A 56,101-nucleotide genomic window follows, 5' to 3' on the forward strand; every position below is an offset into this window, starting at 1 on the left:
CTTCGGCTATGGTCAGGCGCTCGACGGAACCTGGGAAGAATACCAGCAGATCACGCGCAATCATCGCGCAGAACGCGATGATATCGACGATGCCACGGATTTCATCGGCTGGTACGCGCGCGAGGCGTACGAACGCAACAGCATCCTGCCAACGGATGCCCGCAATCTGTATCTCTCGTATCACGAAGGACACGCGGGTTACCGGCGCGGCAGTTACAACGCAAAGCCGTGGCTGGTCCAGCTCTCGGGCCGGGTTGCCGAACGCGCCGCCATGTATGATGCGCAATTGCGAAGCTGCGGACGTCGATAAATCGCCGTTACCGGTCTGTCCGAATCCCGCGACGTTGCAATTCCGAGTCGAGGTTGAACAGGAGTGACCCCAAAGAGACACCTGTGCGCAGCGTGCCCAGGATCACCGTGGTTTCGACCCCGGTGTCATCGGTCACGATCCACTGCCGCAACTCGGTGGGGTTGGCACTGAACACAAGGCGAATATTGCCGTATTCAGGATGCTCGGGGTCTTGCGCGACAACGCTGGTGGTCGGCCCATCCTCATAATGGCCCACGACCATGCGGCCACGGCCAAGGTTGACGGTATCATCCAGAATCAGCGCCAAGGGTGTGCGCGCCAAAGGGTACGAGGACGGCCCGGCATTTGAGCGCGCATCAAAGATATTCACCGACCCGGCCGTCGCCAGAACCAGCGTTGGATCGGGCGCGGCGTATTCAAACCGAATGCGGCCCGGGCGATGGATCATCAGCCGCCCGGTTGACAGCGTGCCGTCCGGGTTCACCTGCGTGAAATCCGCCTCGGCGGTGCGGAACGAATTGAAATAACGCGATATCTCGGACAGAGAAATCGGCGCGGCGGTGGCCGGGCCCACCAGCATCGCGGGGGTCAGGAACACAAGAGCAAGGAGGGTACGAATTTTCATAAGCTGGTTGATACCGTGTCCTGACGCGCGCTGCACGTCTCAAACTGTTCACGCGCAAACACATCGCCGCGAGAGCAAACAAAAACCCGCCCGCAAATTCTTGCGCAGGCGGGTCAGGGCATCAGTTACTTGCTTACTTTGGCGCTTTTGCTTTGCGCAGGTAGGGCAGCGGGATATCCAGCGCACCGAACTTGGCCTTGGCATCCTCGGTTGAAACCGACATCGCAACGATCACGTCATCACCGGGCTGCCAATCGGCAGGGGTTGCAAAGGGCTTGTTGTCGGTCATGCGAATCGCATCCAAAGCGCGCAGGATTTCGTCAAAGTTGCGGCCAACCGACATCGGATAGATCAGCATCAGACGGATTTTCTTGTCCGGGCCGATGATGAAGGTGGTGCGCACGGTGGCGGTATCGGCGGGCGTGCGGCCATCGGGCAGATACGCCTCGGCGGGCAGCATGTCATAGAGCTTGGCGATCTTCAGATCCTTGTCGGCGATGATCGGAAAGCTCATCGCGGTGCCGCCATAGGTTTTGACGTCTTCCATCCAGGCGTGGTGCTCGGCGACGCCATCAACCGAGATCCCGGCCAGTTTGCAGTTCCGCTTGGCGAACTCGGGCGCCAGCTTTGCCGCGGCCAAAACTCGGTGGTGCAGACCGGCGTGAAGTCCTTGGGGTGGCTGAACAGGACGGCGTAGCTGTCACCGATATACTCGTGGAAATCGATCGTGCCTTGAGTCGTTTCGGCGGTGAAATTCGGGGCAATGTCGTTGATACGCAGGCTCATGATGTCCTCATCAGTTGAAATTTGAAGGCGTCTGTCTGACAGATAGGCAGTGACGCCATGATTGATAACCCCCGCTCTTGCCCTTGTCTCGGGTGAGTGACAGTGTGACGCAAAATTCCATAGGAGGCCACGATGCTGGACAAACGCCAATTTTACATCAACGGCGCATGGGTCGCCCCGATTGACGGCCAGGACTATGATGTCATTGATCCCTCGACCGAAGAATCCGTTGCCGTGATTTCGCTGGGTGGCACCGCCGATGCAGACGCGGCCGTAGCGGCGGCCAAGGCGGCGTTGCCCGGTTTCATGTACTCCGATCCGGCCGAGCGGCTTGCGTTGGTCAAGCGCATTCTTGAGGTTTACATTGCGCGCAATGATGAGATGGGCGCCGCGATTTCGCTGGAAATGGGCGCACCGATCGACATGGCCAAGACCAACCAGTCGGGCTCGGGCACTTGGCATATCCAGAACTTCATTCGGGCGTTTGACGAAATCGAATTCGAGAAAGTGCTGCACGAGAAATCCCCCGATGACCGCATCATCAAAGAGGCGGTCGGCGTTTGCGCGCTGATCACGCCGTGGAACTGGCCGATGAATCAGGTCACGCTCAAGGTGATCCCGGCGCTGCTGGCAGGCTGCACGATGGTGTTGAAACCCTCGGAAATCGCGCCTTTGTCGTCGCTGGTCTTTGCGGATATCCTGCATGAAGCGGGTGTGCCGGCGGGCGTGTTCAACCTGGTGAACGGTGACGGCATGGGGGTTGGCACGCGCCTGTCGGGCCATCCTGACGTTGATATGGTCAGCTTCACCGGCTCGACCCGCGCGGGCATCGCGATCTCCAAGAACGCGGCGGAATCGCTCAAGCGTGTGCATCTGGAGCTGGGCGGCAAGGGGGCAAATATCATCTTTGCGGATGCCGATGAGAAAGCCGTCGTGCGCGGCGCGCGGCATTGTTTCCAGAACACCGGCCAGTCGTGCAACGCCCCGACCCGGATGCTGGTCGAGCGGTCGATCTACAACAAAGCCGTCGAAACCGCCGTCGCAACGGCCGAAAAAACCAAGGTTGCCAGCGCGCATGAGGCCGGAAACCACATTGGCCCGGTGGTGTCGCAGGCGCAGTTCGACAAGATCCAGGGCCTGATTCAGGTTGGCATCGACGAGGGCGCAAAGCTGGTGGCCGGTGGCCTTGGTCGCCCGGATGGGTTGAACCGTGGCTTCTTCGTGCGCCCGACGGTGTTCGCGGATGTGAACAACAGCATGACCATCGCGCGCGAGGAAATCTTTGGCCCGGTGCTGTCGATCATCCCCTTCGACACCGAGGAAGAGGCGCTGCAAATCGCCAATGACACGCCCTATGGCCTGACCAATTACGTTCAATCGCAGGATGGCGCGCGGCGCAACCGCGCGGCCCGCAAACTGCGGTCGGGCATGGTCGAGATGAACGGCACCTCGCGCGGTCGCGGCGCGCCGTTTGGCGGTATGAAAGCCTCGGGTCAGGGCCGCGAAGGCGGCGTCTGGGGCATCGAGGATTTCCTCGAGGTCAAAGCCGTTTCCGGCTGGGCCAGCGACGCCGAGTAACGTTTTTCTGCACCATGCGGCGATGGCTTTGCCCAACGCCGCAAGCTCTCATGCACTGAACATCAGCAGCGCCGGGTCTTTACGCCTGATGTTTGCGAAACCATGCAAAAGCCGGAGTTATGACCGTGGCCTACACTTATGACACCAACAACATTTTCGCCAAGATCCTGCGTGGCGAAATCCCCTGCAACAAGGTGCTGGAAACCGAGCATTCCCTGGCGTTTCACGACGTGCGCCCACAAGCGCCGGCGCATATTCTGGTGATCCCCAAAGGCCCGTTTGTGACCTTTGATCACTTTGCCCTCGAAGCTTCGGACGCCGAGCGCGCCGATTTTGTCGCCGCCATTGGCACCGTGTGTCGCGACCTTGGCATTCAGCCGGGTGAGGGTGGCGCGGGCTATCGCGTGATTGCCAACAGTGGTGATCACGGCGTGCAAGAAGTCATGCACCTGCATGTGCATATCCTGGCGGGCCGTATGCTGGGGCGCATGTTGGCAAAGCCGGGCGAATAGGCCTCAGGTCAGCCGCACGCGGATCGGGGCAAAGCCCAAACCCTCGAACGCGGCGTGCCAATCTTGCCCCGGTTGGATTGGCATCGCCCGGGTGACAGTGCCGGTACTCACCAGACTGCCCGCGGGCAGGGGATCGGCGCTGTCGAGGCTCACCAGATGCCGCAAGACCGCCAGCGGCCCCGCGCCCAGCAGGTTGGTGGCCTGCCCGACCTCCAACACCGCGCCATCACAGGACAGGGTGACGCGGAACCGTGTCAGCCGATCCATCCAGCTGCGATCCACCGGCACCCAATCGCCCAGCACCAATGCCCCGTGCATCCCGCCCGAGGCCACCGAATCCGGGGCTTTGAACCGCCAGCCCGGATAAGCGGAGTGCACGATTTCAAACCCCGGTGCCGCGGCCTCGATACAGGCAAGCAGCGCTGCGTCATCCATGTCTGGGGTTGGTGTGGCGCGCAGTTTCAGCACCACCTCGGGCTCGATCTGCGGTTCCATGAAGCCGCCGATCGCCACCGTTCCCGTCGCAAGCGACGTGTCGAATACCGGCGCATGAACCGGCGCCTGAATGCCGTATTGCGCCCAGATCAACGTGTTGGTGAACCCGACTTTCATGCCGATAATCCTGGCCCCGGCGGCGACGCGCAGGGCGGTCAACGCGCGCTGTGCCGCATAGCCCGCCGCCAGATCGAACGCAGGCTCGGCATCGGAAAACGGCGCAATCTGCTGCCCCGTCGCAAAGGCCCGTGTCAGGATTTCGGCCTTGGTCATTGCCGCTCGCCCATGCGCTGCGTCATGTCCAACATCCGGCACGAGAACCCCCATTCGTTATCGTACCAGCCAAAGACCCGCAGCATTCCGCCGCCCGTGACCCGGGTTTCCGGCAGGGCCATCACGATGCTTTCGGGCCGCGCGCGCAAGTCCGAGGAGACCAGCGGCTTTTGCGTCCAGCCCATCACGCCGCCTGCGGTCTGCAACAGCGCGTTGACCTGTTCAACGCTGACCGGTTTTCGGGGCACCACGCACAGATCCACCGCCGAGACACTGGCGGTCGGCACCCGCACGGCGGCGCATTCGATCCGACCGGCAATCTCGGGCAAGACCCGGTCCAGCAGGATCCCGGCCGAGGTTGTCGTCGGCACCATCGACAGCGCTGCGGCGCGGTTGCGGGCCAAATCCGGGCTGCGCGGCGCGTCTATGGTCGGCTGACTGCTGGTGTAACAATGAATTGTGGTCATCCAGCCCGCTTTGATCCCGAAGGCGTCGTCCAGTTGGCGCACCAAGGGCGCCAGCGCGTTCGTGGTGCAGGACGCATTCGAGACGATGCGGTGCGCGGGCGTCAACAGCGCGTCATTCGCGCCCAGCACCAAGGTCACATCCGCCGCCTCCGACGGGCCGGAGATCAACACCCGCCGCGCCCCGGCCCGCAGCCCGCGCTCGGCAACCGCGCGCTCGTCGGCCTTGCCCGTGCATTCCATCACAAGATCGACGCCATTCAGGTCCAGCGCCGTCAGATCGGCCTGTCGCGTCAGCGGTATCCGATGGCCGGCGACCAGTAGCGCGCCGTCGATTTGCTCAACGCCACCTTTCAGCGGTCCGAACACGCTGTCGAATTCCAGAAGATATGCGCAGGTTTCAGCCGGCGCGATGTCGTTGATGCCGACGATCTCAATCCCCGGCCAATCGCCTCGCAGCCACGCCCGCAGGACCGTGCGGCCAATCCGTCCGAATCCATTGATCAACACCCGCATCGCACGCTTCCTCCAAGGTCCAGACCCCTAGAGCTACGCCCGCAAATCCCAAAGCTCAACCCGTGCTGAAGCGGCGCAACCCGTCGGCTGCGCATCAGGCGGAGCGTGTTTCCCGAGCCGGAAAAAAATAATACTGAGTAAAAGAATCGGGATTGACTTGGGCGCGCGACTTCGGCAGAAATCCGGAAAAATCAGGAGCGTTCGCATGTCCCATTATTCGCAATCCAGCTTTGAGGAGGCCCAGTCGGTTGACCTGCCCGTGCATTCCGCACGCCAGCTTACCAGTGGCGGAACACAGGCGCGGATCGACCTCGACGGCAAGATCTATGATCTGCGGATCACCCGCGCCGGCAAGCTGATTCTGACGAAATAATCACACGGCATACTCACACGGCGGGCGGCAGGAACCGCTGCCCGAGACGCGCCACAAACACCGTAAGGATGATGCGCGCCAAGTGGTGCAGGGTCACATACACCGCGCTGAGATGCAGCGACAGGGCGACCAGCGACATCTCGGTCACACCGCCCGGCGCAAAAGCCAGGATCACGGCGGCGACCGGCTCTCCGACCGGCCCGGCAAGAACCAGCCCGACGCCCAGGGCAATCAGCAAGACCAGCGAAATCTGAGTCAGTGACAGGACGACCGCCACCCCGGCTTGCCCCTTGGTGAACCCTGCCAGTCTGACGCCCAGCGATGTTCCCATCACCCATTGCGTGACCTGAATGGTCCAGATTGGCGGCGCCGCATCCGTGAACCCCGTGGCATGTGCAAGCCCGCTCAGCAGCAACGGCCCGGCCAGAACGGCGGCGGGTATGCGCAGCTTCGAGGCGATGAGCCAGCCCGCCACCGCCAGGAACCCCAGCACCCCCACGTCAAGCGCCGTGAGCGTTGACCGAGGGCCCAAAGACATGCCTGCGCCACTGCCGACGGCGTGCCCTTCGAAGATGGAAAACCCGATGGGAATCAGCACGATACACAAGATCAGCCGCAAGAATTGCAGCATGATCAGCATCGTCATATCGGCCCCGGCCTTCTCGCCCATATCGAGGGATTCGACGAAACCGCCGGGCATGGCGGCGTAATACGCGGTTTGCGGCGAAAGGCGCCCGAGCTTGTGAAACAGCGCGTAGCCGAGCGCATGAGCGACGGGAATAAAGGCGAAAAGTGCGGCGATTGTCACCCACCAGCGCTGCGCCTGGTCGATGAAATCCTGCGGAAAACTGGCTCCGATGGCGACACCGATAACCGGGACCAGCACAAAGCGCCACGACTGCGGAACGGCCGGCGCGTGACCAAAGAACCGGACCCCCAGCATGGCCGCCGCGGCGGTGGTGACCATGCTGCCCAACAACATGGCCAGCGGCAATCCGGCCACCATGGCCGCAAGCCCGCCGATGCCGCCCAGCGCAAATGTCGCGACAATGGCGACCAAGGGCACGCCCTCGGTGATGCGACTGAGGCTGGGCATGGCTTGGTCCTTACATCTGACCGCCGGCGATTTCGACGGTTTGCCCGTTGAAACTGCCAGAGGCCGGAGCGCAGATGAAATTGGCCGCGGCGGCGACTTCTTCGGCCGTGACCAGCCGCTTGTGACGGTTGGTTTTCGTCATCATTTCGCGGGCCTTCTCATTGTCGATGCCGGCACGCGTGGCAATGGACAGCGTATTGCGGGTGACGATATCGGTATCCACATACCCGGGGCACAGCGCGTTGAAGGTGATGCCGCTGCCCATGTATTCCTCGGACAATCCACGCATCAGGCCGATCATTCCGTGTTTGGAGGCGGTATAAGCGGGTGCGCCCTTGAGCCCCTTCAGCCCGGCGATCGAGGCGACGAAAATCATCCGGCCCCATTGTTCCGCGAGCATGCCGCGCAGCGTTTCGCGGGCTGTCAGATAGGCGCCGTCCAGATTGATCGCCATCATGTTGCGCCAGAAGGCCATGTCCATCTTGGCCATGGATTTACCCTCGGCGATACCGGCGTTGGCGACGCAAATGGTGACGGGTCCGCGTGCGGCGATGGCCTCGGCGCAGCCCTTGACCACGCTGTCCTCGACGGCCACGTCCATCACCAACGGATGCAGACCGGGGGTTGCGGCGGCGGCCGCCTCGAGCACATCGCCGCGCCGCCCGGTGATCGTGACCTGCGCGCCTTGTGCCGCCAAAACCTGCGCAATTGCCAGACCAATGCCCGTGCCGCCGCCGGTGATCAGCGCGTGGCGCCCTGTGTGGAACTGTTCCATCAATGTCCTCCTGAGTGTTTGTCCGAAACCTAACCCGGGCGCATGGCTCTGCCTAGCGCCTTCCCGCCCGTCCTGCGCAAAGGGTTATTCGCCGGCCAGATCGCGCGCCGGATCGCGCGGATATGTTCCCAGGATTTTCAACGAATTGGTAAAATACCGCAACTCATCCAGCGCCAGTTTTACATTCGCGTCGTCCGGGTGCCCCTCGATGTCGGCATAGAATTGGGTCGCCGTGAACACCCCGCCGACCATATAGCTTTCCAGCTTGGTCATGTTCACGCCGTTCGTGGCAAACCCGCCCATCGCCTTGTACAGCGCGGCGGGAATGTTGCGCACCTCAAAGACAAAGGTGGTCACCATGCCATGTTCGCCACGCCGCGTCATATCGGCCTTGGGCGCCATGATCAGGAATCGCGTGGTGTTGTGGCCGTGATCCTCCAGATCGCGGGCCAGAACCTCCAATCCGTAGGTCTGCGCCGCCAGCTCGCTGGCCAACACGCCTTGCCCCGGATCGCCAAGGCCGGGAAGTTCCGCCGCCGCACCGGCGCTATCGACCGCCGCCTCCGAGGTGATCCCGTGCCGCGCCAGGAATTTCCGGGCTTGTGGCAACAACACCGGATGCGCGCGCACATGGCGGATATCGCTCAATTTTGTGCCAGGCATCGCCATCAGTGCAATGCGCACCCGCACGAAGGCTTCGTCGACGATATGCAATCCGCTTTCGGGCAGTAGCCGGTGAATATCCGCCACCCGACCATAGGTCGAATTTTCGACCGGAAGCATCGCCAGATCCGCTTTGCCCTCGTTTACAGAATCAATAACGTCATCAAAAGTGCGGCACGGCAGGGCCTCCATACCCGGCCGCGCATTGGCGCAAGCTTCATGGGAATACGCGCCGAGCTCACCCTGAAAGGCGATACGATTGGTCATTTTGGCCTCTACTTTCATGCGTCCGATGTCATTTGACGCACTTTGATCGTTTCGTCGCGGTAACTATCCCTTGAATTTGCCAAGGGGAAGCGGGTAGAAGTGCCACAATTCTGCTTGGGCACGGGACGCGACATGTTCGATACCATGGTTATAACGAAAATTGTGGCGGGGCTTTGTGCAGCGCTTCTTATCTTTCTCGTCGGCAAATGGGCCGCTGAGAGCATTTACATGCCGGGCCACGATGCCGCGCATGCGCACGCGGTCTATCCGCTGCCACCGGAAGAGGGTGCGGCCGAGGCTGCGCCGACAGAGCCCGAAGTGATCGACGTTGCCGCGCTTTATGCCGAGGCTGACGCGGCGGCTGGTGAATCGCTGTGGCGCAACTGCCGCGCCTGTCACTCGCTCGAAGAGGGCCGCAATGGCACCGGGCCGTCGCTGCATGGCGTCGTCGGTCGCGGCATTGATACAATTGCCGACTTCAACTACTCGGGGGCCTTGCTGGCGCTGGGCGATACCTGGACCGTCGAAGCCCTCAACACCTTCCTGGAGAACCCGCGCTCTGCCGCGCCGGGCACCCGGATGAGCTATGCTGGTTTGCGCGACATTCAGGACCGCATGAACCTGATCGCCTATCTTGAGGCCGCGTCGCAATAAGCGATGTCACATCATCCACTTGGGGCCGCCACATCCTGTGCGCGGCCCTTTTTGCTGTTCTACCGCCGAATTGAACCCGGTATCGCCCTCACTCACGCAATCGCCACTTGAACCGGGCGAGTGGGTGGATTTAGCTGTGCCAACGCAGTTTGACCCCTAGAAGTCGAACGAAAAACAGGAGTAGCCCCATGACCCAGCGTGCCCAAGCCCGCGCCGTGACCGCCAGCCCCAATGCCGGGCTTCGCAGTTTGTTGACCGGTGGGGTCATGGCGCTGGCGGCGCTTGGCATTGCGAACGCGGCGCAGGGGCAGGAAACCGCCAGCATGATCGCGGCGCATGGGTATTCGTTCTATGGCGACCTCAGCTATCCGCCGGATTTCGCGCATTTCAACTACGTCAACCCGGATGCCCCGCAGGGCGGCGAGATCTCGGAATGGGCGCCGGGAACGTTCGATTCGATGAACCCCTATACGCGCCGCGGTCGTGCCGGGCGCTATTCGCAATCCATCTATGAAAGCTTGCTGGAAACCGGCGCCCCGTTTGGCGATGCGGCCCCGGCAGACGTGTATGGCGAATATTACTGCCTGCTGTGCGAAAGCCTCGAATACCCGGAAACCAAGGATTGGGTGATCTTTCACCTGCGGCCCGAGGCGCGGTTTTCAGACGGCACGCCACTGACCGCCGCCGATGTCGTGTTTTCTCACAATCTTTTCCTTGAACAGGGCTTGCCCAGCTATGCCGAGGCCGTCCGCCAGCGCGTCATCAATGCCGAGGCTGTGGATGATTACACCGTGCGGTTCGAGTTTGCGCCCGACATTTCGCGGCGCAGCCTGATTGATCAGGTGGGCTCGACGCCCGTGTTCTCGCAGCGTTGGTACGAAGAAACCGGCGCGCGGCTCGATGAATCCCGGATGGAAATCTCGCCCGGTTCCGGCCCTTATATGCTCGACAGTTACGAGGTGAATCGCCGCATCACCTATCGTCGCAACCCGGAGTATTGGGGCAACGACCTGCCGCAAAACGTCGGGCGACACAATTTTGATGTGATTCGCGTTGAGTATTTTGCCGATGACGCCGCCGCTTTCGAGGCGTTCAAGACCGGCGAATACACCTACCGGCCCGAGGGGAACTCGCGCCAATGGGCGATCGGCTATGACTTTCCCGCGGTCACGCGCGGCGATGTCGTTCGCGCCGAGATCCCCGATGGCAACCCGCCAACCCCCGCCGGATTTGTTTTCAACCTTGGCCGCGAACGCCTGCAAGACCGGCGCGTCCGCGAAGCCATCTCGCTGGCCTATAATTTCGAATGGACCAACCAGCAGTTGCAATACGGGCTGATGTCGCAGCGCTATTCCTATTCACAAGGGACCCGGCTGGAGGCGCGGGGCGTGCCCGAGGGCGACGAATTGGCGCTGTTGGAATCGCTGGGCGATCTGGTCCCGCCCGAGTTGCTGACCGAACCCGCCGTCATGGCGCATAGCTCGTCGGCGGATGTGTTGCAGGACCGTCGCAACCTGCGCCGCGCCAACCGCTTGCTGGAGGACGCGGGCTGGGTTGTCGGCAATGACGGTATCCGCCGCAACGCCGATGGCGAGGCCTTCACCCTCGAGCTGCCCTTTGCCTCGTCCGGGTCCTCGACGCTGGAAGCGATCATCGAGACTTTCACGCAAAACCTGGCGGCGCTGGGCATTCAGGCAACCGCCCAACGCATCGACCCCGCGCAATACACCGAACGTGAGCGGGACCGCGATTACGACATCATCTATGATTCCTACATCGCATTCCTCGACACCGGCACCGGACTGCACCAGCGCTATGGCTCCGAGGCCGCGGCCTATAGCCTGTTCAACCCCGCCGGACTGGCCAGCCCTCTGGTGGATCGGGTGATCGACATTTCGCTCAACGCCGAGACACCCGAGGCGCGCGATACGGCCCTGCGCGTGCTCGACCGGGTGTTGCGTTGGGAACTGATCATGGTGCCCACGCATTACAGCGCCAATGAATGGATCGCCTATTGGGACATTTTCCGCCACCCGGCCGATTTCCCGCGATTCTCATCCGGGGCGCTGGATTGGTGGTGGTTTGATCAGGCGCGTGCCGATGAATTGCGCGCCTCGGGGGCACTTCGGTAACCATAGATGAGCGCCTATATCCTCAGACGATTGCTGCTGATCATCCCCACCTTGATCGGCGTGATGATCATCAATTTCACGCTGGTGCAATTCGTGCCGGGCGGTCCGATCGAACAGATCATCGCCGGTATGGAGGGGCAGGGTGACGTCACCCGCGGCTTTACCGGCGCCGGCGACGACGTGACTCGTGGCGGGGCGGGAAACGACCGCTATATCGGCGCGCGCGGTCTGCCACCCGCCTTCATCGAGCAACTCGAGCGCGAATTCGGCTTTGACAAGCCGCCGTTGGAGCGGTTCATGTCGATGATGTGGAACTACATGCACTTCGATTTCGGCGACAGTTACTTCCGGTCGATTTCGGTTCTCGATCTGGTGATCGAGAAAATGCCGGTGTCGATCTCTCTGGGGCTGTGGTCCACGTTGATCGCCTATGTCATCTCGATCCCGCTGGGCATCCGCAAGGCGGTCAAGGATGGCACGCCCTTCGACACCTGGACCTCGGGCGCGATCATCGTCGGCTACGCGATCCCCGGTTTTCTGTTCGCCATTCTGCTGCTGGTTCTGTTCGCCGGGGGGTCATATTGGCAAATCTTCCCCGCGCGCGGCCTGACCAGCGAGGCCGATGTCTGGAATCAATTATCATTATTTGGCAAGGTGTTGGACTATTTCCACCACATCGCCCTGCCAACCATCGCCCTGACCATTTCCAGCTTTGCCACGCTGACCCTGCTGACCAAAAACAGCTTTCTGGACGAGTTGCGCAAACAATATGTGATGACCGCGCGGGCCAAGGGTCTGCTGGAGCGTCGCGTCCTCTATGGCCATGTGTTCCGCAACGCCATGTTGATCGTCATCGCCGGGTTTCCGTCGGTGTTCATCGGCGCGTTTTTCGGCGGCTCGCTGATCATCGAAACGGTGTTCTCGCTCGATGGGCTGGGCCGCCTGTTCTTCGAGGCCGCCGTGGCGCGTGACTATCCGGTGATCTTTGGCACGCTGTTCATCTTCACGCTGCTGGGCCTCGTGGTCGGTATCATCAGCGATTTGATGTATGTCTGGATCGACCCGCGCATCGATTTTGAAACGCGGGAGACGTAAGAATGGCCCTCTCGCCCCTGAACCAACGCCGCTGGCGCAATTTCCGCGCCAATCGCCGGGCTTTCTGGTCACTGATCGTTTTCGGCGTGCTCTATGTCATCTCGCTGTTTGCCGAGGTTCTGGCCAATGACGTGCCGATCCTGGTCAACTATCGTGGCGCGTATCATTTCCCGATCGTCCAGTTTCAGCCCGAAACGGCCTATGGCGGCGAATTCCGCACGCAAGCCGATTATCGCGCGCCCGAGGTGCAATGCCTGATCCAGACCGGCGGGTTTGAACTCTGCCTCGACGACCCGGAGGAGGCGATGCGCGAAGCCACCGAACAGGGAACCGTCGAGGGCGAGGCCGTCACCCCCGGCTGGATGATCTGGCCGCCGATCCCCTATTCCTTCGACACCATCAACAACCTCGGCGGCCCGGCCCCGTCGCCCCCCGACGCCGATCACCTGCTGGGCACCGACGACACCGCCCGCGACGTGCTGGCCCGGGTGATTTACGGCTTCCGGCTGTCGGTGACCTTCGCCTTTGTCGTGGTCGCCGCCGCCTCGATCATCGGTATCGCGGCGGGGGCCGTGCAGGGGTTCTTTGGCGGCATCGTTGATTTGCTGGCGCAACGCATGATCGAACTCTGGGGCTCCGTGCCCTCGCTCTATGTCATCATCATCGTTGCCGCGATCATTCCGATGAATTTCTGGCTGCTGGTGTTCCTGATGGTGTTGTTTTCCTGGACGGCCCTTGTCGGCGTCGTGCGCGCCGAATTCCTGCGGGCGCGCAATTTCGAATATGTCCGGGCGGCGCGGGCGTTGGGCGTCTCGAACGCGCGGATCATGTTCCGCCACGTCCTGCCCAACGCGATGGTCGCCACCGTCACCCTGCTGCCGTTCATCGTCACCGGCGCGATTGCCGGACTGGCGACGCTCGATTTTCTGGGCTTTGGCCTGCCGTCTTCATCGCCCTCGCTGGGGGAGCTGACCCTGCAAGCCAAAAAGCACCTGCAAGCCACCTGGCTCGGGTTCTCGGCGTTTTTCACCTTTGCCATCATGCTCAGCCTGTTGGTGTTCATCTTCGAGGGCGTGCGCGACGCATTCGATCCGCGAAAGACCTTCCGATGAGCCTGTTATCCGTGTCCGATCTCACCATTCGGTTCCAGCAGGGCGGGAACGTCACGCAGGCGGTGCGCGGCGTGTCGTTCCACATCGACGCTGGCGAAACCGTGGCGTTGGTTGGGGAATCGGGGTCGGGGAAATCGGTGACGGCGCTGTCCACCGTGGGGCTGTTGCCCGACTCGGCGCGGGTGGAGGGCTCGGTGACCTTTGAGGGCGCCGAGATGGTCGGCGCCAGCCAAAGCGAGCTGCGCCGGGTGCGCGGCAACGACATCAGCTTTATCTTTCAAGAGCCGATGACCTCGCTCAACCCTCTGCACACCGTGGACCGGCAAATCACCGAGGCCTTGACCCTGCACCAAGGGTTGACCGGCGCACCGGCCCGGGCGCGCGCGTTGGAATTGCTGGAAAAAGTCGGCATTCGCGACGCGGAATCGCGCCTGACGGCCTATCCGCACCAGCTTTCGGGTGGGCAACGCCAGCGCGTGATGATTGCCATGGCCTTGGCGAACGGTCCGAAATTGCTGGTCGCGGATGAGCCGACCACCGCACTCGACGTCACCATTCAGGCGCAAATCCTTGAGCTTCTGGCGGATCTGAAGCGCGCCGAGGGCATGTCGATGCTCTTCATCACCCACGACTTGAACATCGTGCGCCGCGTCGCGGACCGGGTTTGCGTGATGCAAAACGGCGAAATCGTCGAGCAAGGCCCAACGGAAACCGTCTTCACCGCGCCCGAACATCCGTATACGCAAAAACTGCTGGCCGCCGAGCCGAGCGGCCAGCCAGATCCGATTGCCGCCGATGCGCCAGAGGTTCTGCGGACCGACGGGTTGCGCGTCTGGTTTCCAATCCAGACCGGATTTCTCCGCCGCACCACCGGGCATATCAAGGCGGTGAACGCGGCGTCACTGACCCTGCGCGCGGGGGAAACGCTGGGTGTTGTCGGGGAATCCGGCTCGGGCAAGACGACGTTGGCATTGGCGATGATGCGGCTGATTTCCTCAAACGGGCCGATCATTTTTGACGGCCAGGACATCTCGGGCAATCGCTCGGGGGCGATGCGCGCGTTGCGGCGGCAGATGCAGATCGTGTTTCAGGACCCGTTCGGCAGCCTCAGCCCCCGCATGACCATTGCCGAAATCATCGCCGAAGGTCTGGGTGTCCACGGCGATCCGAGTGGTCGAGCCCCCCGCGATGCCGTTGCCGATATCATGGTTGAAACCGGCCTCGACCCGGCGACGATGGACCGCTATCCGCATGAATTTTCCGGGGGTCAACGTCAGCGCATCGCCATTGCGCGGGCGATGATCTTGCAGCCCAAACTTGTGGTTCTTGATGAACCGACCTCGGCCCTGGATATGACGGTGCAGGTGCAAATCGTGGAGCTTTTGCGTCATCTGCAAAAACGGCACGGGCTGGCCTATGTCTTTATCAGCCACGATTTGCGCGTTGTGCGTGCGATGTCGCACAAAATCATGGTTTTGAAACAAGGCGATGTCCTGGAGTATGGCCCCGCGGAACAGGTTTTCGACGCGCCGCAGCACAGTTACACGCAGGCCTTGTTGACGGCCGCGTTCGATTTGAAGACCATTGGACGGACCCAGATAGAAGGGGCGGATGGGTGAAAATTCTCTTCGTGCACCAGAATTTCCCCGGCCAATTTCTCCATTTGGCCCCGGCATTGATGGAACGAGGGCACGAAGTGGTTGCCTTGACCGACGAGACAAACACCCGCAAGACGGGCGTCACCACCTATCGCTACCGCAAGCCCGAGCCGCGCCCCGATCCGCAAGTCGCCCGACTGGGCGCAACGTTTGCCGAGATGACGAACCGCGCACATAAAGCGGCGCGTGCCGCCATCGTCCTTCGGGATCGTCATGGCTATGCGCCCGATATCATTTTTGGTCACGGCGGCTGGGGTGAGACGTTGTTTCTGCGCGAAGTCTGGCCCAATGCCCGCCTGTTGATCTACGCCGAGCTTTATTATCAGCCGCGGGGTCTCGATGTCGGATTTGACACCGAATTTGGCAAGGCGAGCGACGAAAAGGCGTTCACGGTTGTCGCGCGCCAAGGCCATCAGGCGCTGATGATGGCACAGGCCGATGCCGCGTTGTCGCCAACAGAGTTTCAGGCCGACACATTCCCTGCCAGCTTCCGGGAAAAAATCACGATCATCCATGACGGGGTTGATACGGCGCGACTGATGCCAAACCCACAGGCCAGGGTCACGCTCCCCTCGGGGGCCAGTTTTGGCGCAGGCGACGAGGTTCTGACCTTTATCAACCGAAATCTTGAACCCTATCGCGGGTATCATTCTTTCATGCGCGCGCTGCCTGCCGTGATGCGGGCACGACCGAATGCGCAAGTTGTCATCATTGGCGGCGACGACGTGAGCTATGGAGCCCGGCCCGGCGGGGGGAAAACCTGGAAGGACATTTTCCTTGATGAGGTCCGTGACCGCCTTGACATGAAACGCGTCCATTTCACGGGAAAAGTGCCGTACGCGACCTTTGTCGGCTTGATGCAGGTGACGCGCGTCCATTGCTATTTGACGGTTCCGTTTGTCCTGTCCTGGTCGATGCTGGAGGCAATGAGCGCCGGGGCGCTGGTCGTCGGGTCTCGGACACCGCCCGTGGAAGAGCTGATCACGGATGGCGAGAATGGCCGACTGGCCGATTTCTTTGACTCCCGCGAACTGGCCGAAGTCCTGGTTGATTCCCTGGCGCGCCCGGAAGATCTTGCGCCGCTGCGCGCCGCGGCGCGCCAGCATATCGTTGACAACTATGATCTTCAGTCGATCTGCCTTCCCCGGTTGATAGCCTTTGTCGAAGGACGGCTGTAACCCGCCCACGACCCATGCACCCTATCGCACCACCAAATCGGCATGAAGTGCCCCGGCCGCGTTGATCGTGTTCAGGATGTCGATCATGTCCCGCGGCCCGACGCCCAGCGCATTCAGGCCGGCAACAACCTCGGCAAGTGTTGTTCCACCGCGCACCTCTGCAAGGCTCACCCCTGGCTGGTTTTGGATCGTTGCATCGGTCCGCGGCAAGACCACGGTTTCCCCCGGGCTGAACGGATTGGGCTGCACCGCCAAGGGCGTCTCTTCAACCCTCAGGGTCAGCCCGCCTTGCGCCACGGCCACGCGGCTGATCCGCACATCCTCCCCCATGACGATTGTGCCCGAGCGTTGATCAATGACCACACGCGCGCGTGACCCCGGTGCAACGACCAGGTTCTCGATCCGGCTCAAGGCATGGGCCGGGCTGGCAGCACGGGTTGCGGCGATATCCAGAACCACGGTGCCCGAATCCTGCATGGCCGCGACCGCATGGCCGAAATGGCCGTTGATCACTTGCTCGATCCTGAGCGCCGTTGTGAAATCAGCCTGCCTGAGCGCCAATCGAATTTGCGGTAGCGAGTTCAGGGCAAAGTCGATTTCCCGCTCGACACGGGCGCCCCCCGGAATCGACCCCGAGGTCGGCACCCCTTCGACAACTTGCGCGCCATCGCCGCGTGCTGCAACACCACCGGCAATGACCGCGCCCTGCGCCACCGCATAAATCTGGCCGTCTGCCCCATTCAGCGGTGTCATCACCAAGGTGCCACCAAAAAGACTGCCCGCATCCCCGATGGCCGACACCGTGATATCAACGCGAGACCCGGTTCGCGCAAAGGGCGGAAGGGTCGCGGTGACCAGAACAGCGGCGACGTTTCTGGGCCGAAACTGCTCGCCGGTGACGTTGACGCCCAAGCGCTCCAGGATATTGGCCATGATGTCTTCGGTGAATGGCGCGTTGCGGATTCCGTCCCCGGTGCCGTCCAACCCGACGACCAGACCGTAGCCAATCAGGTCATTGCCGCGCACGCCATCGAATTCCACCAAGTCCTTGAGCCGGACCTGCGCCGTGCTCATCGAGGCGCAAAACACGAGTGCCGCAGCCATGAACCACCTGAAAATCATCATAGATATCCCGTCAATGAGAGCCGTGACGTGCGTGCTGTCACGGTATAAAGCGTTTCCAACTGGATGCGGGCCTCTTCGAGACGCGTCGCCGCTTCGTAGGGGTCGACGCCAATCAGAGAGCCGCGCGCGCTCTGCAGGGCGTCTTTTTCCGTGGCCAATTGCAGCTGCCGCGCATCGAGCGCGCTTTGATCGTCGCCCACCTGCGCTTGCAAGGACGTCAAATGTGTACTTGCCCCGAACAACGCCTCGGCGCTGGCTCGCGCCAAATCCTGTTTTTGATTTTGCGGCAGTGACAGGCCAGGCTCGGCAACGAGCGCCGCCATGACCAAGCCGGACAAAAGCTTCCGAATGCCGGGGTCTGTCGCCGTGGCGTAGCTTGGCGATGCGGTTTCATCACCCAGAACCGCGCCCTGTGCTGCGTCGGCACCTTGGTAAATCGCGGTTTCAAACAAGCCTCCCGGATCGTTGAAAGCCGAATCCACTGCGGTTTTGACGGCCTGCGCATTGTCGAGACCACTCACCAGAGGGAGGACCGCCGCAAGGATCGCCTCGGCATCCGGCAATGGGGAAACATCCGTCGCCGCGCCGGAAAACGCGGCTTGTCCGGCGATTCTCAGATTCAGGGCCGCGACGCTATCAACCAACGCGGCCTTTGCGGATCGCCCAGCGGCGGCCAGGCTCTCACTGCCGCCCGCAGCGGCGGCGGTCAACATCCGCGACGCACTGTCTTCGCGGATGGTCGCCAGCGTCGTCAGCGACGTCTGCATCGCGTTCACACGATTGGCGACGAGCCGCGCGCCCTGCTGAAAGGAGTCGATCCGGGCCAGCCGCTGATCAATCGCGGCAAGCGGGCCCATATCGCCGCGCAGGTGCCGTTGCGGCGAGGCGGTTTGCCCTGTTGTCAGCTCCCCCCCCAATCGCGCGATCTCGGAGCGCAGGGATACGCCTTGGCGCTGAAGTTGATACGGAAGGGCAAGGGAGCCGAGGGAAAGCCAGGACATGGTTCAGATCTCCAGAAGGCGGCGCAGCATGGCGTCGGCGGTTTCAATGACGCGGGCGTTGGCGGCATAGGCCTGCTCCACCGCGAGCAATCGTTGCATTTCGGCATCGGTATCAACGCCTTGCGCCATCATTTGTTGGGTCATTTCGCTCAAATGCGCGGTGTATTGCGCCGCAAAATCCTCGGCACCCTGGCGTTGCAGGGAAAATTGCGTGGTCATTTCGCTCAGGCTGCCCGAGAAGCTGACCGCCGGCGCACCCAGACCTGCCGAGATCGGGCGGTCGAGCGCGCCCAGCAGGTTTCTGATCTGCGCGGTCTCGCCCACCAAGCCGGGCGCAGCGGCGCCCAGCCCGGTGCGGATTTTCCAAAGATCGCCGCCTTCATCGGGCAGAACGGCCGTGTTGACCGCGATACGGCCTGCAATCCCCGCGACCGGCGCGCCCAAAAGGGGTGCGCCTGCATCGGTAAAGAGCCCGGGTTGACCGGGTGCCAACGTCGCATCCGTCGCGGGGGATTGGAACCGTTGGATCAGGTCTGCGGCGAGGGTGTCGAGCTGTGTTTGTGCGGCGACGGATGCCTCGTCACGCAGCGCAAAATTCGCGGCCAGCCGACCGCCCGTCAACGGCCCTCCTGCAGCGGCAGAGACCGCGCGGCCCCCGATCGTCAGCCCTGACAATCCATTGCCCAAGGTCATCGAGGCGTCAATCGCATGGCTTTGCGAAAATCCGATTTCTTGAGGGTTGAGGTCGAGCAAGAGCTGTCCGCCCGCCGTAAACAGTGTCACCCGACCGTCCGCGCGGGCATATTCGCGCATCGGGATGATATCGGAGAGTGTCGAAACCAACGCCTGCCGTTCATCCTCAAGGCCGAGGGTTGATTGCCCCGACGCCCGTAGCCGCACGATTTCGGAGTTGAGCGAATCCACCCGCGTGAGACCGGAGTTCAGCGTTTTGACGTCGTGCGCAACCCCGGCGTCGGCTTGTGCCCGCAGCGTTTGCACTGTGGTCTGGATCGTGTCGAAGCTCCCGACCAGTTTGGCGGCGGCCTCGGCAACTTTGCCAAGGCGACTGTCGAGATCGGGGCGTTCTGATGCGGAAATCAGCGCTGTTTCGAGCGCGGACACCGCTTTGCCAATGCCCTCATCCGGCAGGCCGACCACGGATTCCAGACGCTGCCAGAACGCCGAGGTCGTGCCACCAGATTGTGCTTGGGCGCCGGCATCCCGGGTCAGCCCCAGCAAAACCGGATCGACCAGCCGGGTGACTCCGGCCACCCGCACGCCGCCGCCAACGCCCCCCAATGTGGAGGATGTCAGCTCCATTTGGCGCGCGGCATAGCCTTCGGTCAGGGCGTTGGCCACGTTCGACGAGACCACTTGCACCGCCCGCGCCGACGCGGAAAGCCCCGACGCTGCATTCGAGAGCGCACTTGAAATGCTCATCTCATCCTCCGATCATCGGTTAGCGTTTGATATTTGTGGTTTCTTGCAGCATCTCATCGACGGTCTGGATGACCTTGGCGTTCGACGAATAGGCGCGCTGCGTCTGGATCATGTTGGTCAACTCCGCCGCAACATCCGTCGAGGATTCCTCGCGCGCGAAGCCCATGACCTCACCGGTCGGACCATCGCCCGCGTCCCACAGGAACATCGAGCCGCTGTCAGGCGACACGCGATACGTTTGATTGTCCAGCGCCGTCAGGCCATTGGGGTTCGCAACATCGACCAAAGGCACCTGCGCGATGGTCCGGATCAAACCGGAGTCGTAATAGGCTTTGACGTAGCCATTCGGGTCGACCTGCACGCCCACCAAGGATTGCACGGGCGAACCATTGCGGTCGATCGAGACCGGAATGAAGCTCTCGGCCATTTGCGTAATGCTGTCGTCGCTGCCGGGCGCACCGATGTTCAACGCGATATCCTGGCCATCCACGTTGACGCTGAACTCGCCTGTGGCGGGATCAAACGCAGCACCCGGAGCGCCAACATCCTGGGTCACCGAAAGAATGCGCCCGCCGTTTGGTGCCGCGGTGTCAAACGTGATGCGGTATTCGCCCACGACATCCCCGGTGGTGGGGTTGGTGATCGTCGCCAGCCATTCGTTCGACGCGCCGGTTCCCGGAACGGTCGGCGTGAAGCGCATGTTGAGTGATTCGGTTGTGCCCAGCGGGCTATAATATTCCATCGCGACGTCATGCGGTGTGCCGTCGGCACCGGCGCGCGTGGCGGTTGCGGGCAGGTTGACCCGCACCGAGATCGAGGTGGTCGGGTCGGAGGCGAATTGATTCGAGTTGATGCGAATCGGCTCCAACCCGCCGACGGTATCGCGGGCATAGGTGCCGATCGAACCGTCAGTCCCAGCCGGCCAACCCAGCAGGACCAGACCCGCCGGATTCTTGAGCATGCCGTTTGCGTCCGGCCGGAAGGATCCCGTTGTCATCAGCATCAATGGCAGATTTGCATCACCATTTGCAACGGCGGTGCTGGAGGTTACCGGTAGAAAGCCCCGCCCGCTGACCGCCAGGTCGGTCGGGTTGGAGCTGCTGGTGAGCGCGCCACGCTCATCGACAAGGCGGACCGTCGAAGACCGAACGCCGCCCGCAATATAGGGGCCATAATGCGAGCCCGACATCACCATGGAGTTGAACGAGGCCACCACCCGCTTGTAGCCGATGGTGCCGGTATTCGCGATATTGTCTGAAATGGCAGAGAGCCTGGTTGCGTTTGCGTTCAGGCCAGAGATGCCGGCGTTGAAGGAGGAATAGAGCGTGGACATGATGCGCGAGCCTTTCGTGCTGGGTCAAAGCGATTGCCCTGACACTGCACGAAGGTCGTTAATGCCCAGCTAACGCCGATTTTTCTTTAGCGCGGGGTACGCCGCAGCAAGATCAGCTCCAGCCTGTTGTTCCGCACCGCCATCGGGTTTGCAACAGACGGGCGTCGATCCGCATGACCGGTAACGCGCGCCATGCGCGTTGCGTCAAACCCTTCCTCATCAAGCAACCTGCGGGCCATTTCCGCGCGCGCCATGGACAGGGTCCAGCGAGGATCATTGGCCTGAACGACGGTGTAGGTCCTGGTGTGACCTTCAATAGCCAAGGGATTGATCACCATGGAAAAAACCTGAGACAAAACCAGCATGATCTGGCGCGTGACGGCGGTCGGTTCGTCGCTGTCATTGTCGAACAATGGCGCGCCGGGCAGGTCGAACACCTCCAGCACCAGCCCCTCGTCCGTTTGACGGGTCACGATATGCCGCAGAGCGTTATCCAGAACCGGACTTTCACCACCCAACCCATTGAGACGCTGCTGCAGATCCGCGAAGGATTCGGCCTCGGCCTGATCCGAACTGCTTGATTCGGAGTCGTCGTCATCTGGCGACGCGGGCCCATCCTGGACACGCGTTTCAAAATCCGTACCGCCGAACATGCCCTCACCGCCCGAGGAGATTCGGTGCACCGGGATTGATGGATTGAAATAATCCGCCAAACCGCGTCGCTGTGATTCTGTCGTTGCACCCAAGAGCCACATCATCAGGAAGAAGGCCATCATGGCGGTCACGAAATCCGCGTACGCGACTTTCCAGGCGCCACCGTGGTGGCCGCCGCCTTTGACAATTTTCTTCCGTTTGATGATTATGACTGGCGCGACATCGTTTTGTCGGCTCATTCCATCACCCGTTTTATTCACCCATCCACAGGGTTAGCAGACAGGAATGAACTGGGCGTTAATCGGTGGCCGGCAGCAGAGCGGTACGACCCTGGGGCCCCAGCGTGAACACGTCGCGACCCTCGATGACAATTGCCGTCAGGGGTCCTCCAAAGGCCGCGCCGCTGTCGATGTTGACGCGATTTCCGTAATGTTTCGGCGCAGTTATCGGGGTGTGCCCGTGGATCACCAACCAGGGGTGCGGGGCTGTGTAGGCGTGGAACGTGTCGCGGATCCATGTCAGGTCAGTGTCGGTCTGATCCTCGAGCGCCACCCTCGGACGGATGCCCGCATGGACGAACAAAACCTCGCCGCGCAGATGGTACAGAGGCGACTCAATCAGGAACCGAAGATGTGTGGCCGGAATCTTGCGCCGCGCGTCGGCCTGAATCTCGGCGAGGGGCCGCGCGTCCGCGCAATCAATGCCGTACGATTCCAGCGAGGGAATGCCGCCGATCTTGGGGTGCAGATACTCCAACCCCTCACGCAGCGCCGGATCGCGCCGACCCTCTGGAAAAATCGCCATCATCGTATCGTGATTGCCGCGCAGCACGATCCATGGTTTGCCCGCAATCTGACCTGCCAGCAATGTCTCGATGACGCCCCGCACCTGCGGCCCGCGATCGACCAGATCACCCAGATGAATGACCGGCGCTTCCGGGTCGTTGACCCGCGCACGGTCGGCCGCGATCCACGCATGGGCTTGCGTCAACAGCGTGAGCTGCCCGTGGATATCGCCGATTGCATAGCTGCGCATGGGCCGGAAACCTCTGAGTGTCGATCCTTGTGTGTTTCAGAAATGCCGTGGCTTGTCACCCGTGTGCCGAGCCCGCCCCAGGGCCGTTGCGCGCGCCCTGAGCGGCCCGCGCAACGGTTTGTTTCAGGCGACCTCGAACACCAGCGGGCGCACCTGCTGGAAGCGGCCGGTTGCCTCCAGAGCCTCGACGACCTTGGGGTCAATGGCCTGATCCAGATACAACAGCGCGATGGCATCCGAGCCGATCGTGCTGCGGCCCAGCGTAAAGTTGGCAATGTTCACGCCGTTGGTGCCCATCGTTACCCCCAGCAGACCGATGATACCCGGCTCATCCTTGTTGGTGGTGTAGAGCATATGCGCGCCGATCTCGGCGTCGATATTGATGCCTTTGATCTGGATGAATCGCGGCTTGCCATCGCTGAACACGGTGCCCGCCAGCGAGCGCTCGCGCGTGTCGGTGACGACCGTGACCTTGATGTAGCCGTCGAACGAACCCGACTTGTCCTGATGCGTGGTCGACATCTTGATGCCGCGCTCTTTGGCGACGATGGGCGCGGACACGAGGTTCACATCCGGGTTCGCCGATTTCAGAACGCCGGCGATCACCGCGCAATCCAGCGCCTTCAGGTTCATGGTCGCCGCCGCGCCATCATAGAGCACGTTGATCGCGCGCACGGGCTCGTCGGTCATCTGACCGGCAAAGGCCCCCAGATGGCTGGCAAGCTTGATCCAGGGGCCCATGACGGCGGCTTCCTCGGCGGTGACGGACGGCATGTTCAGCGCATTCTGCACGGCGCCGGTCAGCAGGTAATCCGACATCTGCTCGGCGACTTGCAGCGCCACGTTTTCCTGCGCCTCCGAGGTCGAGGCCCCCAGATGCGGCGTGCAGACCACGTTGGGCAGGCCGAATACCGGGCTGGCGGTTGCAGGTTCAACGGCGAACACGTCCAGCGCGGCCCCGGCCACATGGCCAGAGGTCAGCGCCGCGGCCAGAGCGTCCTCGTCGATCAGGCCGCCGCGCGCGCAGTTGATGATCCGCACGCCCTTCTTGGTCTTGGCCAGGTTCTTGGCACCCAGGATATTGCGGGTCTTGTCGGTCAGCGGCACATGCAGCGTGATGAAATCGGCGCGCGCCAGCAAGTCGTCCAGCTCGACCTTGGTCACGCCCAACTCCTTGGCGCGATCCTCGGACAGGAACGGATCATAGGCGATGACCTTCATGCGCAAGCCCAGGGCCCGGTCGATGACGATGCTGCCGATGTTGCCGGCGCCAATCACGCCGAGGGTCTTGTTGAACAGCTCGACACCCATGAAGCGCGACTTTTCCCATTTTCCGGCCTGCGTCGAGACGCTGGCCTCGGGCAGTTGGCGGGCGACGGCGAACATCATGGCAATTGCGTGCTCGGCGGTGGTGACCGAGTTGCCGAACGGCGTGTTCATCACGATCACGCCCTTTTTCGAGGCGGCGGGGATATCGACATTGTCGACCCCGATCCCGGCGCGGGCGATGACCTTGAGATTGGTCGCAGCATCGAGGATTTTCTCGGTGACCTTGGTCGCCGAGCGAATCGCCAGGCCGTCATATTGACCGATCACTTCGGCCAGCTTCTCTTTGTCCTTGCCCAGCTCGGGGCGGAAATCGACATCTATGCCGCGGTCGCGGAAGATTTGCACGGCGGTTTCAGACAGGGCGTCAGAAACCAGAACGCGTGGTTTTTGGGTGAGGGCCATTGGTGGGCTCCTGTGTTGTGACGGTGCGTGCAAGCACACACCCTACGGATAACGGGAAACATGGGGGGTAGGGTGCGTGGTTCCACGCACCTGTGTTCAATCAGGCAGCCTGAGCCAGCGCCGCGATCTCGGCCTCGAAGGCCCATTCGATCCACGGCATCAACGCGGCGACATCGGCGGTTTCCACCGTCGAGCCACACCAGATCCGCAGACCCGCAGGGGCATCACGATACGCGCCGATATCCAGCGCCACGCCTTCTTTCTCCAGCCGCTTGGCAACCGCTTTGGCAAACGCAGCCCCATCGGTGATGCGCGGATCGTTGAATTTCACGCAGACCGAGGTGGTCGACGCATTTTCCGGCGCCAGGGCCAGGTTTTCCAACCACGGCTTCGCGGCGATGAAATCCCAGATCACCTGCGCATTGGCCGTCGCGCGTGCGATCAATGCCGACACGCCGCCCAGCGACTGCGCCCATTTCAGCGCCACGAGGTAATCCTCGACGGCGAGCATCGACGGGGTGTTGATGGTTTCGCCCTTGAAGATGCCCTCGATCAGCTTGCCGCCTTTGGTCATGCGGAAAATCTTGGGCAGCGGCCATGCGGGCGTGTAGCTTTCCAGCCGCTCGACGGCACGCGGCGACAGGATCAGCATGCCATGCGCGCCTTCGCCGCCCAGCACCTTCTGCCAGGAGAAGGTCACCACATCCAGCTTGTCCCACGGCAGATCCATGGCGAAGGCGGCTGAGGTCGCGTCGCAGATCGTCAGGCCGGCGCGGCCCGCCGGGATCGCGTCGCCATTGGCCACGCGCACACCGCTGGTCGTGCCGTTCCAGGTGAAGACCACGTCCTTGTCGAAATCGACCTGTGCGAAATCAACGATCTCGCCGTAGGGGGCCTTGCGCACCGTGGCGTCCAGCTTGAGCTGCTTGACCACATCGGTGACCCAGCCCTCGCCAAATGATTCCCACGCCAGCATCTCGACGCCGCGCGCACCCAGCAGCGACCACATCGCCATCTCGACAGCGCCGGTGTCGGAACCGGGCACGATGCCGATGCGATAATCTGCCGGAACGCCGAGGATCTCGCGCGTCAGGTCGATGGCCTCGGCCAGCTTGGATTTGCCCACCGCCGCACGATGCGAGCGACCCAAGGGGGCATCGGCCAGCATATCAAGCGTAAAATTGGGGAGTTTGGCACAGGGGCCAGAAGAAAAGCGCGGGTTGGCCGGACGCGTCGCCGGGATCGTCAGTACAGACATAGTACCCTTCCAGATAGATGCCTCTCGTTGGGGAGAGGTGTCCCGCCGCAACAGCTAGCCGCAGCGCAGCACTGGTGCAAGCGGCAAAATTGCCCTAATCCGGCACTTGACCCTGCAAAAGCGACGCCCTCTGTCTACGATCGGAAACCTGGCCATGTTCATCGCCACCCTGCTGACCAACCCGCAAACGCCGACCCTTGAACACACGCTGATCGAAACCCTGCGCAACGCCTGGGGGGGTGGCGAGGCGCGGTGGTTGAACCCCGGTATCGCCGCCGAATTTGATCTGCAGGTGATGCCGGGCAACCAGTGGCAAGTCTGGGAGGATCTGCAAGGGCTGGGCATCGACTTGTGCCTGCAACCCGGCATCGGGCGGCGCAAGGCGATGTTGCTGGCGGATATGGATTCGACGATGATCCAGCAGGAATGCATCGACGAGTTGGCCGATATGGCGGGCGTCGGTCCGCGTGTGGCGGCAATCACCGCGCGGGCAATGAATGGAGAGCTGGATTTCGAGGGCGCTTTGCGCGAACGCGTCGGGCTGCTCAAAGGCTTGCCCGAATCGGTCATCGCGCAGGTGCTGGCCGAGCGCATCACCTATATGCCCGGCGGCAAAACGCTGATCGCGACGATGAAGGCCCACGGCGGTCACGCGGCGCTGGTCTCGGGTGGGTTCACGGCGTTCACCGCCTCGGTCGCCGCCGCGCTGGGCTTTGATGAGCATCGCGCGAATACGCTGCTGGCGTCGGAGGGCGTTCTGACGGGAGAGGTCGGGCTGCCAATCCTGGGCAAACAGGCCAAGATTGATGCGCTGGAGCAAATCACCGCGCGCCTGGGGCTGACACCCGCCGAGGTGATCGCGGTGGGCGACGGGGCCAATGACCTGGGCATGTTGCACCGCGCCGGGTCGGGTGTGGCCCTGCACGCGAAACCTTCGGTCGCGGCGCAATGCGATTTGCGGGTGAACCATGGCGATCTGACCGCGCTGCTGTATCTTCAGGGTTACGGTGTCGACGATTTCGCGGCAATCTGACGGGATTGCCGTGGGTTGCGGGTAGAGCGGGGGTTTCACACCCCCGCACCCCCGTGGGATATTGAGAGAACAAAGAACGGGATGGAAGATCCTGACAGGGAGAGGGTGTCATGACGCAAGAGAGCATTTTCATTGGCGGCGGCGGTGAAGGTTACGGCAATCCGCAAGAGCTGCTGTTGCGCTATGGCAACCGTCACGGGCTGATCGCCGGGGCCACGGGCACTGGTAAGACGATCACCATGCAGATCATGGCCGAGGCGTTCTCGAATGCTGGCGTGCCGGTGTTCCTGACCGATATCAAGGGCGACGTGGGCGGCATGGCGATGCCGGGCACGCCGCGCGATGCCTTTGCGCGCCGGGCCGCGACGATCGGGCTGGCGGATATCGGCTATGGGGCGGCGCCGGTCACGTTTTGGGACTTGTTCGGCCAGCAGGGCCACCCGGTGCGCACCACGATTGCCGAGATGGGGCCGCTGCTGCTGTCGCGCATTCTGGAGCTGACCGATGCGCAGGAAGGGGCGATCAATGTCGCCTTCCGGCTGTCGGACGAAAACGGCTGGCCGATCCTGGATCTCGATGATCTGCGGGCGATCTTGCAGTTTCTGGCCGAGAACCGTGCCGAGATTTCCGCGCAATATGGCAATGTGACCACATCGACGATTGGCGCCATTCAGCGCCGTTTGCTGGTACTGGAGAATCAGGGCGCGGCGCAGTTCTTTGGCGAGCCGGCCCTGGACATCCGCGATCTGATGACGACCACCGAGGGCAAGGGGCGCGTCAATATCCTGCACGCCGAGCACTTGATGACCACGCCACGGCTTTATGCGACCTTCATGTTGTGGCTGTTGTCGGAACTGTTCGAGGAACTGCCCGAGGTGGGCGACGCGGACAAGCCGAAGCTGGTGTTCTTTTTTGACGAGGCGCATCTGTTGTTCAGCAATGCCCCGCGTGCCTTGATCGAGAAAGTCGAGCAGGTGGCGCGTTTGATCCGCTCCAAAGGGGTGGGCGTCTATTTCATCACGCAGAACCCCGATGATGTGCCCGAAACCATCCTCTCGCAGCTTGGCAACCGGGTGCAGCATGCGCTGCGGGCCTTCACCGCGCGCGACCAGCAGGCGCTGCGCCGTGCCTCGCAAACCTACCGCTCGAATCCGCGGTTTGACACGGAGCAGGCCATCCGCGAGGTCGGGGTCGGCGAGGCCGTGACCTCGTTTCTGGAGAACAAGGGCGTTCCCGGCGTCGTGGAGCGCACGCTGATCCGCCCGCCCGCTTCGGCCATGGGGCCCTGCGATGACGCGACCCGGCGTCAGGCGATGGCTGGCTCGCCGGTGGCGGGGAAATACGACACCGCCATTGACCGGGACTCGGCGCAGGAAATGCTGGCCCGCCGCGCCGAACAGGCCGCGCGTCAGGCCGAGGCCTATGACGGCGACGACCGGGGCCGCCAGCGCGACGACGAGGACGAGGCGACCGAGCGCTATTCCCGCGCGCGGCGCTATCAACCGCCCGGCAGCATGCGGTCCCGGCGCGATGAGGACGATGCGCCACGCAGCCGGTCGCGCAGCACGTCACGCAGCAGTTCACGGCGTTCGGATACGGCGGTCGAGGCCTTCACCAAATCCATGGCGCGCTCGCTTGGAACCCGCACCGGAAGCGCGCTGGTGCGGGGCGTGCTGGGAACGCTGTTCAGAGGGCGGTGAGGATGCGCGTGTTTCGCGATGGTTTGCGACGGATGTCCGTGGGCGGCGATGCGCTTTCGGGGCGTGTTGCGCTTTGTCGGCGCGGTATCCGGGACCTTGAAGGCGTTGTCGCCTTCATCATCTGGGGACAGGTCGCAGACGTGCCCGACGGCCAGCCAGAGGTCATCGTCGGTTGCTGTGCCCGGGCTGACCGCCTCCGAGGTGCGTCGGCCACGAAATGACCGGCGCCACCAGATCGACCTGCAAGACCCGGACATCTTCCGAATCGCGTTGATCTGGTAACCGGTCAAGATACCGGCTGAACTTGGCAACCGCATGGCGCGAGGGTCGTCGTGTGGCAGGCGAGAGGGTGCGACGGGTCATATTGTCGATCAAGCCGGCGGGCTGCAAAAGCTTGATTTGAGGTGATGCAGCAGTTCAAGGCAGCGCGGGTCGATGATCGAATAGTAGACCTGCAGCCCTTCTTTCTCGCCGCGAATCAACCCGTCCGCGCGCATTTTTGCCAGATGTTGTGACACCGCAGACTGCGACACGTTGGCCACCTTGCACAGCTCCGACACAGTGGCTTTGCCCGCCGCAAGACGGCAAAGAATGAGCAATCGGCGCGTGTTGGCCAAATGCTTGAGCCGGGTCGCGACGTCCTCGGCACGCGCCTGAAGCTCTGCCATTGGGTCAGCCTTGCCCTGCGTCATAATCTCGCACCAATCAGATTGACAACAATCTAGTGTTTGCTAAATTAGATTTTTCTAATATTAAAGTCAAGAAATCACCCTGACCATCACGGGTTTCTCATCTGCCGTGCCAAAACCGAAAGTGTCGCCATGTACAAGGTTTTCCTCTTGTCCCTTTTGCTCGCCGGGCCTGCCGTGGCGCAGACCCTCGACGTTGCGCCCACGCTGATTGCGGACCGCAAGGCCGTCTTTGCCACCGTGGAGAGCGTCGATACCTTGACGGCGCGGACCAGAATCGGGGGCACCATCGTGGACCTGCTGGTTGACGAAGGGGATTTTGTCGAGGCGGGCGACGTGTTGGCGTTGGTGGTCAATGAGCAGATGGCACCGCAGATTGCCTCGGCCACATCGCAGGCCGCCGCGCTCGAGGCCGAACTTGCGCAGTCGCGCGTCGATCTGGAGCGTGCCCAGGATTTGTTTTCCCGTGGCATCATCGCGCAGAGCCGTCTGGATCAGGCACAAACCGCTGTGGCGGTCCTCGAGGGACGCCTCGCATCGGCCACCCAGTCGCGCGATGTGTTGGTGCAGCAGGAACGCGAGGGGCAGGTTCTGGCGCCTGCGGCGGGCCGTGTGCTGGACGTGCTGACCCCGTCGGGCAGTGTCATGCTCCCCGGCGAGCCGGTCGCCATCATTGCGTCAGATCACTATCTTTTGCGGCTCAACCTTCCGGAACGTCATGCCCGCTCGATCGCGGTTGGGGATGAGATCGAGGTGGCCGGTGCCGCGCTGGGGGGGGATGTTGCCTCGATGGGGGTAATCCGTCAGGTGTATCCGCTGATCACGAATGGTCGCATTGTCGCGGATGCCGAAGTCGAGGGGCTGGGCAGCTACTTTGTCGGCGAACGGGTGCGGGTGCATATCGCCGTCGAAACGCGCGAGGTTATCGTCATTCCGCGAGGCTATGCTACCACCCGGTTCGGCAATGATTTCGTCATCCTTGAAACGGACTCGGGGCGCCGTGATGTGGTTGTTCTGTTGGGGCGAGACCTTGCAGAAGGCGTTGAAATACTTGCAGGACTGTCAGCTGGTGACACGCTGGTGCAGCCATGAAGCTGGGCATTTCGGGATTTCTGACCAAGGCCTTTATCCGCTCGCCACTGACGCCGCTGTTGTTGATGGCCTCGTTGGCCATGGGGTTGATCGCGCTCGCCGTGATCCCGCGTGAGGAAGAGCCGCAAATTTCGGTGCCAATGGTCGATGTGATGGTGCGCACCGACGGATTGCGCGCCCCCGATGCGGTCGAACTGGTGACCGAACCGCTCGAGGCGATCCTGCGTTCGATCAACGCGGTTGAACACGTCTATTCGCGCACCGAAGACGATCAGGTCATGGTCACCGCACGGTTCGACGTCGGAACCGACCCGGATGACGCCATCCTGCGCGTTCAAGAGCGCATCATGGCGAATATGGACCGTATCCCGCAGGGCATTCCACAGCCTTTGATCATCGGGCGCGGCATCAATGACGTGGCCATCGTGGCGCTTACCCTTTCGCCCAGACCAGAGGCTGCGGCACATTGGGACGACCGGGCGCTGTATTCGCTGGTCGAGGAATTGCGGGCCTCGCTGATGTCGGTTCAGGATGTCGGGCTGACCTATATCGTCGGCGGCGCACCGATCAGATCCGGATTGAGCCTGACCCGGAACAACTGGCGCTTTACGGGGTCACGCTGCAACAACTGGCGGCTCGGGTGACCGAAGCCAACCAGGCCTTTCCGGTCGGCGATGCCACGGGGCTTGATCGCACCTTGTCGGTGGTTGCCGGGCAGACCCTGCAAGGTCCCGTCGATATCGGCCTGTTGCAACTGACAAGTCGCGACGGACGTCCGGTCTATGTCCGCGACGTTGCCGATATCGTTGTCGGCGGCGCTCCGATTGATGCCCGCACATGGACCCTGATCCGTGACGACGAAGGCGCTGCCGACTGGACCCAGTTGCCGGCGGTGACGCTGGCGATTGCCAAGCGCGAAGGGGCCAACGCCGTTCTGGTGGCCGAACACGTCCTGGAGCGGCTGGAGCTTTTGCGCGGCGATCTGATCCCCGAGGATATCGACATCGAGATCACCCGCAACTATGGCGAATCCGCGGATGAAAAAGCCGACGAACTGCTGTTTCACCTGGGCCTGGCCACCGTTTCGATCGTCCTGCTTGTGGTCTTCGTGATTGGGTGGCGCGAGGGAATCGTGGTGGCGATTGTCATTCCGACGACGATTTTGCTGACGCTCTTTGCCTCCAACATGATGGGGTACACGATCAACCGCGTGTCGTTGTTCGCGCTGATTTTCTCGATCGGTATCCTTGTTGATGACGCCATCGTCGTGATTGAAAACATCGCGCGACACTGGGCCATGCGCGACGGGCGCAGCCGGGTCACCGCCGCAATCGAGGCCGTGGCCGAGGTCGGCAACCCGACCATCGTCGCCACCCTGACCGTGGTCGCGGCCCTCTTGCCGATGCTCTTTGTGTCGGGCCTGATGGGGCCGTATATGGGGCCGATTCCGGTCAATGCCTCGGCGGCGATGATCTTTTCGTTCTTTGTCGCGGTGATCCTGACGCCTTGGCTGATGCTCAAGATCGCCGGTCGCGGTGGCGCGGCTGCGGGGGGGCATGACCACGACAGCGAAGGCGTGCTTGGCCGCCTGTTCCGCAAGGTCGCCACGCCGGTGATCGCCAGTCGGTGGCGCTCTGGCGCGTTCCTGTTGGTGGTGATGGTCATGACAGCCGGGTCGATGACCTTTTTCTTCGACCGCACGGTGGTCGTGAAACTGCTGCCCTTTGACAACAAGTCGGAATTCCAGGTGATTCTGGATATGCCCGAGGGCACCAGCCTCGAGCGCACCGAGCGGGTTCTCACGCGGGCCGCCGAGCAATTGGCGCAGTTGTCCGAGGTGACCTCGATCCAATTGCATGCAGGCACCGCCGCGCCATTCAACTTCAACGGGCTGGTGCGCCACTACTATCTGCGCAATCGCCCCGAACTTGGCGATTTGCAGGTCAATCTGCTGCCCAAGCATGACCGCGAACGGTCCTCGCACGAGATCGCCTTGGCGGCGCGCCTCTTGCTGGCCAATCTGGACCTGCCCGAGGGGGCCTCCATCTCGGTTGCCGAGATCCCCCCCGGCCCGCCGGTTCTGGCGACGTTGCTTGCTGAAATCTATGGGCCAGATGCGCAAACCCGCCGAGCGGTCGCGCGCGAAGTCCGCGAGGCGTTTGCCGCGGTCCCCTATGTCGTCGATATCGAGGACAGCTTTGGCATCCCGCGCCCGCGCCTGCGGCTGGCGATTGATCAGGCGAACCTTGAATTCTTCCGCGTCCGCCAAAGCGATGTCTATGACACGATCCGCGTGTTGTTCGACGGGGTGCCGGTCGGCTATTCGCACCGTGGCGAAGGCCGCGACCCGACGGAAATTCGCGTGGCCCTGCCGCGTGGCGAGTTGAACTGGTCCGAGCGCATGGCCTCGACGCCTGTGCCCGCAAACCTGTTGCCCGGTGATCGGGGTGTCGTCGAGCTGGGCGATGTCGTGACCGTCACCGAGGAGGTCGGCAGCTATCCGATTTTCCGCCATAATGGGCGTTTTGCCGAAATGGTCATGGCGGAAATGGCGGGTGACTACGAGGCGCCGATCTATGGCATGATTGCGGTGCAAGAGGCGCTGGACGATCGCCCCTGGTCGGAGGCGGTGCCCCGGCCTGAGATCCGCCTGTATGGCCAACCCGAAGGCGACGCCACGCCGACGCTGCTTTGGGATGGCGAATGGGAGGTGACCTATGTCACCTTCCGCGACATGGGCGCGGCCTTTGCGGTGGCGATCCTTGGGATCTATGTGCTGGTGGTGGCGCAGTTCGGGTCTTTCCGGGTGCCGCTGATCATCCTGACGCCGATCCCGCTGACCTTCATCGGCATCGTCTTTGGTCACTGGCTGTATGGTGCGGCCTTTACCGCCACCTCGATGATCGGGTTCATCGCCCTGGCGGGTATCATTGTGCGCAACTCGATCCTGCTGGTTGATTTCATCCGCCACGGGGCGGAGGGGGATGAACCCCTGCGCGAAACCTTGCTGCGCGCTGGTGCGATCCGCTTCAAGCCGATCCTGCTCACGGCGATTGCCGCCATGATCGGGGCTTCGGTGATCCTGACCGATCCAATCTTTCAGGGGCTGGCGATTTCGCTTCTGTTCGGGCTGGCGTCTTCAACCTTGCTGACAGTGCTGGTCATTCCGGCCATTTATGTGCTGTTCAAAAACGCCAATGCGCCCTACCGACCCGACGCGCCGGCCGCTGAGGCGTGATCGGGCATAAAAGCCGCGACAGGATTCATCCTCGGCACATGACACCAAAGTGAGGGGCGGGCGGACATTGAACCGCTGGCCCCGTCACGTTGGCCGCTTGGCGCGGCGGCTGCACCACAGAACGCCGCTGCTCCTGGCTTGGCTGGCAGAGGTCAGCCGCGTTCGCACAGACAGTCACCCCGGAACCGGGCCTGACGCGGCGCAATCGGCAAAGCTCCATGCCCGCGCCGTTGCCCAAGCCGCCCAATCGGACAAGGCGCAAACACAGGGTCTTGCCCAAGTTGGATAGACCTTGGCCGCAACGTCTATCCAGTTGCCGGGACTGAACACCGCGGAAACCAAGGCTATGCCAATCGGCGACCAGCGGTTCCGATGACGTGTAACGCGCGCTTTTGCCGGCTGGTTACAGTTCAATGCGGATATCGTGAATCCACAGTTTTGGGCGCGAAAGCACAAAGACCACCACATCGGCCAGATCGTCGGGCTCGGTGAAGATGTGGTTCGGGACCGTTTCGCCCGCCTTTGCAAACATCTCGGTGTTGGTGCCCGACTGGTACACGCCGCCAACCCGCACGCCGGTGTTTTCCTCGTCGGCCTTCAGCACTTCGGTAAAGCCGCGCACCCCGTATTTCGTGGCGGTGTAGACGGATTGTCCGGCCTGCGCGACAACGCCGGATTTGGAAACGACGTTCAGGATGATGCTCTCATCATTGGCGCGCAAGGCGGGCAGGGCGGCTTGGGTGATCTGCATCAACCCGGTCAGGTTGGTCTGCACGGTGGCTTGCAAGATGTCCGGTGCGATCGTATCGAGCGGTCCGGTCTTGTGCCAGATGCCGGCGTTGTTGATCAGGATGTCCAGCCCGCCGAACGCCTTGGTCACCGCCTCAACCGCTGCGGTGATCGCGGCGGGGTCCTGGATATCACAGGCGATGCCGATGGCATCGGCGGCCCCGGCGGCTTTGCACTCGGCCTCTACTGTGCGCAGGCGCTCGACGTTGCGGCCCAGAATGGCGAGACGGGTTCCCGCAGCCGCGAGCTTCAGGCAAATATGCCGCCCGATCCCGTCACTGCCACCCGTCACGATGATCCGCTTGTTTCTCAAATCCATGATCCGCTCCTGTGTGATGCCTACAGCGTATCGCGCCCCATTGGATTCTGATAATCACCTGTGGGGTGAGGCAGCGTTTGCAAAGCAAATGCGTTCACCCCATCTTGTGAATGCAAGTGAACGCGACATGCCCCGGTCTATCGCAAGGGGTTGGCACTTGGAAGCGGCCTGATGCCGGTGCTGGTTGCGCCCCGTGATCGCCCCGTGATCGTCCTGCGAGGCCGTCAGCCGCCTGTTTGCGCCGTCTCTTTGATCGAGACGATCCGGCCATCCTCAAGCGTCAGGATGCGGTCGGCGCGGTCGAGGATCCGGTTGTCATGCGTCACCAAGAGGGTCGTGGTGCCGCGCTGTGCGCCCAGTCGTTTGAGCATATCGACGATATTCGCCGCGCTGTCCTTGTCGAGCGCGGCGGTCGGCTCATCGGCAAATATCATCTCGGGGTTGCCGACCAGCGCGCGCGCCACCGCCACCCGCTGCTTTTGCCCGCCTGACAGGTTCGCGGGCAGGTAATGCAGCCGGTCCGACAGACCGACAAGCCCCAGCGCCTGCGCCGCGGCGCGATGCGCCAGATCGTCGGGCACGCCGGGGCGGACCTGAATGCCCATGATCACGTTCTGCATGGCCGTCAGGCTCTCGTGCAGATTGTGGGACTGAAAGATGAACCCGAGCCTTTGGCGCAGTCTGGTCAGTTGCGCCTCGCTCGCGCCGTTCAGTTCGTGCCCCATCAGACGCACGGTGCCGTCCTGCACGCCACGCAGGCAGCCAAGCAGCGTCAGAACCGTGGTCTTGCCCGAGCCGGACGGCCCCATCAGCACCGTCAGGCTGCCGCGCGGCAAGGCGAGGTCGACGTCAAACAGCGCCTGTTTGCGGGCCTCGCCGGTGCCGAACCAGTGGTTCAGCCCGCGCACATCGACAATCGGATCGCTGGTCATGGCATCCCTCTCAGAACAAATCGGCCGGGTCGGCAAGCGCGAGCCGCCGAGTGGCAATGGCCCCCGACAGCACCGAGAACACCACCGTTCCGACAAACACCATGACCGCCATCGAGGTCGTCATCGCCAGCGGCAAAGCGGTGACCGTGCCCATGAAGGCCAGGATCCCCGCCCCCACGGCCAGCCCCGGCACAAAGCCCAGCACCCCCAGGATCAGCGCCTCCTCGATGACGATGCCCAGGAAGAAACGCGGCCCATAGCCCATCGCCTTGAAGGTCGCGTATTCGCGCAGATGGTCGGCCACATCCGCCGACAACACCTGATAGACGATCACCAAGCCGACCAGGACGCCGATCAGCACGCCAAAGCCGAAGATCACGCCGGTCGGGCGCTGGGTCTGCTGATAGCGCAGGTCCTCTTGCGCGGCGTCGGCATAGCCGCGGATGCGCAAGGTCTGGTCCGAGATCAGCCCGCGCAACCGCGCCACGACGGCGGCAACATTGGCACCGGGGCGCAGGCGCAACAGGATATGGTCCGGCGCGGCGGATTGGCGCGCGGGAAACAGCGACAAAAAGGTCTGGTCCGAGACAAACATATACCCATCGCCGCCAAACCCGCCGCCGCCGGCGAAGGTATCGAGCGCGGTCAGCGTGCGGTTCTGGGTCTCGAAGGACAGTGGCGTGTGCGGGCGGATCGCGGCGGCCTCGTCACGGGTCAGGCCCCGCGCCAACCGGTCAACGACCGCCACATCCTGCACCCGCAACAAGGCGACGTCGCCGGCAAGCTCTGGGGCCAGAAAGCCGGGTTGGCCGGGGTCGATGCCGAAGGTGGTGAACACGATCGTCTTGTCGCCCCGGTTCCACGGCACATTGCCGACAAACAGCCCCATTCCAGCGGTGACATCGGGGTCGGCAAAGGCTTGCAACATCCATTGCCGCGCGACATTGCCGCCTTCGGCCAGCGCATTCGCGTCAGGCGCGGAAATCATGATATCGGCGTTGAAAAACTCGTAGGGGCGCAGCGTGGCGGTGCCCATCGAATTCATGATGCCAAGCTGCACGAAGACCAGGACGTTGGCAAAGGCCACGCCCGAAAGCGCGGCAAAGAACCGGCCGCGCTTGTGCGTCAGTTGCAGCCAGCCAATCGGCAGGCGACCAAAGATCCATTGCAGCAGATGGCTCATTGTCCAGCCCGCGAAACGGCCCCGGTGTCGATGCGCGCCACGGCCTCGAGCCCGACATAATGCGCGGCAAGCACCGACGACGGAGCATCCAGCGCGACCAGCACGCGGATCACCCGGGCGTCGGAATTGGCGGCGGCATCATCCGAGATCAGACCCTGTCGCCCCACGGTCAGGCCGATGCTGGCCACCGTGCCGCGCAAGGACTGACCCAGCGCGGGCGCTGCCAGTTCGACCGGTTGGCCCACGGCGACGGCGCTGATGCGATCCTGCCAGACCTCGACCTCGGCCATCATGACGCTGATGTCACCCATCTCCATGATGCCCACGTTTGGCGGGCGCTGCCCCGGTGTGGCGTGAATATCCAGGATCGTGCCGTCAATCGGCGCGCGCACCTCGGCGCGGGCCATGTCCATCCGGGCGCGCAACAGTTCAGCCTCGGCGGCGGCGACGTTCAGGGTTGCCACGACGACATCGGGTTGATCCTCCAGCGCCCCGGCGGTGAAGCGGGCCAGCGTCGCCTCGGCACGTTGCACGGCGATCTGTGCGCCCTCGGCGGCGGTGCGGGCGGTGTCCAGCGTCGTACTGGCGGATACACCGCGCTCGGCCAGATCGGCGATGCGCGCAAGACTGGTCTCGGATTCGCGGGCCGTGGCGCGCGCCTGATCCAGCGTTGCCTGCGCCTCGGCCTGGCTGGCGGTGATGGCGCTGCGGGTTTGCGCCAGCGTGGCTTGCCGGATGGCAAGATTGGCCTCGGCCATCAGCACCGCACCCTCCAGTGCCGGGGCGTTATCCAGCCGCGCCACCGGATCGCCGCGTGTCACCGTATCGCCAACCGCGACAAGGATCTCGGTGACCCGCGCATCGCCCGCGCCATAGGGTGCGGCGACAATCGCCACATCGCCCCGCGGCATCAGGCGCGACAGGCCGATAACATCGGTCGGCAGCAGGGTTTCGGCCATGTCCTGCGGCAGTTCGATATCCGCCGGCAGCGCAATGGGGTGGTCGGCACCGCCGCCGGGTTGCAAGCCGGTCAGCGCGTAGAATTTCTGCAGGCCCGGAGGCTGATAATACAGGCCGATCACGCTGCCGATGAAAACGGACAACGGGATCAGCAGAACCAGCAAAAACCGTTTGCGAAACCAGCGCCGCCGCCGGGGCGTGGCGTCATCGCCTGCCGTGTCTCGTCCGAGATCAAGCGGCAAGTCGGGGGCGTCCTTTGCGGTCATCGTGGTCGTCCTTCCGAATACAGGTCCGGCAAGGTATAGGCGGCGCGCGACATGCGGTCTTTGCGCTAAGTCATGAAATGCGCCGTCTGGTGTGTTTGCCGGGCTCAGGTATAGCTCAGCGTTTCGGTCCCGATGCCAAGCAGCCGCTTCATTTGCGCGGTGATATCGTCCGGGCGCATATCCGGCGTCACCTCCAGCAAGGGGATTCCGGCACGGCGCAGGGCTTCTTTCTTGACCGCATCGCGCAGGAACGCGGTTTGACCCAGATAATGCCCCGACCCCTGATACTCGACCGCCAGCGCGCCTTGCCCTGTTCTGTCGATAATCAGGAAATCCACGCGCTTGGAATTGATTGAGGCAAAGGCTTCTTCTTTGAGCGCTACCTCGGTTTGCGGCTCGGGCTTGAGGAATTCGCCGAGATTGACCTGCGCCATGACGCGATACCCATCCCGAAGCCCGGCGCTGGTGCGTTCCAGAATGGAGAAAACACGGTACTCGCCCTTGTTCATCAAGGGCGTTTTCACGAAGCCCACACGCGCAATGGCCTCTGCCTGCAGTTTCGGGTCGCGCATATCCCGACGCCCCGCGGTGTTCTGGCTGTATCGCCACGCAGTCCGCGTGCCACGCCGTCTGCCCCGGAGCCGATGTTCAAGAATCTTGACCACCAGCAGCAATCCGAAGGGCACCAGAAGCCACGGCGAGAGGTTTGCCAGAACATTCTGTACGGCCATTTCAAGCATATTCTCCATGACGGCACTCCACAACTTATACCTGTATCGGCCTAAGGCGAGAAACGGACAAAATTATGGCGCGGCGCCGGGACTTGCGGGTGATCGGTGCCGGGCCGTTTTGGCCGCGGGGCTGTCAGGATTTTCACGCGGGTTTGGTGTCTCGTGGTGGAGACACGCACCGCCCCAGCGGCCATCAGGGCGTGCGCCTCGGCGGGCGTCAGCACGGGACGGGCGGCGCAGAACGCCCTTTGCGCGGGGCCATCACGCTGCGCCGGGAACAGGGTGAACAACTCGTCCCGGGTCGCGCGAGCCATCGCCCTCGCCGGTTTCGCCGCCGATGATCTTGTGATCGGATGACAGCGAGGGGTTTTGCCGGGCGGCGGCAAGGCCAAGGCGTCTCTTACCGCCTTGGCGTCTGATCATTCCGGCCTGCCGCGGTTAGGCAGGTGTGTTGCGTGGCAGCTTCCGGCCGCGTGACAGCTCGCTGGCCGATTGCACCAATGCCGCCGCATCAATCCGGAAATGGCGGTACAGATCCGCAATCGTTCCGGTCTGCCCAAAGTGTTCGACGCCATGCGAGACGGTTTGATGCCCGCGCACCGCGCCCAGCCAGGACAGCGTTGCCGGGTGCCCGTCGATCACCGTGATCAGAATGCAATCGCGCGGCACATCGCGCAGCAGCGTTTCAATATGCGCCTGTGCGCTGTCGTGGCCATGCGCGCGCGCCCGCTGCGCCGCCGTCCAGCCTGCGTTCAGGCGGTCGGCCGAGGTCACCGCCAGCACGCCGACATCGCGCCGCCCCTGGGCGATCTCGCCCGCGGCCTTGATCGCCTCGGGCGCGACGGCCCCTTGATAAGCGATCACCACCTCGCAATTCGGCCCCGGCTTGCGCATCCAATAGGCGCCGTCGATGGCCCCTTGGCGGAAATCGTCATCCACCCGCTTGCCCGGTTGCTCCAGCGGGTTGGTGGTCAGCCGCAGATACACCGAGCCGCCGGTCTCGTCGCGCAGCCAGGTGCGCTCATCGGGGTCGCCTTCGCCGTCCTTTTGCAGGTAGCCGAACGCCCATTCCATGATCACCGCCAGCTCGTCGGCAAAGGCAGGTTCGAACGCGGCCAGCCCGTCTTGCGACATGCCGATCAACGGCGAGCCAATGGATTGATGCGCGCCGCCCTCATAGGCCAGGGTCACGCCAGACGGGGTGCCGACAATGATAAAGCGCGCATCCTGATAGCAGGCGTAGTTCAGCGCATCGAGACCGCGCGCCACGAATGGATCATAGACCGTGCCAATCGGGATCAGCCGCTTGCCAAACAGCGAATGCGACAGGCCCGCCGCCGCCAACAGCAGAAACAGGTTCATCTCGGCGATGCCCAACTCGATATGCTGGCCCTCGGGCGCGAACTCCCATTTTGCGGTCGAGGGGATATTCTCGGCCTTGAACGTATCGGCCTGATGCGCGCGTGCAAACAGTTTGCGGCGGTTGACCCAGGGGCCAAGGTTGGTGGTGCCGGTCACATCGGGCGAGGTGGTGACGATGCGTTCCGCCAACAGGCTGTCGCCCTTGGACAGATCGTCAAGGATTTTGCCAAAGGCCATCTGCGTGGAGATTTCGCGATCCGACGACAGGGAGATTGACGGCACCGGGATGATATCATCCTTGAAGCGACGCGGGCCCTTGGCAAAGAACGGGGTGTTTTGCAGCTGGCGCTCAAAGGCGTCCGGGTCGGCGATGGTGGCGAACCTGTCCCATTCCTGCCCCTCCGGCACGCCCATATATTCCTGCCAGGCGGCCATCTGCGTCTTGTTCATCAACCCGCCGTGGTTGTCCTTGTGGCCGGCAATCGGCGTGCCCCAACCCTTGATCGTATAGGCCAGAAAGCAGACCGGGCGGTCATGGTCGATCGCGGCAAAGGTATCGGCCATCGTCGACACGCAATTGCCGCCGAGGTTCTCCATCAGGTCCGCCAATTCCGCATCACTGCGCCGCTCGATCAGCGCGGTGACGTCACCCTGATCGCCCAAGGCATCCATCAGCCGCGCGCGCCAGACGGCACCGCCCATGAAGGTCAGCGCGGCATAAAGCTGGTTCGGGCAATCGTCGATCCACTGGCGCAGTTTCTCGCCGCCGGGTTCCTGAAACGCGGCGCGCTGAAGCACACCGTATTTGACCCGCACCACATCCCAGCCGAACGCATCAAAGATCTTTTCGACCCGCTGAAACAGGCCCTCGCGCACGATGCCATCCAGCGATTGCCGGTTGTAATCAATCACCCACCAGCAGTTGCGCAGATCGTTTTTCCAACCCTCTTGCAGCGCCTCGTAGATGTTGCCCTCGTCCAGTTCGGCATCGCCCACCAGCGCGATCATGCGGCCCAGCTGCTGATCCTGCCCCCAGGATTTCGCCTGAATATAGTCCTGAATGAGCGCGGCAAAGGAGGTGATCGCCACGCCCAGCCCCACCGAGCCGGTCGAGAAATCGACGTCGTCAACATCCTTGGTGCGGCTGGGATAGCTTTGCACCCCGCCATAGCCGCGGAAATTCTCCATTTTTTCGCGGGTCTGGTGGCCCATCAGGTATTGGATCGCGTGAAAGACCGGCGAGGCATGGGGTTTGACCGCCACGCGATCCTCGGGCCGCAGGATCTGAAAATAGAGCGCCGTCAGGATCGAGACCATCGAGGCGCTGCTGGCCTGATGCCCACCGACCTTGATCCCGTCCGCCTTTGGCCGGATGTGGTTGGCGTGGTGGATCATCCAGTGCGACAGCCACAGCAGGCGCTGTTCGATGGTCTTGAGGTCTTGCGGCATGTCAGGTTTCCTTATGCGGCGCTCCGTGCCGGGGGCTTGGGCAGGGCTTGGTCGAGATCGTAGAGCAAGTCATCGACACCTTCGAGTCCCACTGACAGGCGCACAAGGCCCTCGCCGATCCCATGCAAGGCGCGCTCTTCGGGGCTATAGGTCGAATGCGTCATGCTGGCCGGGTGCTGGATCAGCGTTTCGGCATCGCCCAGCGATACGGCGCGGGTGATCAGGTGCAGCCGGTTCATCATCGACCGGCCTGCCGCCATGCCGCCCTCCAGCTCAAACGCGATCATGCCGCCGAATTGCGCCATCTGCCGGGTGGCAAGGTCGTGTTGTTCAAAGCTTTTCAGGCCGGGATACGAGACCTTCTGCACGCCGGGGGTTTGCTCTAGGAACGCGGCGATGGTGGCGGCGCTGGAACAATGCCGGTCCATGCGCAATTCCAGGGTTTTCAGGCCGCGCAAGATCAACATGGCGTTGAACGGGGCCATCACCGCGCCGGTCATGTCCTTCATGCCATAGAGCCGAATTTCCGAGACCAGTTCCGCCGACCCCGCCAGCAGACCCGCCACGACATCGCCATGCCCGCCCAGATATTTCGTCGCCGAGTGCAGCACGATATCAGCCCCGTGTTTGATCGGCTGCGTCAGATAGGGCGTGGCATAGGTGTTATCGACCACCACATAGGCACCGCGCGCGTGGGCAATCCGCGAGATCGCCTGAATATCGACCAACCGCATGTTCGGGTTGGCGGGAGTCTCGAAATACACGACCTTGGTTTTGGCGCTGATCGCGGCGGTCAGGTTTTCGGGGTTGGTCAGGTCCACATGGGTGACGATCACGCCGAATTTTGCCAACCCGTGCTGCATGAAGGAAAAGGTGCAGCCATAGAGCGTCTTGTCGAGGATCACCTCGTCGCCCGGTGCCAGCAGCGTCCACATGGTCGCGGTGATCGCGCCCATGCCCGATGCCAGCGCCAGCCCGGCCTCGGCCCCCTCCAGGATCGCGATGCGTTTTTCCAGCAGGTCGCAGGTGGGGTTGGAAATGCGCGAATAGATATGCCCGGCGCGGTCGCCCGCGAACATCTCGCCGCCGGCCTTCGGCGGATTCGAACGCGAAGGTCGAGGTCAGATGCAGGGGCGGCGTCAGCGCGCCTTCGTTCTGCATCGGGTCATAGCCATGGTGAATGGCACGCGTGGCAAAGCTCTGGGGACGATTGCGCATGGCGGAACTCCTGTGGTTTCGCCAAGCATGATAGGATGGTTTTGCGGCGCATTTCTTGCTATCTGCGCCCATATGCCGTGATATATTGGCATAAAATGCCACGAAAGCCGAAAAAATGGACGAGAAAGACCAACAAATCATCCGCGCCTTGCAGCGCAATGGCCGCATGTCGAATCAGGACCTCGCCGCCGAGGTGAACCTGTCGCCCTCGCCCTGCCTCAGACGGTTGCGCCTGTTGGAGCAAAGCGGCGCGATCAAGGGCTATAGCGCCACCATTGATGCCGAGGCTTACGGCCTGCCGGTCACGGTGTTCGTGCGCGTCAGTCTGGAAAATCACACCGGCGCGACGGTCAATCAATTCGAGAAAGACATCGCCCGCGTCGAGCAGGTGTTGGAGTGTTACATGATGACGGGAACGGCCGATTACCTGTTGCGGGTGGTCGTGGCGGATCTGGCGGATTACGAACGATTCGTGCGCCGAAGGCTGCATCCGATCGGCGGGATTGCCTCGATCGACAGCAGTTTTGTGTACGGCGTCGTCAAACAAACCGCCGTGTTTCCGAGGCTGGATTGACGGGGTCCGGCCCGTCGTGACTGATATGACGCTCGCGCCGTTTGGCGTTTGGCTGAGATACACTAGATGAACACTGTAATGGGGGTGTCCGGGCGGATTTGGCCGGGCTTCCGGGCGATCCCGTCGCCGAACCTTGCAGGGATTGCCGAGAGTTGACGCGTCGACTGCAATGCATGGTTTGACCCTTGGCCATCCCCCGGAAGGCGCGATACCGGGCGTTACTCTGCCAATATGGCGATAAGCGCGGGTGGGCGTGCGCATAATCGCAAGAAATCCTTTGAAAACTCAATCCTCTGGTTTTGTCGCACCCGGCGGGACGCCCCCATCGAGGGGGCTGGCAGGGTGCTTTCCTGTCTCAGGATCGACCGGGGTGCGCCGTGCACGAGGCGTGAACGGAGGGCTTGACGCATGAATATTTTATGTTCAATAAATGAAGTGAACTGCGGGGGAGCCGGTGAAATATGGGTGAGTCATCGCAAGCCTTGACGGACGTGTCCCGCCCGATCCGATCCGCGACTCTGCCCGCCTGTGCCGTCAGCTCAATCAAGGATGTGCTCGGCTGCGATGATGGCCGGCTCGACGAGGCGCGCAGAGGGCTGAAAGAGCACCACGTTGCAATTTGCAATCGGTCGCACCGGATTCTGACGCCTGAGGCCCCGCGGCTCAGCGCGATGTTGAACGTAAAACGCGACCGGTTGCGGACGCTCGATCAGGAACGCAGGAAAGACGAGGCCCTACAATGATTTACGCTCTGATTCTCTGGCTTGTGTTTGTCGTGGCATGGCGTCTGGTCATGCCAAAGGAGGCCCGGGGCCGAAACTGGAGCTACGCCCATATGGCCGCCCCCGGTGTTGCGCTTGGCCTCTATGCCATCGCCCCCACGGCCCTTGCCGCGCCGGTGCTGGCGTGGCTCTGCGGTTTGCTTGCAATGGGTGTTCTGGGGGCAGTCGCGTGGTCCATCGGCCAGGCGCGCACCAATCACAGCATCATGGATGTGGCCTATCCCTGCATCAGTCTGGGGATTGCGTTGACCACTGTTCTGGTCGCCGCACCCGCGTTCACGCTGCGGTTGGCGGTGGTGCTGGGGTTGATGGTGATCTGGATGGCGCGCATGGTGCACCACGCCTATGGCACCAACGTCGGCACCGAGCAGGAACCCTATGCCACCCATCGCCGCCGCTTTGGCACGCGCTGGCCCGCCTGGAGCTTTTTTGCGGTCTACATGCTGCAAGGGATCCTGATCTGGATCTGGTGTATGCCCTTTGCCTTCGCGGCCTCGGTCGAGGGGGCCGCGATGCGTGTGACCGACTGGATCGGCGTCGTGGTCTGGCTGGTGGGGTTCTTGTTCCTGGTGATCAGCGACAGCCAGATGAACGCCTTCAAATCCAACCCTGCAAACAAGGGTGGCATCATGGATCGCGGCCTCTGGGCGGTGTCGCGGCACCCGAATTATTTTGGCGAATCGCTGGTGTGGTTCGGCTATTTCTGCTTTGCGCTGGCGCATCCCTGGGGCTGGCTCAGCGTGATCGGGCCGCTCTATACGACGTGGTTCATGGGCTGGGGTTCGGCGACACCGGGCAACGAGCGCCACATGCGCAAGACGCGCGGCGCGGCGTGGGATGACTATGTGCGCCGCGTGCCGATGTTCTTTCCGGGCCTGCCGCGCAAAGGCGGGCGGGCGTGATCTGGCCGCCAGATCTTGCCGGGCGCGTTGCCATTGTCACCGGCGCCGGTAAAGGCCTGGGCCGTGCGTATGCGCTGCATTTGGCGCGTGCCGGGGCTGCGGTGGTGGTAAACAATCGTCGCCACGCCGGAGAGAGCGACGATCAAACCTCGGCCGCGCGCACCGTGGCGGAGATTGTCGCGGCGGGCGGTCGCGCCGTGGCCGACTGGTCGGCAGTGCAAGACGAGGACAGCGGCGCGCGTATGGTGGCACGGGCGCTTGAGGCGTTCGGGCGGCTTGATATCGTCATTGCCAACGCCGCCGCACCGCAGGCGAAAAGCTTTCACAAACTGACACTGGCCGAGTTCCGGTCGGTGTTTGACGTGGGCTTTCTGGGCGCGTTGCATCTGGCGCATGCGGCGTGGCCCGTGATGCGAACGCAGGGCCACGGGCGGATCATCCTGACCAGTTCCAGTGCGGGCCGCTATGGCCAGCATGGGATGGCTGCCTATGGGGCGTCGAAAAGTGCGGTCGACAGTCTGGTGCGCACCCTCGCCGCCGAGGGCGCGACCAAGGGCATCCGTGTGAACGGCGTGTCGCCCTATGCGCGCACGCCGATGACGGCCGGTCATATCGAGGGCGCTGTCGCCGATACCTTCACGCCCGAGCGCGTCGCGCCTTTGGTGGTGTGGCTGGCCAGCGATGCGTGTACCGTCAATGGCGCAATCCTTGTCGCCGGTGGCGGGCGTTTTCGCAGTGTCGAGACTGTTGAAACCGTCAGCATCGACGCAGATCAGGGCTTTGCCGCCATGATCGAGCGCCTGAAAACCACCCCGCGCGAGGCGCACCCGAATTCGAACCACGCGTTTGACACGTTGCTGGTCGAATGCGGGTTTGAGCCGCGCGCCCCAATCCAGTGATGCGCACTCAAACCCCGTTGACCGTTCAGCGCGGTTTCGCGCGCTGAACCATGCCGAACAGATCCCGCGGGTTGTCCGGGTCGGCGATCATGTCGAGATCCTGATACAACCCGGTGTCACGCAACTGATCCCGAACATAGCGCAGGGCCGAGAAATCCTCGATCGCGAAGCCCACGCCGTCGAACAGCGTGATCTGCCGATCATCGGTGCGCCCCTTCGCGGTGCCGTTGATCACCTGCCACATTTCGGTCACCGCGAAATCGGCGGGCATCTGCTGGATTTCCCCTTCGATCCGGGTTTGCGGCGGGTATTCGACAAAGACGCTGGACCGGGTCAGGATATCCGGGTGCAGTTCCGTCTTGCCCGGGCAATCGCCGCCAATCGCGTTGATATGCACGCCTGCGCCGACCATGTTGTCGGTCAGGATCGTCGCGTATTGCTTGTCGGCCGTGCAGGTGGTGATGATCTGCGCGCCCTCAATGGCCTCTTGCGGCGAAGAACAGGGCTCCAGCGTGAAGCCGAAGCCTTGCAGGTTGCGCACCGTCTTGTCGGTCGCCGCGCGGTCGATGTCATAGAGCCGGAGCCGGTCGATGCCGCAAATCACCCGCATCGCCAGCGCCTGAAACTCGGATTGCGCGCCGTTGCCGATCATGGCCATCACCCGCGAGCCCTTTGGCGCAAGGTGTTTGGCCACCATGGCCGAGGTCGCGGCGGTGCGCAGCGCGGTTAGAACGGTCATCTCGGAGAGCAGCACCGGATAGCCGGTGTCAACCGTGGCCAGCAGCCCGAAGGCGGTCACGGTCTGCAAGCCCTCTTGCGTGTTCTTGGGGTGGCCGTTCACATATTTGAACCCGTATACCTCGCCGTCCGAGGTCGGCATGAGTTCGATCACGCCTTCCTTGGAATGGCTCGCGACACGCGGTGTCTTGTCGAACAGGTCCCAACGGCGGAAATCCTGTTCGATATACTCGGCAAGGCCCTTCAACATCGGCTCGATACCGATGTGATGGACCAGCTTCATCATGTTCTCGACACTGACAAACGGCACATAGGCCAGATGCGAGGGGGCGGGCTTGGTCATGGCGTATCTTTCACGAAAGAGCCGATGGCACGTCAGGCAACGGCCGCGGTGATGATGATCTCGACTTTCAGGCCTTCGCTGGCCATGCGCGCCTCGCCGCAGGCGCGGGCGGGGGCGTGGCCTTCGGGCACCCAGGCATCCCAGACCGCGTTCATGGCGCTGAAATCGGCCATGTCGCGCAGCCAGACGATGGCCTGCAGGATATGCTCGCGCGAGGATCCGGCCTCGGCCAGCAATGCATCGACGCGCGCCAGGCAGTCGTGCGTCTGGGCGGTCACGTCGTCGCCGCTGCCGACCTGGCCGCAGAGATAGACAATCCCGTTGTGCTTGACGATGCGGCTCATGCGGGCGGTGGTGTGTTTGCGTTCGATCATGGGGGCTTCCTTGGTCAGCGGGTTGGTTCAGCAAGCAGGGTTTCGGGAATTGGCGACTGGCGGCGGGTCAGATGGCGCAGGTAACGCCGCTCCAGCCAGCGAAAGACCGTCGTGATGCAGAGCACGATCAGGAAATACAGCAGGGCCGCGGTGAGGAAGCCCTCATAGGCCAGATAATAGCGCCCGTTCAGCCAGCGCCCGACGCCCAGAATATCCTGCAAGGTGATCGTGCTGGCGACGACCGAGCCGTGCAGCATGAAGATCACCTCGTTGGAATAAGCCGGAATCGCGCGCCGAAAGGCCGAGGGCAGGATGATGCGGCGCATCCGGCCCAGATAGGAATGCCCGGTGGCCTTGGCGGCCTCGACCTCGCCATTCGGTGTGTCGATGATCGCGCCGCGCAGCAGCTCGGTTGTATAGGCGCAGGTGTTCAGCGTGAAGGCGATCAGCGCGCACCACCAGGCCGAGGACAGCACCGGGTCCCACAGCCAGCTTTGGCGGATGACATCGAACTGACCGACGCCGTAATAGATCAGATAGGTCTGAACCAGCAGCGGCGTGCCGCGAAACACATAGGTATACCCCCAGATGAGAGGGTTCAGAATCCGGTGCCGCGACGCCCGGGCAATGGCCATCGGGATCGCCAGCGCGCCACCGATGAGCAGCGCCAGAAACGTCAGGTTCAGCGTAATCCAGACGCCATAGAGAAAGCGGTCGAAATTATCGGCAATCAGCGCGATATCGAGCGGGATATAGGACAGGATGGTTTCCATGCTCATGCCCGCACCACGCCACGGCTGTAGCGCCGATCAAGTGCGCGCAAAACAACATCGGAAATGCCGGTCAGCACCAGATAAATCACGAAGGCCGCCGCCATGAAGGTGAAAAGCTGCCCCGTGGAGCGCCCGGCGGTAAAGGCGTTATAGACCAGATCCTGCAAGCCGATCACCGACACAAGCGCGGTGGTCTTGAGCTGCACCAGCCAGTTGTTGGTAAAGCCGGGCAGGGCATAGCGCACCATCTGCGGCCAGATGATATGGCGGAAAATCAGAGATCTGGACATGCCGCAACTGATACCGGCCTCGATCTGGCCGCGTGGAATGGCCATGATTGCACCGCGAAACGTCTCGGTGAAATAGGCGCCGAAAATCACGCCGATGGTGCCCGCGCCGGCCACGAATTTGCTGATATCGACATAGCCCCAAAGCCCGGTGGCAAAGCCGATCGAGTTGATGGCGGTCTGTCCGCCAAAAAACACCAGCAAGATCAGCACGAGGTCGGGCACGCCGCGCACCACGGTGGTGTAGATCCCGGCAAGACGGCGCGCGAAACGGTTTGATGAAAGTTTGGCCCAGGCCCCCAAAAGCCCCAAAGCCATGGCAATGACCAAGGAAACCAGCGCCAGTTTGATGGTTACCCAGGTCCCGGCCATCAGCTGGGATTGGTATTCTAGAAGAAATTCCATCGGGTTTCCCTTTTCGGGGCTTGGGTACGGTAGAGGCCCGGGTCAGGCCGCCAAAGACCGGCGGCCTGACCCGAGTCAGCGATCACTGCCCTTCTGGGCGGCCACCGTAGATGTCAAAGGGGAAATACCGGGCGTTGATCTCGGCGTAGGTCCCGTTTTCGCGAATGGCAAGAATGGCGGCGCTGATCGCGTCGCGCAGTTCTTCCTCGTTCTGGCGTACCGCGACGCCGACGCCTTCGCCGTAGCATTCGATATCCAGGTGATCGCCCCCGAGGAACGCATAGCCAGCGCCCTCATCGGTGTTCAGGAAGCCTTCCTGCGCGATCAGGCTGTCCGACAATTGCGCGTCGATCCGGCCCAGAACGAGATCGCGGAATACCTCTTCCTGCGTGCCATACAGAACGATTTCGGCCCCGGGGAACATCTTTTCGGCATAGCACTGGTGCGTGGCGCCGCGCTGAACGCCAATGCGACGACCGGCCAGACCCTCGGGGGTGCCTTCGAACTCGGCATTCTCAGCGGCCACGATCCGCGCCGGGGTCTGATAATACCGGTCCGAGAAGTCGATCTGGCGGCGGCGCTCCTCGGTGATCGACATGGAGGCGACGATGGCGTCAAAGCGGCGACCCAGCAGCGCCGGGATCATGCCGTCCCATTCCTGCTCGACCAATTCGCAGGTGCGCTGCATTTCGGCGCACAGGGCATTGGCGATGTCGATATCGAATCCGGCCAGCGTGCCGTCGGATTCCTTGTACGAGAACGGAGGATAAGCCCCCTCGACGCCGATACGCAGCGTGTCTTGCGCAACGGCGGGCAGGGCAAAGGCCAACGCGGCCAGGGTGGACAGAACAGTTCTACGGATCATGGTAAGTTCCTCTCGTTGGGTATCGGGTTAATTCATCCGGGACAGAAACGCCCGGAATTGGTCGGTTTCGGGGTTGGCGAACAGTTTGGCGGGCGGGCCTTCTTCGCAGACTTCGCCCTGGTGCAGGAAAACGGTCCGCGAGGATACATCGCGGGCAAAGCCCATTTCATGGGTCACCACCAGCATGGTGCGGCCCTCATCGGCAAGGTCGCGCATGACGGCCAGCACCTCGCCCACCAGCTCCGGGTCCAGCGCCGAGGTCGGCTCATCGAACAGCATGACATCGGGGTCCATCGCCAGGGCGCGGGCAATCGCCACGCGCTGCTGCTGGCCGCCGGAAAGATGCGCCGGGTAGTAATCAGCCCGGTCCGACAGCCCGACCTTGGCCAACAGCGCCTTGGCCTTTTCGCGCGCCTCGGCCTTGGGGGTTTTCTGAACGTAAAGCGGGCCTTCCAGTACGTTTTCCATGACCGTCATATGCGACCACAGATTGAACCCCTGAAACACCATCGCCAGCCGTGCCCGCATGCGTTCCACCTGGCGGATATCCTCGGGCACGGTTTCGCCGTGGCGGTTCTTCTTCATGCGGATTTTCTCGCCCGCCAGATAGACGTCGCCCGAATCCGGGGTCTCCAACAGGTTGATGCAGCGCAGGAAGGTGCTCTTGCCCGAGCCGGACGCCCCCAGGATCGCGATCACATCGCCCTTTTGCGCTTCCATCGAGATACCCTTGATGACCTGATGCTCGCCAAAGCTTTTGTACAGGTCCACAACCTTGAGGGCAGATGTGTCGGTCATGCTGATGTCTCCTGCGTAGGGGTCAGAGCCGCCAGTTCACCGAGGGCAATGGGTTTGAGTGGGCTGCGAATGCGTGTTGTTGCGGGTTTTATCCCACAGGACGCCAGAATGCCAAGCACCGTCAAGTCACACATGCGGCCTTGGCACGGGCCCATCCCCGCTCGGGTGGCGGTTTTCACCTGCCGAGGGCCGTTGGCACCGTCGCGCAGCGACTGGCGGATCTGCGCGGCGGTGACCTCCTCGCAGCGGCAGACGATGGTGTCGTCGGGGGGCGACCGAAATTCTGGCAACGGCGCATAGGCCGCGTCGAGGAATGGGCGGATCGCCATCGCCCGGCGCAGGGCGACGCGGTCGAGCGCCGAGGTCTGATCGCGCGCGTCCTGGCTGATCCGTCCGGACAGGTGCAGGATATCACGCGCCGCCAACCGCCCGGCCGCTTGCGCCGCCTCGGCCCCGCCAATCCCGGCGCCGTCGCCCGCGACATGAAGCCCGGGCAAATCGGTGCGCCCCCAAGCATCCACCTGCGGCTGAAACGCCTGTTGCGCCGCATTCCAGCCCTGCGCGATCCCGGCAGCGCGGCTCATGTGGGTTGCCGGAACGACGCCTTGATGGGTCAACAACAGCGGCGTTGTCAGGTGATGTGTGCGGCCCTTTGCGGCAAAGGAAAAGGCGATGCCGCCATCCTCGGTCGCGGTGGCTCTGAAACCCGACGCACCCGTGTAGCGCGCCACGCCCGCCGCCCGGATCTTGCGCAGCAGGCCGAGCCCCTTGACCAATGTCGGTGCGGCCAGCAGGGCGCGGGGCAGGTGGGGCAAAGCGCGCGCCATCATGGCGGGCGTCTGCGTCTCGACCAGGGCTTTGGGCGGCGCGCCCGCGTCGATCAACTGCGCGGCAATCAGATACAAGAGCGGCCCGGCCCCGGCCAGAACCGCATCGCGCGGCAACAGGCCCGCGGTTTTCATCAGGATTTGCGCGGCCCCGGCGGGCATCACGCCGGGCAGGGTCCAGCCGGGGAACGGTACGGGGCGCTCTTGCGCGCCACCGGCCAGCAGCACATGGCGGGCGCGGCTGATTTGGCTTGCGCCGTCGCGCGACCAGAGGACCGTTGGTCCGGCCTCGATGCGCCAAACGGTGGCACTGAATTCGGCGGTGATGCTCGGATGTTCCAGCGCCCGAACAAGTGCTGCGCCTGCCGCGTAATCCGTGCCAAGGTAGCGCCGGGCACCGCCATTCACGCCGACATTGCGAAAGATCTGCCCGCCGGCGCGCGGTTGCTCCTCAAGCAGCAACACCCGTGCGCCCCCTTGCGCCGCCGCCGCCGCCGCCGCCATGCCGGCGGGGCCTGCGCCGATGATGATCAGGTCGGCGTCAGACATGGCCGCCGCCCCCAGTCAAGCCGCGCAATCCACGCGGACGACGCACCACCATGCCATCGCGCACCTGGGTCATGCAGGCCTGGGTGTTGGGGCGGCCGTCGATCTCGACCAGACACTCGAAACACACGCCCATCATGCAATAGGCCGTGCGCGGTGACTTTTGCGCGCTCAAACGCGATGGCTCGCCGGATTGCGCCAGCAGTGCCGCCGCGACGCTGTCGCCGGGCTGCGCGGTCACGCGTTCCCCATCGACCGTCAGGCAGACGGCCGCAACCGGATCAGGCCGCGTCAGAAAGCGCGAAGCGATTTTCATCGAAAGCCTCCAGATCGGGTGCGTGTGACGCTCCATCAAGCCAATCAACCAGCGCCGTTGCGTGCAAGGGAGCCAGTGTGACGCCGCTGTGGCAGGTCACCAGAGACGCGCCGGGGTGCAGGGGCGATCGCGCATAGACCGGATAGCCATCGGGCGACATCACCCGCAGCGCGCCCCACGCCCGCACCACGCGCACATCGGCCAAGGCTGGCAGGACCGTCACCGCGTGGCGGGCGAGGCTGGCCATGACCTCCCGCGATTCGCGGTCATCCAGCCCGGCATCGGCCTTGGTGCCGCCGATCTGCACGCCGCCCTCATCCACTTGCCGTATGGTGCTGGACAGGAATGACAGACGGTCCGCCAGTTTCTCGGTGATCAGCAACTCGCCGCGTTGCGGGCGCACGCGCGTCACGAAGCCCAACTGCGCCGCCAGCCTGGAGGTGCCGAGGCCCGCGCAGAGGACCAGGCGCTCGGCACCAAGGCGTTTGCCGTCTTGCAAGGTCACATCAAACCCGCCGCCCGTCGTGGGTGCGATCTGTGTGACCTGCGCATCGGGCGTGATGTGGCCACCGAGCGCAGTTACCGCGCGGCGCAATGCCCCCAGCAACCGCAGCGGGTTCACATGCCCATCGAGCGGGCAGAACGACGCGCCGACAACGCCCGGCCCTATCTCGGGATGCGTGCGGCGCAGATCGTCGCCGGTCAGGATCTCGTGACGAAACCGGGTGCCAAGATGCCCCTGTTGCCGCGCCAAGGCGGTGGAGAAATCGTCAAACTCGGCGCTGTCGGTGAAAAACTCGAAGCCGCCGGACTGATCCAGCGCGAGGTTCAGCCCGGACAAATCCTCGATCAACGCGGCAAACGCGGGCCATGCGGCAACGGCGTTTCGCGTCCAATGGGCGTAGGGCGCGAAATCGGCCCCTTTCCCTTGCAGCCAGACCAGACCAAAATTCCCCTGCGAGGCGCGAAAGTCACCGTCTGCGCCGTCCAGCACCCGCACGCTGCGACCAGCTTGCAGCAAGCCAAGCGCCACGGACAGGCCGACAACACCGCCGCCGATGATCGTGATGTCTGGTGCCTTGGCTGCCATATGAGTCCTCCGGCTCTGTAAATCGCACATCGAAACCCATACGAACAGTTCTTTCTTTTGTCTTATTCATGCGGCCATGATATGAATTGGCGTCATGCTCCACCGTCTCACCCATCGTCAACTCGAAGCTTTTCGCGCCGTGATCGAGACCGGAAAGGTCACTGCGGCGGCCGAGGCGCTGCACACCACGCAGCCGTCGGTCAGCCGGATGATCAGCGACCTTGAATCCGTGGTCGGGTTCACGCTGTTTGAGCGACGCGGGCGGCAGGTGTTTCCGACCCCGGAGGCGCTGGCGCTCCATGAAGAGGTCGAGCGGTCGTTTGTCGGGCTGGCCGAAATCTCTCGCGTGATCGAGGATATCCGGGATTTCCGACGCGGCAGCCTGTTGATTGCGGGCATGCCGGCGCTGGCGCTGAAATTCCTGCCCGACGTGATCGCCGCCTTCATCAAGGAGGAGCCGGGGATCACCGTCTCGCTGCGCGCGCGCAGTTCGCAGGCGGTTCTGCGACACCTGAGCTCGCAGCAATTCGATCTTGGATTCTGCGCGCTCGACACCGATCACCCGGCGGTAAAGCGCAGCCCGATTTATACCGCACCGATGCAGGCGGTCTTGCCGGTCGGTCATGTGCTGGGCCACAAATCGCAGTTGGAGCCCGCCGATTTCCACGAACAACCGTTCGTGGCGCTGGGCGCGGAGATTGCGACGCGTTCCGAAACCGATCTCTTTTTTGCGGCCGGTCGTGCGCGCCCCAGACTTGTCGCCGAGGCGCAATTGTCGGCCTCGATCTGCGAATTGGTGGCGAATGGCGCGGGGATCGCCATTGTCGAGCCGGTGACCGCCGCCAATTATGCCGCAGCGGGGCGGGTCATTTCGCGGCCACTGCACCCGGAACAACCGTTCCGGTATGACCTGCTGCTGCCCGCCCTGCGCGAACCCTCCCGCATGACGACGCGCTTTCTCGAACTGGTCGAGGCGCATTTTGCCCGGTTGCTGGGTCGCTGAGAGGGGGGCTGATTATTGCTTCGGGCGGGCGTTTTCGCGCCCTTTCTCGAACCCCTGGAGAAACGACAAAACCACCGTTTGCAGCGGAGTGAGCCCCGAGTCCGACAGCGTATGCGAGGTGGTGTATACCCTTGGCGTTGGTTTTTTCATCCCCACGGCAAGCGCAATCGCCGCCGCGCCGATGTAAATCGCGCCGATAATCGTTGCCGCGAAAAGCGGGCTGCGCAGTTCTGACAGAACCATCCAGCCTGCGGTCGTCAAAAACGCGACGCCAATGGCCGCCAGAACGCCAGCAGCAGAAAAGGCCACGCCCTTGCGCGCAGCCCTTTCGATCTTATCCCCGAGCACGGTCATTACCGACGTGCCGTCAACATGCCGATCAAGAACCCGACACCCGCCGCGATACCGACCGCCGCCGCAGGGTTGGTGCGCACGGCTTCTTCGGCGTCGGAATACGACTTTTCAGCCTGCGCCTTGAGCGCGTTCGCCGCCGATGCGCCGGATTCGGCCAGCCCGGCAACCTTTTCGGTGGCGCTGGATTTCAGGGCCGCGCCCTGCGCTTTGCTGTATTCCGCGACGGTCGCGGCCAAGGCGGCAATATCTTCGCGCAACACAGCCATTTGCTGCGCAACATCGGTGTTCAACTCCGAGACGTTGTTTTTTGGTGCTTGTGCCATGGAGAATTCTCCCTCTTTAAACAGGTTCACCAAGACTACTGATGAAACCGCGAAAGGTTCCCTGATTTCGATCAACTGGCCTCGATAATCGACGACGAGGCAAAGAACATGGCCTGACTGACCGCCGATCTGACCTGATCCTCGGTATAGGGTTTGGAAATCAGGAACGCTGGCTCTGGGCGTTCGCCGGTCAACAGCCGTTCGGGGAAGGCGGTGATGAAAATCACCGGAATATCGCCCGCGGCCGCCAGGATCTCGTTGACCGCCTCCACCCCGGACGATCCATCCGCCAGTTGGATATCGGACAAGATCAGGTCGGGGCGCTTTTTATCCGCCAGCTTCACCGCGTCCTTGTGCTTGCGTGCGATGCCGGTGACGGTATGGCCCAATTCGGAGACAATCGTCTTGATGTGCAGCGCGATGATCGCCTCGTCTTCGATGACCAGAATATTGCCCGCCACCGACTTTTCCAATTCCTTATCCGCGATGGCCAGAAGTTGTCTGGCTTCGCTCTCGTCGATCTGCATGATTTCGGCGATCTCGGCCGGCTCGAATTCCTCGATCGTGTTGAGCAGCAGGGCTTCGCGGGTGTTTTCGGTCAGGCGCGACAAATGCAGTTGCGCTTGCGCCCCCAAGCCGGTCTCGCCGTCTTGAACGGGCGCGCCGACACTGCTCCAGATCCGATGAAACGCGCTGAACAGTGCGATCTTGTGGCTGGAGGCCGTCTTGAAGATTTCGCGGTCGGTCAAAAGCGCCTCGAGCGTTGTCGCGGCAAAGCGGTCACCGGTTTGCTGCGAACCCG

Annotated in this window: 51 protein-coding genes and 3 pseudogenes (2 of these 54 only partly in view); 18 read left to right on the plus strand and 36 right to left on the minus strand. The window is 62.8% G+C overall.

What is annotated here, in order from left to right:
• Positions 1-310, plus strand: the 3' portion of a protein-coding gene (locus tag VDQ28_RS07080) for a lytic transglycosylase (RefSeq protein WP_323038085.1). Its footprint begins 275 nt before the window's first position; 310 of the gene's 585 nt are visible here — the last part of the coding sequence; its start codon lies off the left edge, out of view; its stop codon occupies positions 308-310.
• A 7-nt stretch (positions 311-317) separates the two neighbouring features.
• Here the strand turns inward: VDQ28_RS07080 and VDQ28_RS07085 are convergent, their stop codons facing one another.
• Both VDQ28_RS07085 and VDQ28_RS07090 read right to left on the minus strand, forming a co-directional pair.
• The gene (locus tag VDQ28_RS07085) at positions 318-935 is read right to left on the minus strand and encodes an outer membrane lipoprotein carrier protein LolA (RefSeq protein ID WP_323035262.1); all 618 of its coding nucleotides are present in this window, start codon (positions 933-935) and stop codon (positions 318-320) included.
• 133 nt (positions 936-1,068) lie between these two features.
• Positions 1,069-1,721: pseudogene (locus VDQ28_RS07090) on the minus strand (peroxiredoxin).
• A gap of 132 nt (positions 1,722-1,853) precedes the next feature.
• Here VDQ28_RS07090 and VDQ28_RS07095 point away from each other — a divergent pair.
• Together VDQ28_RS07095 and VDQ28_RS07100 are read left to right on the plus strand one after the other, a co-directional pair.
• A complete protein-coding gene (locus VDQ28_RS07095; RefSeq protein ID WP_323035263.1) occupies positions 1,854-3,299 on the plus strand; it encodes an aldehyde dehydrogenase family protein in 1,446 nt (481 codons plus the stop codon).
• Between the two features lie 125 nt (positions 3,300-3,424).
• Positions 3,425-3,811 carry a histidine triad nucleotide-binding protein gene (locus VDQ28_RS07100; protein ID WP_323035264.1) on the plus strand — a complete coding sequence of 129 codons (387 nt, stop codon included), beginning with the start codon at positions 3,425-3,427 and terminating at the stop codon, positions 3,809-3,811.
• Between the two features lie 3 nt (positions 3,812-3,814).
• Here VDQ28_RS07100 and VDQ28_RS07105 read toward each other — a convergent pair whose 3' ends face one another.
• Together VDQ28_RS07105 and VDQ28_RS07110 are read right to left on the minus strand one after the other, a co-directional pair.
• Positions 3,815-4,579 (minus strand): 2-keto-4-pentenoate hydratase, encoded by a 765-nt coding sequence (locus tag VDQ28_RS07105; RefSeq protein WP_323035265.1) that lies wholly within the window; start codon positions 4,577-4,579, stop codon positions 3,815-3,817.
• Complete coding sequence (locus VDQ28_RS07110; RefSeq protein WP_323035266.1) at positions 4,576-5,559, minus strand: type I glyceraldehyde-3-phosphate dehydrogenase; 984 nt, start codon at positions 5,557-5,559, stop codon at positions 4,576-4,578. The genes VDQ28_RS07105 and VDQ28_RS07110 overlap by 4 nt, the downstream gene beginning before the upstream one ends.
• A gap of 205 nt (positions 5,560-5,764) precedes the next feature.
• Here VDQ28_RS07110 and hemP point away from each other — a divergent pair, with 205 nt between their 5' ends.
• Positions 5,765-5,932 carry a hemin uptake protein HemP gene (gene hemP, locus VDQ28_RS07115; RefSeq protein WP_323035267.1) on the plus strand — a complete coding sequence of 56 codons (168 nt, stop codon included), beginning with the start codon at positions 5,765-5,767 and terminating at the stop codon, positions 5,930-5,932.
• Positions 5,933-5,945: 13 nt separating this feature from the next.
• Here hemP and VDQ28_RS07120 read toward each other — a convergent pair whose 3' ends face one another.
• The 3 genes from VDQ28_RS07120 to VDQ28_RS07130 all read right to left on the minus strand — a co-directional run bounded on the left by VDQ28_RS07120 (position 5,946) and on the right by VDQ28_RS07130 (position 8,733).
• Positions 5,946-7,028: an AbrB family transcriptional regulator gene (locus VDQ28_RS07120; RefSeq protein WP_323035268.1), complete on the minus strand. Its 1,083-nt coding sequence runs from the start codon at positions 7,026-7,028 to the stop codon at positions 5,946-5,948.
• A 10-nt stretch (positions 7,029-7,038) separates the two neighbouring features.
• Positions 7,039-7,803, minus strand: a complete 765-nt coding sequence (locus VDQ28_RS07125; protein WP_323035269.1) for an SDR family oxidoreductase — start codon at positions 7,801-7,803, stop codon at positions 7,039-7,041.
• 84 nt (positions 7,804-7,887) lie between these two features.
• Positions 7,888-8,733 carry a prephenate dehydratase gene (locus VDQ28_RS07130; RefSeq protein WP_323035270.1) on the minus strand — a complete coding sequence of 282 codons (846 nt, stop codon included), beginning with the start codon at positions 8,731-8,733 and terminating at the stop codon, positions 7,888-7,890.
• 228 nt (positions 8,734-8,961) lie between these two features.
• Between VDQ28_RS07130 and VDQ28_RS07135 the strand changes: the two genes are divergently transcribed.
• From VDQ28_RS07135 to VDQ28_RS07160, 6 genes are all read left to right on the plus strand, one after another.
• Positions 8,962-9,387, plus strand: a complete 426-nt coding sequence (locus tag VDQ28_RS07135; protein ID WP_323035271.1) for a c-type cytochrome — start codon at positions 8,962-8,964, stop codon at positions 9,385-9,387.
• Positions 9,388-9,575: 188 nt separating this feature from the next.
• Positions 9,576-11,519, plus strand: coding sequence for an extracellular solute-binding protein (locus VDQ28_RS07140; protein WP_323035272.1), 1,944 nt, complete (start codon positions 9,576-9,578; stop codon positions 11,517-11,519).
• A gap of 6 nt (positions 11,520-11,525) precedes the next feature.
• Complete coding sequence (locus VDQ28_RS07145; RefSeq protein ID WP_323035273.1) at positions 11,526-12,614, plus strand: microcin C ABC transporter permease YejB; 1,089 nt, start codon at positions 11,526-11,528, stop codon at positions 12,612-12,614.
• A gap of 2 nt (positions 12,615-12,616) precedes the next feature.
• The gene (locus VDQ28_RS07150; protein WP_323035274.1) at positions 12,617-13,726 is read left to right on the plus strand and encodes an ABC transporter permease; all 1,110 of its coding nucleotides are present in this window, start codon (positions 12,617-12,619) and stop codon (positions 13,724-13,726) included.
• Positions 13,723-15,345 carry an ABC transporter ATP-binding protein gene (locus tag VDQ28_RS07155; RefSeq protein ID WP_323035275.1) on the plus strand — a complete coding sequence of 541 codons (1,623 nt, stop codon included), beginning with the start codon at positions 13,723-13,725 and terminating at the stop codon, positions 15,343-15,345. The genes VDQ28_RS07150 and VDQ28_RS07155 overlap by 4 nt, the downstream gene beginning before the upstream one ends.
• Positions 15,342-16,562 (plus strand): glycosyltransferase, encoded by a 1,221-nt coding sequence (locus VDQ28_RS07160; protein ID WP_323035276.1) that lies wholly within the window; start codon positions 15,342-15,344, stop codon positions 16,560-16,562. The genes VDQ28_RS07155 and VDQ28_RS07160 overlap by 4 nt, the downstream gene beginning before the upstream one ends.
• Before the next feature lie 21 nt (positions 16,563-16,583).
• Here the strand turns inward: VDQ28_RS07160 and VDQ28_RS07165 are convergent, their stop codons facing one another.
• The 8 genes from VDQ28_RS07165 to VDQ28_RS07200 all read right to left on the minus strand — a co-directional run bounded on the left by VDQ28_RS07165 (position 16,584) and on the right by VDQ28_RS07200 (position 26,139).
• The gene (locus VDQ28_RS07165; RefSeq protein WP_323038086.1) at positions 16,584-17,666 is read right to left on the minus strand and encodes a flagellar basal body P-ring protein FlgI; all 1,083 of its coding nucleotides are present in this window, start codon (positions 17,664-17,666) and stop codon (positions 16,584-16,586) included.
• Positions 17,667-17,683: 17 nt separating this feature from the next.
• On the minus strand, positions 17,684-18,688 hold the full coding sequence (locus tag VDQ28_RS07170; RefSeq protein WP_323035277.1) for a flagellin: 1,005 nt from the start codon (positions 18,686-18,688) through the stop codon (positions 17,684-17,686).
• Positions 18,689-18,691: 3 nt separating this feature from the next.
• Positions 18,692-20,128 (minus strand): flagellar hook-associated protein FlgK, encoded by a 1,437-nt coding sequence (flgK, locus tag VDQ28_RS07175; protein WP_323035278.1) that lies wholly within the window; start codon positions 20,126-20,128, stop codon positions 18,692-18,694.
• A 19-nt stretch (positions 20,129-20,147) separates the two neighbouring features.
• Positions 20,148-21,461, minus strand: a complete 1,314-nt coding sequence (locus tag VDQ28_RS07180; protein WP_323035279.1) for a flagellar hook-basal body complex protein — start codon at positions 21,459-21,461, stop codon at positions 20,148-20,150.
• 86 nt (positions 21,462-21,547) lie between these two features.
• Positions 21,548-22,354: a flagellar motor protein MotB gene (locus VDQ28_RS07185; RefSeq protein WP_323035280.1), complete on the minus strand. Its 807-nt coding sequence runs from the start codon at positions 22,352-22,354 to the stop codon at positions 21,548-21,550.
• 58 nt (positions 22,355-22,412) lie between these two features.
• Positions 22,413-23,150 carry a metallophosphoesterase family protein gene (locus VDQ28_RS07190; protein WP_323035281.1) on the minus strand — a complete coding sequence of 246 codons (738 nt, stop codon included), beginning with the start codon at positions 23,148-23,150 and terminating at the stop codon, positions 22,413-22,415.
• A gap of 123 nt (positions 23,151-23,273) precedes the next feature.
• Positions 23,274-24,881 (minus strand): phosphoglycerate dehydrogenase, encoded by a 1,608-nt coding sequence (serA, locus tag VDQ28_RS07195; protein WP_323035282.1) that lies wholly within the window; start codon positions 24,879-24,881, stop codon positions 23,274-23,276.
• Positions 24,882-24,981: 100 nt separating this feature from the next.
• On the minus strand, positions 24,982-26,139 hold the full coding sequence (locus VDQ28_RS07200) for a phosphoserine transaminase (protein WP_323035283.1): 1,158 nt from the start codon (positions 26,137-26,139) through the stop codon (positions 24,982-24,984).
• A 154-nt stretch (positions 26,140-26,293) separates the two neighbouring features.
• Between VDQ28_RS07200 and serB the strand changes: the two genes are divergently transcribed.
• Both serB and VDQ28_RS07210 read left to right on the plus strand, forming a co-directional pair.
• A complete protein-coding gene (serB, locus tag VDQ28_RS07205; RefSeq protein WP_323035284.1) occupies positions 26,294-27,172 on the plus strand; it encodes a phosphoserine phosphatase SerB in 879 nt (292 codons plus the stop codon).
• Between the two features lie 110 nt (positions 27,173-27,282).
• Entirely contained in the window at positions 27,283-28,872 is a 1,590-nt protein-coding gene (locus VDQ28_RS07210) for a helicase HerA-like domain-containing protein (RefSeq protein ID WP_323035285.1), read from the plus strand.
• A 371-nt stretch (positions 28,873-29,243) separates the two neighbouring features.
• On the opposite strand, the gene VDQ28_RS07215 is transcribed toward VDQ28_RS07210, so the two are convergent.
• Positions 29,244-29,564 (minus strand): metalloregulator ArsR/SmtB family transcription factor, encoded by a 321-nt coding sequence (locus tag VDQ28_RS07215; protein WP_323035286.1) that lies wholly within the window; start codon positions 29,562-29,564, stop codon positions 29,244-29,246.
• Between the two features lie 129 nt (positions 29,565-29,693).
• On the opposite strand from VDQ28_RS07215, the gene VDQ28_RS07220 reads away from it, so the two are divergent.
• Complete coding sequence (locus VDQ28_RS07220; protein WP_323035287.1) at positions 29,694-30,653, plus strand: efflux RND transporter periplasmic adaptor subunit; 960 nt, start codon at positions 29,694-29,696, stop codon at positions 30,651-30,653.
• Positions 30,650-33,891: pseudogene (locus tag VDQ28_RS07225) on the plus strand (efflux RND transporter permease subunit). The gene VDQ28_RS07220 and the pseudogene VDQ28_RS07225 overlap by 4 nt, the downstream one beginning before the upstream one ends.
• A gap of 403 nt (positions 33,892-34,294) precedes the next feature.
• On the opposite strand, the gene VDQ28_RS07230 reads toward VDQ28_RS07225, so the two are convergent.
• From VDQ28_RS07230 to VDQ28_RS07265, 8 genes and pseudogenes are all read right to left on the minus strand, one after another.
• Positions 34,295-34,999: an SDR family oxidoreductase gene (locus VDQ28_RS07230; protein WP_323035288.1), complete on the minus strand. Its 705-nt coding sequence runs from the start codon at positions 34,997-34,999 to the stop codon at positions 34,295-34,297.
• A gap of 224 nt (positions 35,000-35,223) precedes the next feature.
• Positions 35,224-35,931, minus strand: coding sequence for an ATP-binding cassette domain-containing protein (locus tag VDQ28_RS07235; RefSeq protein ID WP_323035289.1), 708 nt, complete (start codon positions 35,929-35,931; stop codon positions 35,224-35,226).
• 10 nt (positions 35,932-35,941) lie between these two features.
• Positions 35,942-37,114, minus strand: coding sequence for an FtsX-like permease family protein (locus VDQ28_RS07240; protein WP_323035290.1), 1,173 nt, complete (start codon positions 37,112-37,114; stop codon positions 35,942-35,944).
• Complete coding sequence (locus VDQ28_RS07245; protein ID WP_323035291.1) at positions 37,111-38,340, minus strand: HlyD family efflux transporter periplasmic adaptor subunit; 1,230 nt, start codon at positions 38,338-38,340, stop codon at positions 37,111-37,113. Before VDQ28_RS07245 ends, VDQ28_RS07240 begins: the two co-directional genes overlap by 4 nt.
• A 104-nt stretch (positions 38,341-38,444) precedes the next feature.
• A complete protein-coding gene (locus VDQ28_RS07250) occupies positions 38,445-39,089 on the minus strand; it encodes a DUF2726 domain-containing protein (RefSeq protein WP_323035292.1) in 645 nt (214 codons plus the stop codon).
• Between the two features lie 243 nt (positions 39,090-39,332).
• Entirely contained in the window at positions 39,333-39,494 is a 162-nt protein-coding gene (locus VDQ28_RS07255; RefSeq protein WP_323035293.1) for a hypothetical protein, read from the minus strand.
• A gap of 15 nt (positions 39,495-39,509) precedes the next feature.
• Positions 39,510-41,882, minus strand: coding sequence for a 1-deoxy-D-xylulose-5-phosphate synthase N-terminal domain-containing protein (locus tag VDQ28_RS07260; RefSeq protein ID WP_323035294.1), 2,373 nt, complete (start codon positions 41,880-41,882; stop codon positions 39,510-39,512).
• Positions 41,883-41,893: 11 nt separating this feature from the next.
• Positions 41,894-43,100 (minus strand): annotated as a pseudogene (locus VDQ28_RS07265) (methionine gamma-lyase).
• Positions 43,101-43,215: 115 nt separating this feature from the next.
• Between VDQ28_RS07265 and VDQ28_RS07270 the strand changes: the two are divergent.
• From VDQ28_RS07270 to VDQ28_RS07280, 3 genes are all read left to right on the plus strand, one after another.
• Positions 43,216-43,674 (plus strand): Lrp/AsnC family transcriptional regulator, encoded by a 459-nt coding sequence (locus VDQ28_RS07270; RefSeq protein ID WP_323035295.1) that lies wholly within the window; start codon positions 43,216-43,218, stop codon positions 43,672-43,674.
• 739 nt (positions 43,675-44,413) lie between these two features.
• Positions 44,414-45,358 (plus strand): DUF1295 domain-containing protein, encoded by a 945-nt coding sequence (locus tag VDQ28_RS07275; RefSeq protein ID WP_323035296.1) that lies wholly within the window; start codon positions 44,414-44,416, stop codon positions 45,356-45,358.
• Complete coding sequence (locus VDQ28_RS07280; RefSeq protein ID WP_323035297.1) at positions 45,355-46,257, plus strand: SDR family NAD(P)-dependent oxidoreductase; 903 nt, start codon at positions 45,355-45,357, stop codon at positions 46,255-46,257. Before VDQ28_RS07275 ends, VDQ28_RS07280 begins: the two co-directional genes overlap by 4 nt.
• 25 nt (positions 46,258-46,282) lie before the next feature.
• Here VDQ28_RS07280 and VDQ28_RS07285 read toward each other — a convergent pair whose 3' ends face one another.
• The 9 genes from VDQ28_RS07285 to VDQ28_RS07325 all read right to left on the minus strand — a co-directional run bounded on the left by VDQ28_RS07285 (position 46,283) and on the right by VDQ28_RS07325 (position 53,619).
• Positions 46,283-47,338 carry an ornithine cyclodeaminase gene (locus VDQ28_RS07285; RefSeq protein WP_323035298.1) on the minus strand — a complete coding sequence of 352 codons (1,056 nt, stop codon included), beginning with the start codon at positions 47,336-47,338 and terminating at the stop codon, positions 46,283-46,285.
• Positions 47,339-47,370: 32 nt separating this feature from the next.
• A complete protein-coding gene (locus tag VDQ28_RS07290) occupies positions 47,371-47,712 on the minus strand; it encodes a RidA family protein (protein WP_323035299.1) in 342 nt (113 codons plus the stop codon).
• 14 nt (positions 47,713-47,726) lie between these two features.
• Complete coding sequence (locus VDQ28_RS07295; protein ID WP_323035300.1) at positions 47,727-48,491, minus strand: ABC transporter permease; 765 nt, start codon at positions 48,489-48,491, stop codon at positions 47,727-47,729.
• Positions 48,488-49,177 (minus strand): ABC transporter permease, encoded by a 690-nt coding sequence (locus VDQ28_RS07300; RefSeq protein WP_323035301.1) that lies wholly within the window; start codon positions 49,175-49,177, stop codon positions 48,488-48,490. Before VDQ28_RS07300 ends, VDQ28_RS07295 begins: the two co-directional genes overlap by 4 nt.
• An 82-nt stretch (positions 49,178-49,259) precedes the next feature.
• Entirely contained in the window at positions 49,260-50,042 is a 783-nt protein-coding gene (locus VDQ28_RS07305) for an ABC transporter substrate-binding protein (RefSeq protein WP_323035302.1), read from the minus strand.
• Between the two features lie 27 nt (positions 50,043-50,069).
• Positions 50,070-50,840, minus strand: a complete 771-nt coding sequence (locus VDQ28_RS07310; protein WP_323035303.1) for an ABC transporter ATP-binding protein — start codon at positions 50,838-50,840, stop codon at positions 50,070-50,072.
• Positions 50,837-52,216, minus strand: coding sequence for an NAD(P)/FAD-dependent oxidoreductase (locus tag VDQ28_RS07315; RefSeq protein WP_323035304.1), 1,380 nt, complete (start codon positions 52,214-52,216; stop codon positions 50,837-50,839). The genes VDQ28_RS07310 and VDQ28_RS07315 overlap by 4 nt, the downstream gene beginning before the upstream one ends.
• The gene (locus tag VDQ28_RS07320) at positions 52,209-52,529 is read right to left on the minus strand and encodes a (2Fe-2S)-binding protein (protein WP_323035305.1); all 321 of its coding nucleotides are present in this window, start codon (positions 52,527-52,529) and stop codon (positions 52,209-52,211) included. The genes VDQ28_RS07315 and VDQ28_RS07320 overlap by 8 nt, the downstream gene beginning before the upstream one ends.
• Positions 52,495-53,619: an FAD-dependent oxidoreductase gene (locus tag VDQ28_RS07325; protein ID WP_323035306.1), complete on the minus strand. Its 1,125-nt coding sequence runs from the start codon at positions 53,617-53,619 to the stop codon at positions 52,495-52,497. The genes VDQ28_RS07320 and VDQ28_RS07325 overlap by 35 nt, the downstream gene beginning before the upstream one ends.
• Positions 53,620-53,713: 94 nt before the next feature.
• On the opposite strand from VDQ28_RS07325, the gene VDQ28_RS07330 reads away from it, so the two are divergent.
• Entirely contained in the window at positions 53,714-54,622 is a 909-nt protein-coding gene (locus VDQ28_RS07330; protein ID WP_323035307.1) for a LysR substrate-binding domain-containing protein, read from the plus strand.
• A 12-nt stretch (positions 54,623-54,634) separates the two neighbouring features.
• Here VDQ28_RS07330 and VDQ28_RS07335 read toward each other — a convergent pair whose 3' ends face one another.
• The 3 genes from VDQ28_RS07335 to VDQ28_RS07345 all read right to left on the minus strand — a co-directional run.
• The gene (locus tag VDQ28_RS07335; protein ID WP_323035308.1) at positions 54,635-54,970 is read right to left on the minus strand and encodes a phage holin family protein; all 336 of its coding nucleotides are present in this window, start codon (positions 54,968-54,970) and stop codon (positions 54,635-54,637) included.
• A gap of 5 nt (positions 54,971-54,975) precedes the next feature.
• The gene (locus VDQ28_RS07340; RefSeq protein WP_323035309.1) at positions 54,976-55,299 is read right to left on the minus strand and encodes a glycine zipper domain-containing protein; all 324 of its coding nucleotides are present in this window, start codon (positions 55,297-55,299) and stop codon (positions 54,976-54,978) included.
• A gap of 71 nt (positions 55,300-55,370) precedes the next feature.
• Positions 55,371-56,101: the 3' portion of a response regulator gene (locus VDQ28_RS07345; RefSeq protein ID WP_323035310.1), read on the minus strand. 85 nt of this gene lie beyond the right edge of the window; only the last 731 of its 816 coding nucleotides appear in the window; its start codon lies off the right edge, out of view — the gene reads right to left on this strand; its stop codon occupies positions 55,371-55,373.

The sequence above is a fragment of the Pararhodobacter sp. genome, from assembly GCF_034676545.1.
Lineage (GTDB): Bacteria > Pseudomonadota > Alphaproteobacteria > Rhodobacterales > Rhodobacteraceae > Pararhodobacter.

Bases quoted from the DNA above. Each gene is read 5' to 3' on its own strand.
- VDQ28_RS07085 (WP_323035262.1), bottom strand. From the start codon at position 935: ATGAAAATTCGTACCCTCCTTGCTCTTGTGTTCCTGACCCCCGCGATG.
- VDQ28_RS07095 (WP_323035263.1), top strand. From the start codon at position 1,854: ATGCTGGACAAACGCCAATTTTACATCAACGGCGCATGGGTCGCCCCG.
- VDQ28_RS07105 (WP_323035265.1), bottom strand. From the start codon at position 4,579: ATGACCAAGGCCGAAATCCTGACACGGGCCTTTGCGACGGGGCAGCAG.
- VDQ28_RS07110 (WP_323035266.1), bottom strand. From the start codon at position 5,559: ATGCGGGTGTTGATCAATGGATTCGGACGGATTGGCCGCACGGTCCTG.
- hemP (WP_323035267.1), top strand. From the start codon at position 5,765: ATGTCCCATTATTCGCAATCCAGCTTTGAGGAGGCCCAGTCGGTTGAC.
- VDQ28_RS07120 (WP_323035268.1), bottom strand. From the start codon at position 7,028: ATGCCCAGCCTCAGTCGCATCACCGAGGGCGTGCCCTTGGTCGCCATT.
- VDQ28_RS07125 (WP_323035269.1), bottom strand. From the start codon at position 7,803: ATGGAACAGTTCCACACAGGGCGCCACGCGCTGATCACCGGCGGCGGC.
- VDQ28_RS07130 (WP_323035270.1), bottom strand. From the start codon at position 8,733: ATGACCAATCGTATCGCCTTTCAGGGTGAGCTCGGCGCGTATTCCCAT.
- VDQ28_RS07135 (WP_323035271.1), top strand. From the start codon at position 8,962: ATGCCGGGCCACGATGCCGCGCATGCGCACGCGGTCTATCCGCTGCCA.
- VDQ28_RS07140 (WP_323035272.1), top strand. From the start codon at position 9,576: ATGACCCAGCGTGCCCAAGCCCGCGCCGTGACCGCCAGCCCCAATGCC.
- VDQ28_RS07145 (WP_323035273.1), top strand. From the start codon at position 11,526: ATGAGCGCCTATATCCTCAGACGATTGCTGCTGATCATCCCCACCTTG.
- VDQ28_RS07150 (WP_323035274.1), top strand. From the start codon at position 12,617: ATGGCCCTCTCGCCCCTGAACCAACGCCGCTGGCGCAATTTCCGCGCC.
- VDQ28_RS07155 (WP_323035275.1), top strand. From the start codon at position 13,723: ATGAGCCTGTTATCCGTGTCCGATCTCACCATTCGGTTCCAGCAGGGC.
- VDQ28_RS07165 (WP_323038086.1), bottom strand. From the start codon at position 17,666: ATGGCTGCGGCACTCGTGTTTTGCGCCTCGATGAGCACGGCGCAGGTC.
- VDQ28_RS07170 (WP_323035277.1), bottom strand. From the start codon at position 18,688: ATGTCCTGGCTTTCCCTCGGCTCCCTTGCCCTTCCGTATCAACTTCAG.
- flgK (WP_323035278.1), bottom strand. From the start codon at position 20,128: ATGAGCATTTCAAGTGCGCTCTCGAATGCAGCGTCGGGGCTTTCCGCG.
- VDQ28_RS07180 (WP_323035279.1), bottom strand. From the start codon at position 21,461: ATGTCCACGCTCTATTCCTCCTTCAACGCCGGCATCTCTGGCCTGAAC.
- VDQ28_RS07185 (WP_323035280.1), bottom strand. From the start codon at position 22,354: ATGAGCCGACAAAACGATGTCGCGCCAGTCATAATCATCAAACGGAAG.
- VDQ28_RS07190 (WP_323035281.1), bottom strand. From the start codon at position 23,150: ATGCGCAGCTATGCAATCGGCGATATCCACGGGCAGCTCACGCTGTTG.
- serA (WP_323035282.1), bottom strand. From the start codon at position 24,881: ATGGCCCTCACCCAAAAACCACGCGTTCTGGTTTCTGACGCCCTGTCT.
- VDQ28_RS07200 (WP_323035283.1), bottom strand. From the start codon at position 26,139: ATGTCTGTACTGACGATCCCGGCGACGCGTCCGGCCAACCCGCGCTTT.
- serB (WP_323035284.1), top strand. From the start codon at position 26,294: ATGTTCATCGCCACCCTGCTGACCAACCCGCAAACGCCGACCCTTGAA.
- VDQ28_RS07210 (WP_323035285.1), top strand. From the start codon at position 27,283: ATGACGCAAGAGAGCATTTTCATTGGCGGCGGCGGTGAAGGTTACGGC.
- VDQ28_RS07215 (WP_323035286.1), bottom strand. From the start codon at position 29,564: ATGACGCAGGGCAAGGCTGACCCAATGGCAGAGCTTCAGGCGCGTGCC.
- VDQ28_RS07220 (WP_323035287.1), top strand. From the start codon at position 29,694: ATGTACAAGGTTTTCCTCTTGTCCCTTTTGCTCGCCGGGCCTGCCGTG.
- VDQ28_RS07230 (WP_323035288.1), bottom strand. From the start codon at position 34,999: ATGGATTTGAGAAACAAGCGGATCATCGTGACGGGTGGCAGTGACGGG.
- VDQ28_RS07235 (WP_323035289.1), bottom strand. From the start codon at position 35,931: ATGACCAGCGATCCGATTGTCGATGTGCGCGGGCTGAACCACTGGTTC.
- VDQ28_RS07240 (WP_323035290.1), bottom strand. From the start codon at position 37,114: ATGAGCCATCTGCTGCAATGGATCTTTGGTCGCCTGCCGATTGGCTGG.
- VDQ28_RS07245 (WP_323035291.1), bottom strand. From the start codon at position 38,340: ATGACCGCAAAGGACGCCCCCGACTTGCCGCTTGATCTCGGACGAGAC.
- VDQ28_RS07250 (WP_323035292.1), bottom strand. From the start codon at position 39,089: ATGGAGAATATGCTTGAAATGGCCGTACAGAATGTTCTGGCAAACCTC.
- VDQ28_RS07255 (WP_323035293.1), bottom strand. From the start codon at position 39,494: ATGATCAGACGCCAAGGCGGTAAGAGACGCCTTGGCCTTGCCGCCGCC.
- VDQ28_RS07260 (WP_323035294.1), bottom strand. From the start codon at position 41,882: ATGCCGCAAGACCTCAAGACCATCGAACAGCGCCTGCTGTGGCTGTCG.
- VDQ28_RS07270 (WP_323035295.1), top strand. From the start codon at position 43,216: ATGGACGAGAAAGACCAACAAATCATCCGCGCCTTGCAGCGCAATGGC.
- VDQ28_RS07275 (WP_323035296.1), top strand. From the start codon at position 44,414: ATGATTTACGCTCTGATTCTCTGGCTTGTGTTTGTCGTGGCATGGCGT.
- VDQ28_RS07285 (WP_323035298.1), bottom strand. From the start codon at position 47,338: ATGACCAAGCCCGCCCCCTCGCATCTGGCCTATGTGCCGTTTGTCAGT.
- VDQ28_RS07290 (WP_323035299.1), bottom strand. From the start codon at position 47,712: ATGATCGAACGCAAACACACCACCGCCCGCATGAGCCGCATCGTCAAG.
- VDQ28_RS07295 (WP_323035300.1), bottom strand. From the start codon at position 48,491: ATGAGCATGGAAACCATCCTGTCCTATATCCCGCTCGATATCGCGCTG.
- VDQ28_RS07300 (WP_323035301.1), bottom strand. From the start codon at position 49,177: ATGGAATTTCTTCTAGAATACCAATCCCAGCTGATGGCCGGGACCTGG.
- VDQ28_RS07305 (WP_323035302.1), bottom strand. From the start codon at position 50,042: ATGATCCGTAGAACTGTTCTGTCCACCCTGGCCGCGTTGGCCTTTGCC.
- VDQ28_RS07310 (WP_323035303.1), bottom strand. From the start codon at position 50,840: ATGACCGACACATCTGCCCTCAAGGTTGTGGACCTGTACAAAAGCTTT.
- VDQ28_RS07315 (WP_323035304.1), bottom strand. From the start codon at position 52,216: ATGTCTGACGCCGACCTGATCATCATCGGCGCAGGCCCCGCCGGCATG.
- VDQ28_RS07320 (WP_323035305.1), bottom strand. From the start codon at position 52,529: ATGAAAATCGCTTCGCGCTTTCTGACGCGGCCTGATCCGGTTGCGGCC.
- VDQ28_RS07325 (WP_323035306.1), bottom strand. From the start codon at position 53,619: ATGGCAGCCAAGGCACCAGACATCACGATCATCGGCGGCGGTGTTGTC.
- VDQ28_RS07330 (WP_323035307.1), top strand. From the start codon at position 53,714: ATGCTCCACCGTCTCACCCATCGTCAACTCGAAGCTTTTCGCGCCGTG.
- VDQ28_RS07340 (WP_323035309.1), bottom strand. From the start codon at position 55,299: ATGGCACAAGCACCAAAAAACAACGTCTCGGAGTTGAACACCGATGTT.